At 70.2% G+C, this 57,097-nt stretch carries 49 protein-coding genes (1 of these 49 cut by a window edge); 28 read left to right on the top strand and 21 right to left on the bottom strand.

The genetic code is table 11. The annotated features are described in order from the left end of the window. Positions 1 to 706: 706 nt before the first annotated feature. The 6 genes from Psi02_RS05510 to Psi02_RS05535 all read right to left on the bottom strand — a co-directional run bounded on the left by Psi02_RS05510 (position 707) and on the right by Psi02_RS05535 (position 7,039). Positions 707 to 2,155 carry a discoidin domain-containing protein gene (locus tag Psi02_RS05510; protein ID WP_203972350.1) on the bottom strand — a complete coding sequence of 483 codons (1,449 nt, stop codon included), beginning with the start codon at positions 2,153 to 2,155 and terminating at the stop codon, positions 707 to 709. Positions 2,156 to 2,181: 26 nt separating this feature from the next. Then, entirely contained in the window at positions 2,182 to 2,319 is a 138-nt protein-coding gene (locus Psi02_RS05515) for a hypothetical protein (RefSeq protein ID WP_203972351.1), read from the bottom strand. 210 nt (positions 2,320 to 2,529) lie between these two features. Beyond that, positions 2,530 to 3,408, bottom strand: coding sequence for a carbohydrate ABC transporter permease (locus tag Psi02_RS05520; RefSeq protein WP_203972352.1), 879 nt, complete (start codon positions 3,406 to 3,408; stop codon positions 2,530 to 2,532). A 1-nt stretch (position 3,409) separates the two neighbouring features. After that, positions 3,410 to 4,558: a carbohydrate ABC transporter permease gene (locus Psi02_RS05525; RefSeq protein WP_239094631.1), complete on the bottom strand. Its 1,149-nt coding sequence runs from the start codon at positions 4,556 to 4,558 to the stop codon at positions 3,410 to 3,412. 86 nt (positions 4,559 to 4,644) lie between these two features. After that, complete coding sequence (locus Psi02_RS05530) at positions 4,645 to 5,910, bottom strand: sugar ABC transporter substrate-binding protein (protein WP_203972353.1); 1,266 nt, start codon at positions 5,908 to 5,910, stop codon at positions 4,645 to 4,647. 67 nt (positions 5,911 to 5,977) lie between these two features. After that, positions 5,978 to 7,039: a LacI family DNA-binding transcriptional regulator gene (locus Psi02_RS05535; RefSeq protein ID WP_203952869.1), complete on the bottom strand. Its 1,062-nt coding sequence runs from the start codon at positions 7,037 to 7,039 to the stop codon at positions 5,978 to 5,980. A gap of 202 nt (positions 7,040 to 7,241) precedes the next feature. Between Psi02_RS05535 and Psi02_RS05540 the strand changes: the two genes are divergently transcribed. From Psi02_RS05540 to mgrA, 5 genes are all read left to right on the top strand, one after another. Further along, entirely contained in the window at positions 7,242 to 9,389 is a 2,148-nt protein-coding gene (locus Psi02_RS05540; RefSeq protein ID WP_203972354.1) for an amylo-alpha-1,6-glucosidase, read from the top strand. A 19-nt stretch (positions 9,390 to 9,408) separates the two neighbouring features. Beyond that, complete coding sequence (locus tag Psi02_RS05545) at positions 9,409 to 9,792, top strand: PPOX class F420-dependent oxidoreductase (RefSeq protein ID WP_203972355.1); 384 nt, start codon at positions 9,409 to 9,411, stop codon at positions 9,790 to 9,792. Positions 9,793 to 9,867: 75 nt separating this feature from the next. After that, positions 9,868 to 11,043, top strand: coding sequence for a cytochrome P450 (locus Psi02_RS05550; protein WP_203972356.1), 1,176 nt, complete (start codon positions 9,868 to 9,870; stop codon positions 11,041 to 11,043). Positions 11,044 to 11,102: 59 nt separating this feature from the next. Next, a complete protein-coding gene (locus tag Psi02_RS05555; RefSeq protein ID WP_203972357.1) occupies positions 11,103 to 11,732 on the top strand; it encodes an alpha-ketoglutarate-dependent dioxygenase AlkB in 630 nt (209 codons plus the stop codon). 137 nt (positions 11,733 to 11,869) lie between these two features. Continuing rightward, positions 11,870 to 12,868: an L-glyceraldehyde 3-phosphate reductase gene (gene mgrA / locus Psi02_RS05560; RefSeq protein ID WP_425564471.1), complete on the top strand. Its 999-nt coding sequence runs from the start codon at positions 11,870 to 11,872 to the stop codon at positions 12,866 to 12,868. A gap of 93 nt (positions 12,869 to 12,961) precedes the next feature. On the opposite strand, the gene Psi02_RS05565 is transcribed toward mgrA, so the two are convergent. From Psi02_RS05565 to Psi02_RS05580, 4 genes are all read right to left on the bottom strand, one after another. Further along, a complete protein-coding gene (locus Psi02_RS05565; RefSeq protein ID WP_203972358.1) occupies positions 12,962 to 13,258 on the bottom strand; it encodes a threonine dehydratase in 297 nt (98 codons plus the stop codon). Positions 13,259 to 13,346: 88 nt separating this feature from the next. Beyond that, positions 13,347 to 14,210, bottom strand: a complete 864-nt coding sequence (locus tag Psi02_RS05570) for an NAD(+)/NADH kinase (RefSeq protein ID WP_203972359.1) — start codon at positions 14,208 to 14,210, stop codon at positions 13,347 to 13,349. A 50-nt stretch (positions 14,211 to 14,260) separates the two neighbouring features. Beyond that, a complete protein-coding gene (locus Psi02_RS05575; RefSeq protein ID WP_203972360.1) occupies positions 14,261 to 15,685 on the bottom strand; it encodes an ATP-binding protein in 1,425 nt (474 codons plus the stop codon). Then, positions 15,682 to 17,343: an NAD(P)/FAD-dependent oxidoreductase gene (locus tag Psi02_RS05580; protein WP_203972361.1), complete on the bottom strand. Its 1,662-nt coding sequence runs from the start codon at positions 17,341 to 17,343 to the stop codon at positions 15,682 to 15,684. Before Psi02_RS05580 ends, Psi02_RS05575 begins: the two co-directional genes overlap by 4 nt. A gap of 147 nt (positions 17,344 to 17,490) precedes the next feature. Here Psi02_RS05580 and Psi02_RS05585 point away from each other — a divergent pair, with 147 nt between their 5' ends. Both Psi02_RS05585 and Psi02_RS05590 read left to right on the top strand, forming a co-directional pair. Continuing rightward, positions 17,491 to 18,150, top strand: a complete 660-nt coding sequence (locus tag Psi02_RS05585) for a CBS domain-containing protein (protein WP_203972362.1) — start codon at positions 17,491 to 17,493, stop codon at positions 18,148 to 18,150. 18 nt (positions 18,151 to 18,168) lie between these two features. After that, positions 18,169 to 18,639, top strand: coding sequence for a CBS domain-containing protein (locus tag Psi02_RS05590; RefSeq protein ID WP_203972363.1), 471 nt, complete (start codon positions 18,169 to 18,171; stop codon positions 18,637 to 18,639). Here the strand turns inward: Psi02_RS05590 and Psi02_RS05595 are convergent. Both Psi02_RS05595 and Psi02_RS05600 read right to left on the bottom strand, forming a co-directional pair. Further along, entirely contained in the window at positions 18,636 to 19,694 is a 1,059-nt protein-coding gene (locus tag Psi02_RS05595) for a zinc-binding alcohol dehydrogenase family protein (protein ID WP_373317596.1), read from the bottom strand. The two genes, Psi02_RS05590 and Psi02_RS05595, sit on opposite strands and share 4 nt — an antisense overlap. Before the next feature lie 10 nt (positions 19,695 to 19,704). Continuing rightward, a complete protein-coding gene (locus tag Psi02_RS05600) occupies positions 19,705 to 20,166 on the bottom strand; it encodes a pyridoxamine 5'-phosphate oxidase family protein (RefSeq protein WP_203972364.1) in 462 nt (153 codons plus the stop codon). A gap of 143 nt (positions 20,167 to 20,309) precedes the next feature. Here Psi02_RS05600 and Psi02_RS05605 point away from each other — a divergent pair, with 143 nt between their 5' ends. Next, positions 20,310 to 20,705 (top strand): VOC family protein, encoded by a 396-nt coding sequence (locus Psi02_RS05605; protein ID WP_203972365.1) that lies wholly within the window; start codon positions 20,310 to 20,312, stop codon positions 20,703 to 20,705. A gap of 156 nt (positions 20,706 to 20,861) precedes the next feature. Beyond that, positions 20,862 to 22,187 (top strand): lanthionine synthetase LanC family protein, encoded by a 1,326-nt coding sequence (locus Psi02_RS05610; protein WP_203972366.1) that lies wholly within the window; start codon positions 20,862 to 20,864, stop codon positions 22,185 to 22,187. Positions 22,188 to 22,264: 77 nt separating this feature from the next. On the opposite strand, the gene Psi02_RS05615 is transcribed toward Psi02_RS05610, so the two are convergent. Together Psi02_RS05615 and Psi02_RS05620 are read right to left on the bottom strand one after the other, a co-directional pair. Then, complete coding sequence (locus Psi02_RS05615) at positions 22,265 to 23,155, bottom strand: lytic polysaccharide monooxygenase (RefSeq protein WP_203972367.1); 891 nt, start codon at positions 23,153 to 23,155, stop codon at positions 22,265 to 22,267. Between the two features lie 308 nt (positions 23,156 to 23,463). Next, positions 23,464 to 24,099 (bottom strand): GntR family transcriptional regulator, encoded by a 636-nt coding sequence (locus tag Psi02_RS05620; protein ID WP_203972368.1) that lies wholly within the window; start codon positions 24,097 to 24,099, stop codon positions 23,464 to 23,466. 359 nt (positions 24,100 to 24,458) lie between these two features. Here Psi02_RS05620 and Psi02_RS05625 point away from each other — a divergent pair, with 359 nt between their 5' ends. The 3 genes from Psi02_RS05625 (at position 24,459) to Psi02_RS41045 (ending at position 27,757) form a co-directional block, all read left to right on the top strand. Further along, positions 24,459 to 25,127 (top strand): cysteine hydrolase family protein, encoded by a 669-nt coding sequence (locus Psi02_RS05625; protein ID WP_203972369.1) that lies wholly within the window; start codon positions 24,459 to 24,461, stop codon positions 25,125 to 25,127. A 1-nt stretch (position 25,128) separates the two neighbouring features. Next, complete coding sequence (locus Psi02_RS05630) at positions 25,129 to 26,712, top strand: SulP family inorganic anion transporter (protein WP_203972370.1); 1,584 nt, start codon at positions 25,129 to 25,131, stop codon at positions 26,710 to 26,712. 451 nt (positions 26,713 to 27,163) lie between these two features. Continuing rightward, positions 27,164 to 27,757, top strand: coding sequence for a hypothetical protein (locus tag Psi02_RS41045; RefSeq protein WP_373317597.1), 594 nt, complete (start codon positions 27,164 to 27,166; stop codon positions 27,755 to 27,757). A gap of 114 nt (positions 27,758 to 27,871) precedes the next feature. Here Psi02_RS41045 and secA2 read toward each other — a convergent pair whose 3' ends face one another. Beyond that, entirely contained in the window at positions 27,872 to 30,196 is a 2,325-nt protein-coding gene (gene secA2 / locus Psi02_RS05640; RefSeq protein WP_203972371.1) for an accessory Sec system translocase SecA2, read from the bottom strand. A gap of 136 nt (positions 30,197 to 30,332) precedes the next feature. On the opposite strand from secA2, the gene Psi02_RS05645 reads away from it, so the two are divergent. The 5 genes from Psi02_RS05645 (at position 30,333) to Psi02_RS05665 (ending at position 33,967) form a co-directional block, all read left to right on the top strand. Beyond that, positions 30,333 to 30,692, top strand: a complete 360-nt coding sequence (locus Psi02_RS05645; protein ID WP_203972372.1) for a VOC family protein — start codon at positions 30,333 to 30,335, stop codon at positions 30,690 to 30,692. Between the two features lie 105 nt (positions 30,693 to 30,797). Continuing rightward, on the top strand, positions 30,798 to 31,682 hold the full coding sequence (locus Psi02_RS05650) for a DMT family transporter (RefSeq protein ID WP_239094632.1): 885 nt from the start codon (positions 30,798 to 30,800) through the stop codon (positions 31,680 to 31,682). A 328-nt stretch (positions 31,683 to 32,010) separates the two neighbouring features. After that, on the top strand, positions 32,011 to 33,114 hold the full coding sequence (locus Psi02_RS05655) for an HtaA domain-containing protein (protein ID WP_203972374.1): 1,104 nt from the start codon (positions 32,011 to 32,013) through the stop codon (positions 33,112 to 33,114). Between the two features lie 2 nt (positions 33,115 to 33,116). Beyond that, the gene (locus Psi02_RS05660) at positions 33,117 to 33,809 is read left to right on the top strand and encodes a class E sortase (RefSeq protein ID WP_203972375.1); all 693 of its coding nucleotides are present in this window, start codon (positions 33,117 to 33,119) and stop codon (positions 33,807 to 33,809) included. Beyond that, complete coding sequence (locus tag Psi02_RS05665; RefSeq protein ID WP_203972464.1) at positions 33,806 to 33,967, top strand: hypothetical protein; 162 nt, start codon at positions 33,806 to 33,808, stop codon at positions 33,965 to 33,967. The genes Psi02_RS05660 and Psi02_RS05665 overlap by 4 nt, the downstream gene beginning before the upstream one ends. 111 nt (positions 33,968 to 34,078) lie before the next feature. Here Psi02_RS05665 and Psi02_RS05670 read toward each other — a convergent pair whose 3' ends face one another. After that, on the bottom strand, positions 34,079 to 35,275 hold the full coding sequence (locus Psi02_RS05670) for a glycosyltransferase family 4 protein (protein ID WP_203972376.1): 1,197 nt from the start codon (positions 35,273 to 35,275) through the stop codon (positions 34,079 to 34,081). Positions 35,276 to 35,774: 499 nt separating this feature from the next. On the opposite strand from Psi02_RS05670, the gene Psi02_RS05675 reads away from it, so the two are divergent. The 4 genes from Psi02_RS05675 to Psi02_RS05690 are packed head-to-tail and all read left to right on the top strand — an operon-like array spanning position 35,775 to position 40,592. Next, positions 35,775 to 37,223, top strand: a complete 1,449-nt coding sequence (locus Psi02_RS05675) for a hypothetical protein (protein WP_203972377.1) — start codon at positions 35,775 to 35,777, stop codon at positions 37,221 to 37,223. Beyond that, entirely contained in the window at positions 37,220 to 38,647 is a 1,428-nt protein-coding gene (locus tag Psi02_RS05680; RefSeq protein ID WP_203972378.1) for an O-antigen ligase family protein, read from the top strand. The genes Psi02_RS05675 and Psi02_RS05680 overlap by 4 nt, the downstream gene beginning before the upstream one ends. Beyond that, complete coding sequence (locus tag Psi02_RS05685) at positions 38,644 to 39,888, top strand: glycosyltransferase (RefSeq protein WP_203972379.1); 1,245 nt, start codon at positions 38,644 to 38,646, stop codon at positions 39,886 to 39,888. Before Psi02_RS05680 ends, Psi02_RS05685 begins: the two co-directional genes overlap by 4 nt. Continuing rightward, positions 39,885 to 40,592: a class I SAM-dependent methyltransferase gene (locus tag Psi02_RS05690; RefSeq protein WP_203972380.1), complete on the top strand. Its 708-nt coding sequence runs from the start codon at positions 39,885 to 39,887 to the stop codon at positions 40,590 to 40,592. The genes Psi02_RS05685 and Psi02_RS05690 overlap by 4 nt, the downstream gene beginning before the upstream one ends. A 17-nt stretch (positions 40,593 to 40,609) precedes the next feature. Here Psi02_RS05690 and Psi02_RS05695 read toward each other — a convergent pair whose 3' ends face one another. Next, positions 40,610 to 41,038, bottom strand: a complete 429-nt coding sequence (locus Psi02_RS05695) for a cupredoxin domain-containing protein (protein ID WP_203972381.1) — start codon at positions 41,036 to 41,038, stop codon at positions 40,610 to 40,612. Positions 41,039 to 41,338: 300 nt separating this feature from the next. Between Psi02_RS05695 and Psi02_RS05700 the strand changes: the two genes are divergently transcribed. Next, positions 41,339 to 42,523 (top strand): substrate-binding domain-containing protein, encoded by a 1,185-nt coding sequence (locus Psi02_RS05700; RefSeq protein WP_203972382.1) that lies wholly within the window; start codon positions 41,339 to 41,341, stop codon positions 42,521 to 42,523. 144 nt (positions 42,524 to 42,667) lie between these two features. Further along, complete coding sequence (locus Psi02_RS05705) at positions 42,668 to 43,546, top strand: sulfotransferase family protein (RefSeq protein ID WP_203972383.1); 879 nt, start codon at positions 42,668 to 42,670, stop codon at positions 43,544 to 43,546. A gap of 16 nt (positions 43,547 to 43,562) precedes the next feature. Here the strand turns inward: Psi02_RS05705 and Psi02_RS05710 are convergent, their stop codons facing one another. From Psi02_RS05710 to Psi02_RS05725, 4 genes are read right to left on the bottom strand one after another with little or no spacing between them, the layout of a single operon-like run. Then, on the bottom strand, positions 43,563 to 44,618 hold the full coding sequence (locus tag Psi02_RS05710; RefSeq protein ID WP_203972384.1) for a YveK family protein: 1,056 nt from the start codon (positions 44,616 to 44,618) through the stop codon (positions 43,563 to 43,565). Beyond that, positions 44,552 to 45,883: an MATE family efflux transporter gene (locus tag Psi02_RS05715; RefSeq protein WP_203972385.1), complete on the bottom strand. Its 1,332-nt coding sequence runs from the start codon at positions 45,881 to 45,883 to the stop codon at positions 44,552 to 44,554. The genes Psi02_RS05710 and Psi02_RS05715 overlap by 67 nt, the downstream gene beginning before the upstream one ends. A gap of 3 nt (positions 45,884 to 45,886) precedes the next feature. Further along, positions 45,887 to 47,509, bottom strand: coding sequence for a class E sortase (locus Psi02_RS05720; RefSeq protein ID WP_203972386.1), 1,623 nt, complete (start codon positions 47,507 to 47,509; stop codon positions 45,887 to 45,889). Continuing rightward, positions 47,506 to 49,887: a substrate-binding domain-containing protein gene (locus tag Psi02_RS05725; protein ID WP_203972387.1), complete on the bottom strand. Its 2,382-nt coding sequence runs from the start codon at positions 49,885 to 49,887 to the stop codon at positions 47,506 to 47,508. Before Psi02_RS05725 ends, Psi02_RS05720 begins: the two co-directional genes overlap by 4 nt. A 325-nt stretch (positions 49,888 to 50,212) precedes the next feature. Between Psi02_RS05725 and pstC the strand changes: the two genes are divergently transcribed. The 5 genes from pstC to Psi02_RS05750 all read left to right on the top strand — a co-directional run. After that, on the top strand, positions 50,213 to 51,235 hold the full coding sequence (gene pstC / locus Psi02_RS05730; RefSeq protein WP_203972388.1) for a phosphate ABC transporter permease subunit PstC: 1,023 nt from the start codon (positions 50,213 to 50,215) through the stop codon (positions 51,233 to 51,235). Then, complete coding sequence (gene pstA, locus Psi02_RS05735; protein WP_203972389.1) at positions 51,232 to 52,434, top strand: phosphate ABC transporter permease PstA; 1,203 nt, start codon at positions 51,232 to 51,234, stop codon at positions 52,432 to 52,434. The genes pstC and pstA overlap by 4 nt, the downstream gene beginning before the upstream one ends. Continuing rightward, positions 52,431 to 53,255 carry a phosphate ABC transporter ATP-binding protein gene (locus Psi02_RS05740; protein WP_203972390.1) on the top strand — a complete coding sequence of 275 codons (825 nt, stop codon included), beginning with the start codon at positions 52,431 to 52,433 and terminating at the stop codon, positions 53,253 to 53,255. The genes pstA and Psi02_RS05740 overlap by 4 nt, the downstream gene beginning before the upstream one ends. 15 nt (positions 53,256 to 53,270) lie before the next feature. Next, positions 53,271 to 55,076: a substrate-binding domain-containing protein gene (locus Psi02_RS05745; protein ID WP_203972391.1), complete on the top strand. Its 1,806-nt coding sequence runs from the start codon at positions 53,271 to 53,273 to the stop codon at positions 55,074 to 55,076. Between the two features lie 64 nt (positions 55,077 to 55,140). Further along, a protein-coding gene (locus Psi02_RS05750; RefSeq protein WP_203972392.1) for a polysaccharide deacetylase family protein crosses the window boundary here: on the top strand, positions 55,141 to 57,097 show its 5' portion. It continues 419 nt past the right edge of the window; 1,957 of the gene's 2,376 nt are visible here — the first part of the coding sequence; it begins with the start codon at positions 55,141 to 55,143; its stop codon lies off the right edge, out of view.

The raw sequence follows: 57,097 nt of genomic DNA on the forward strand, positions 1-57,097 counted from the left end.
ACTTCGGAACCGATGGATGAAAGGGGGCGACGTCGCCCGCGAGAATCGGCCACGGTGGCCCTCCCTTCATACATCTACATCGAATGTCTGTTTGAATGGTCTCACGTTGAGTAGTCGGGTCGCTACAAATATCGAACACAATTTCTAAGCTGGGAGCGAACGGCTCGTCCGTGGTCAACTCGCCGTGGTCGACTCGCCGCGGTCGACCCGCGATGGCCGACCCCACGATGGATGCCGGGAGCTCCTGGCCATGCGAGCGGGCCTGTGGTTCGGCAGGCTGGACAAACCGGGCTGAACGACTGGCCTGAACAACCGGGTTGGGAGAAGCAGGCTGAACGACCGGGCTGGGACGTCAGGGCTGGGCGTGAGGGCTGGGGCGTGAGGGCTGGGGCGACAGGGCTGGGACAAGCCGGCTGAGGGCGCACAGGGCGATCCCGGAAAATGCGCGAATCCCCGGCTGCCGCGGCATCGAGCTGGGCAGCCGGGGAACCGGTCGAACCACGCGGATCTGACCGCGCGGATCTGGCCACGCGGATCTGGCCACGCGGATCTGGCCACGCGAATCCGGCCCCGCGAATCTGGCCCCGTGGATCCCGCCACACGGATCCGGCCGAGCTGTCAGGGTCTTTCCGCGTAGATCTCGAACTACAAGGTAGATCTCGAACTACGAGCGCTGGGCAACGGGCCCAGTCGACGGACCACCCGATCAGGCGCCGGGGAACCGGCCGATCCAGTAACGCGTGCGGTCCAGGTAGGCCGTCTCTGACGCGGTGCCCGTCGTCCCGTACGCGCCCTGGAACGTCTCGTAACCGAAGCCCGCCGGCGGGTTCGAGGCGGCAGGCTCGATCACCGAGCCCTCGTGCCACTCGTTGAACGAGGTGACCGAGACCCACGAGGGCGACGTGGCGATGGCGTTGCTCCACTCGGTGTCGTACGTCGAGCCGTTGGCGCGGCCGAGGGTCGGAGTGGTGTTGCCGGGGTTCGCCCGGTCGTCGATATAGCCGGGAGCCACGGAAGGCGCCCACACGAGCCCGTTGGCCTTGCAGTACGCGGCGGCGTTCTGCCAGCCGGGGGCGGTGGCCCCGGCGATGCCGTCGTAGGTGTACATGCCGCCGAAGTGCGCGACCTTCGAGGTGTCGGTGGTCTGTGCGAGCACGATGGCGGACGCCCTGACCTGGTCGAGCGCCGTCCAATCGGTGATCCTGAGGCTTTCGAACACGTAGAACGCCGGCCGATTGCCGTGCCGGATGTCGCGGTAGAACGCGGGGCTGGGGCCGTACCTGGAGTTGATGTAGTTGATGTCGGCGACCGTCGACGCGGCGGTGCGGCCCGTGTAGGGCTCGAGGTGCCAGGCGACCTTGATGCCGTTCTGCGCGGCGACGTTCAGCACTCCCGCGGCGAGTTGGTCCTCGTACGACCCCTGTCCCCACCAGCTGTAGACGATGACGCCGGCGCCGGACTGCTTGACCCAGGCCATCTGCTGACTCACCACGCGCGTGAGGTCGCCGGAGTCGTAGGCGCCCAGCTTGGGATAGAGGTTCGCGCCGATGTCGGCGGGCGGGTTGTGGCCGCCCTGCTGCCAGTGGCGGTAGCTGCCGTTGACGGCCGGGCTGCCGTACCACGGGTAGTAGAACAGGTGCACGTTCGCCGACAGCCCCGGGGGCTGCTGCGGTCCGGAGTTGTACGCGTTGAACTCGGCGATCGACCACCACCAGCTGGTGCTGCCGGTCTGCACGACTCTGATGTAGCGGGCGGAGCGAGCGGTGAAGGACACGCTGATCAGGGGTGCGGTACCGGTGCCGGTGGCCACCGCGCCGCCCCAGTTGGCCCCGTCGGCGGACAGGAAGACCTGGTAGCCGCGGGCGTAGTCGGTGGTGCTGCCGGCCGAGTCCATGGTGATCTGGTCGACGGTCTGCGACGCGTGCATGTCGATCGTGACCGACTGGCCGCTCGACATCGGCACGCCGGTGGACCATCGGGTGGAGGCGTTGCCGTCGAGCATCCTCGCGGGGACGTCGCCGCCGCCGGTGGCGGACGCGGTGGCCGTCCATCCGGTGCGCGGCAGGGCCGCGGCGAGTGCGGCCGTCGGCAGGGCGATGAGCGCGGCGGCGACGAGCGACACGGCCGTCAGCACGCCGAGGAGACACCTTCTCAAAAGAGGCTCCGTTCGGGGGTGGGGGGTCACAGGCCCGCCGTTCCGGGCTTGCCGGAGGACGGGACGGCGGGCATCGCCGAGTGCCACGCCATACGGGAGCGGGCCTTGCCGACGGGGGCGTCTCCCGGTGGAGCTCGGCGCGCCAGGTCAGATGCCGTGAACATCGCGCGCCGGTAGCGAGGTGATTGCCGATCGATCACACCCGCGCAGCAAGACTGTATTTCTGACTACGCAACAAGTCCATACGTCAATGCATATTTCCGGACATGCCCGCCGTGCCGGCCGTGCCCGCCGTGCGCACCGTGCCCGCCGTGCCGGCCGTGCGCACCGCGCGGGCGTGCTCACCGTGCTCACGCCGCCCAGCAGTCAGCCCGTCAGCCCTTGTCCGAGCCCTCGTTGGCCCCGCGGACGAAGTAGCGCTGGAACACGACGAAGATGAGCGCCACGGGGACGGTGGCCATCAGGGCCGCGCCGAGCTTGAGCGGATACTGCGTGCCCGTGCCGAGCGAGCCGCTGACCAGGTCGGCGAGGCCGCGCGGCAACGTGAACAGCTCGGGGCTCTGCACCGCCACCAGGGTGTGCGGGAACTCGTTCCACGTGCCCTGGAAGGAGATGATCGTCAGCGTGATCAGAGCGGGGCGTGCCATCGGCAGCACGACCGACCAGAACGTGCGGAAGACCCCGGCGCCGTCGATGCGCGCGGCCTCCTCCACGCTCACCGGGATCGACTCGAAGAACTGTTTCATGATGAAGACGCCGGCCGCGTCCACGATCACCGGCAGGATCAGCGCGGTGTAGCTGTCGTAGAGCCCGAGCTGGTTCAGCACGAGGAACTTCGGGATGAACAACACCACGCCGGGGACGGCCATCACCGCGATGATCGCGGAGAACAGCGCACGCCGCCCGCGGAAGCGCAGCCGGGCGAGCGCGTAGCCCGCCATGGAGTCGAGCAGGACCCTGCCGAGCGTGACGATGACGGTGACCAGCAGCGAGTTGCCGAGCCAGAGCGGCAGGTCGGTGTTGAGGAACGCCTTCTCGTAGCCGCTCGTGGAGAACGGGTCGGGGAACGGCGACAGCGGGTGGGCGGCCGCGTCCGGCTCGGTCTTGAAGGAGTTGCCGATCTGGATGACGAACGGGTAGAGGAAGACGAGCGCGAAGAAGATCAGGACGCAGTAGCCGGTGAATACGGACACCAGGGAACGAGCGGCCTCCGACCCCCCGGGGCCCTTGCCCGCGCTCTTGACTGTCGCCATCTCAGGACCTCCCCGTCCGGGCCGACGTGCGGGCCGATGCGTGGGCCGATGCATGGGCCGGCGTGTGTGCGTGACGGCGGGGGCGTGAGCCGCCGTTCCGCTCCCGCATGATCCACCGCTGGATCAGCGTCATCACCACGATGATCATGAAGAGAACGAACGAGATCGCCGTGCCCGAGCCGTAGTCGAAGCTCCGGAAGGCGGTCTGGTAGGAGAGGAACGCCGGGGTGAGCGTCGTCTTCGACGGTTTGCCCTGGCTCATCACATAGATCTGGTCGAACACCTGCCAGGTCGAGATCAGCCCGAGCGTGAGCACGAGGAAGAGTGTCGGCTTGAGCATCGGCAGGGTCACGTAGCGGAAGCGCTGCCACCGGCCGGCGCCGTCGAGCATGCTCGCCTCCTCCAGTGTCACCGGGATGTCCTGCAGGGCGGCCAGGAACATCAGCATGAACGTGCCGGACGTGGTCCACACGACGAGCATGATGATCGTGGTCATCGCCACGCTGGGGCCCGACAGCCACTCCCACCACGACAGCCCGAACGGCCCGCCGCTGGTGAGGGCCGCCGGGGGAGCCGACGGGTCGACGAGACCGACGGCGCCGAGCAGCAGGTGGAGTATGCCGCGGGAGTCGGAGAACCAGTCCGGGCCGTCGATCCCGAACACCCCGAGCAGGCTGGTCACCGCGCCCGAGTTGGCGAAGATGAACAGGAAGACGACGCTGATGGCCACCGAACTGGTCACCGACGGGAAGAAGAACGCCGCCCGGAAGAACGTCTTGCCCTTCAGCATCCTGCTGTTCACGATCACGGCGAGGCCGAGCGCCAGCACCGTCTGCGCCGGCACCACGATCGCGACGTAGTAGATGTTGTTGCGGATGCTCGTCATGAAGTCCTGGCGGGCCAGGCCGTCTTCGGTGAACAGCCGGGTGTAGTTGCCGGTCCCGACGAAGGGCACGCCGCTGCGGAACGGGCTGCCCTGGCCGTTCCAGTCCGTGAGGCTCACCCACAGCGCCATCAGGATCGGCAGCAGCATGAACAGGCCGAGGATGATCACGACGGGTGCGACGAACAGCCAGCCCGCGAGGTTGTCCCGCATTGCGGTGGAGCCGCGGAACCGCCCGCGGCGTGCGGGGATCGTGGTGCCGGCCACGTCCGCCTCCTTCCGGTCGGTACGGCCCGGCCCCGCCGTGAAGCGGGAGCCGGGACGTCCACGATGTGCTCAGGTCAGGGGTCGGGTCAGCCGAGGGCGGCCTGGGTGTTCTTCTGCACGCGCTCCAGCAGCGTCTTGGGCGCCGTCGAGGAGAGCTGCTGGATGCCGCTGTCGAAGTCGGCCAGGACGCTGTCCATCTTGGGAGCGTTGACCGGCCCCTGGGCGTAGTCGACGCCGTTCACGAACGGGGCGTCGTTGGGGAACTCCTTGACGTAGGCGTCCTTGGCGGACTGCCGCGAGGGCATGACGCCGAACGCCCGGGCGAAGGCCATCTGCTGGTCGGCCGTGGTCATCGCCTCGACGAAGCTGATCGCCTGCTGCTTGTACTTGCTCTTGGACGAGATGCCCCAGCAGTTGGTGAACGACAGCGTGCCCTTGCCCTTGGGCCCGGCGGGCAGCTCGTGCACCGTGTACTTCACGTCGGGGAAGTCGGCCTGGAGCGCACCCTTGATCCAGTTGCCCTCGATGGTCATCGCGGCCTTGCCCTTGCCGAAGGCCTCCCCGCCCCAGCCCGAGTCGAGCGCCTTGGGGTACTGGGCGAGCTTGTCCTTCAGCAGCGACTGGACGTAGTCGAGCGCGGCGACGTTCTCCGGAGAGTCGGCGGTGGCCTGCTTGCCGTCCGGGGTGGTGATCCAGCCGCCCGCCTCGACCATGAACGCGCCGACCCGGTCCCGGGTGTCCCCGATCGTGATCGGCGTGACGTCGGCCGCCTTGAGCTTCTTGCTGACCGCCGTCAGCTGGTCCCAGGTGGTCGGCACGTCGGCGTCGGTCAGCTTGGCCTTGGCCCACAGGTCCTGGTTGATGACCAGCGCGAGGGTCGAGAAGTCCTTCGGCGCGCAATAGAACGTGCCGTCGTGGGTGAAGGCCGTCCGCAGGCTCGGGTAGAAGTCGTCCGGGTTGGAGATCTTGTCGGCGTACGGCTCCAGCGCCCCGACGCTCGCGTAGTCGGCGAAGCGGGAGGCGTCCACGTAGAAGACGTCGGGCGGGCTGCTCCCGGCGAAGGCCTGGCCGAGCTGCTGGGCGAGGTCCTGCGCGGGGGTCACCGTCGCGGTGGCGCCGTTCGCCGAGGCCCACTTCGCCGCGGCGTCCTTGACGGCGGCGGTCTCCGCGTCACCGGACGAGCCGATGAGGATCTGCAGTTGGGCGGGGCCACTGGACTGCGGGGCCTGCTGGCCGCCCTTGTCGTCGAATCCGCTTCCACAGGCCGCGGACGACAGGACCACGGCGCATACGGCGGCGCCGAGCGCCGCGGTCCTGATGTTGCTGTTCCTGGAGACGTTACTGCGCTTCATCGCACTTTCCTGATCTTTCTCGGGAGGTGGGGACGGTTGCTGATGAATCACGCCGGATCACGCCGGATCACGCCGACTGCCGGACGACCAGCGAGGGCTCGAGCAGCACGGGCGCCGGGGACGCGGCCGACGCGCGTGCGGTCTCCGTCCCCTCCAGGATGCGCGCGAGCAATGTGACGCAGCTCGCCGCGGCCTCCTTGAGCGGCTGGCTGAGGCTGGTCAGCCCCACCGCCTTCGCCACGGGCGTGTCGTCGAAGCCGATCACCGCGATGGGCAGATCGGGCCGGGCGTCCACTCGCCAGGCGAGGCCGGGGGAGCGCGCGGCGTGGAGCGCGCCCACCGCGAGCGAGTCGCTCACGCAGACGAGTGCGGTGACTCCGGAGTCGGAGCCGAGAAGGTCGTGGGCCGCCGCCTCGCCGTCGGCGACCGCGTCGCTCGTCGCCCGGCCCAGGTCCGTGTGGTCGATCCCGGCCTCGGCGAGCGTGCGGGCCCAGCCCTCACGCCGGTCGTCGCCGACTCCGGAGGGGGACGGCCAGCCGAGGAAGCCGATGCGGGTGTGCCCCGCGTCCAGCAGGTGGCGGGTGGCCGCGGCGGTGCCCGCGGCACCGTCCACGTCGACCCAGGGGTGACGCGCCTCGGCCTCCTTCCCCCAGGGGCGGCCGAAGGTGACGAACGGCACGCCCTTGTCCAGCAGCCACGAGGCGCGCGGGTCCTGGTGGTGGGTGCCGGTCAGCACGAAGCCGTCGGGTTCGTACGCCCCGAGCAGGTCCTCGAAGGTGGCGACCTCCGAACGGTCGTCGTCGGCCGTGTAGAGCAGGACCCGGTAGCCCGACCTGGCCGCCGAATCGGTGAGTCCGTGGAGGAACCGGTCGAGGACCGACCCGTTGATCCCGTCGCGGTCGGGGTCGATCCGGATGGCGATCAGGCGGGAGCGGCCGGTCCGCATCTGGCGGGCGGCCTGGTTCACGCGGTAGCCGAGCTCTCCGACCACGTCGAGCACCCGCTGCCGGGTCTCCTGGCGGACGACGTCAGGGGTGTTCAGCACGTTGGACACCGTCTGGCGCGACACGCCCGCCACCCGAGCGACATCGGCGATCGTCACCTTGTCGGCCATAACGCGCCTTTCCATGGGTTTGAACGTTCAAGACGAAGTAAGGCATGATTGGATCGTTCAAGTAAAGGAAGTGTTTCGCAATGTGCACCTCCGGCGCGATTCTGTCAAGGTCATGCCTCGTCATGCCTCGGCGGATTTCAGGCCGGCGACTCGACCAGGGGGCCCCTCCGTTGCTCGCTTTCCCCGCTCACGACCGCATTCATGACGGCGCCGTCGCATGACGACCTCTGAGCTCGCGCAGGGAGACGCACTCGAGTCGGCCGATGACGTCACCGCGCCGCCGTACCGGCTCCAGCCGCTTCTCCACGACCTCGTCAGCACCGTCATGGCGCCCACCAGCGCGCTGAGCGGCCCCGACGGGCAGATCCGCGCCGCCGGGGTGCAGGGCGTGTTCCACGCGGACAGCCGGGCCCTGTCGCAGGTGAGGCTCCTGATCGACGGAGTGGAGCCCGAGGCGGTCGCGCACGCGCCCGCCGGCCCGGGCCGCACCCGCTTCGTGTCGCTGGCCCGCCACCTCGGCGACCGCCACCCCGATCCGACCGTACGGCTGGACCGCGTCCGGGAGGTCGGACGGTCGGGCATGACCGAGACCGTGGAGATCGCCTCCACGGCGTCGGCCGACGTGGCCGCCACCGTGACGATCGAGCTGAGCTGCGACTTCGCCCCCATCGAGGTGGTCAAGTCCGGCGGCCTCGCGGAGCCGTCCCCGCCCTCCGCAGGGAGGCCGGGCGAGCTGCACTGGCGGTCGGGCGCCATCCGCGTCGTGGTGACGGGGGAGGGCGCCGAGGCGGATCCCGGTGATCCGGGCACCGCCGCCGACGGGGAACCGGGCGGCGCCACCCGGCTGCGCTGGAACATCACGCTGGCCCCGCGCACCCGGGTGACGCTCCGCTGGCGGGTGGCGATCGACGATCCCGCCGCCGTCGTGGTCGCCCCCGCCGGGCAGCCCGAGTGGAGTGCTCCCGAGGTCGTCGCGGCCGATCGGCGGCTGACGCGGCTCCTTCACCAGTCCCTGGACGACCTGCGGTCGTTACGGCTGGCGGAGGCGGGCGCGCCCGGCGACGTGTTCCTCGGCGCGGGCGTGCCCTGGTTTCTGACGCTGTTCGGCCGGGACAGCCTCTGGGCGGCCCGGATGTTGCTCCCGCTCGGCACCCGGCTCGCCGGGGGCACGCTCCGGGTGCTGGCGCGCCGCCAGGGCGTGCGGCTCGACCCGGGTTCCGGCGAGGCTCCCGGCAAGATCATGCACGAGCTCCGGCGGCACGAGTTCGCCGTCGAAGGCAACAACCTGCGGTTGCCCGCCGCCTACTACGGCACCATCGACGCCACCCCGTTGTGGATCAGCCTCCTGCACGACGCCTGGCGCTGGGGCATGCCCGACCACGAGGTCGCGGCGCTGCTGCCGAACCTGGAGGCCGCGCTGGGGTGGCTCGGCGATCACGCCGACCCCGACGGCGACGGGTTCGTCGAGTACATCGACGGCAGCGAGCGCGGCCTGGCCAACCAGGGCTGGAAGGACTCCGGCGACGCCGTCCGCTTCCATGACGGCACCCGGGCGGAGCCGCCGATCGCCCTGGCCGAGGTGCAGGGCTACGCCTACGAGGCCGCCAGGCACGCCGCCGCGCTGCTGGAGGCGTTCGGCAGGCCGGGAGCGGCACGCTGGCGCGACCACGCGGCCGCCATGGCCGAGCGGTTCCGGGCCAGGTTCTGGGTGGAGGGCCCGCAGGGGCGGTTCCCCGCTCTCGCGCTCGACCGGGACAAGCGGCCGGTCGACTCGCTCACCAGCAACATCGGCCACCTCCTCGGCACGGGGATCCTCTCGGCCGCGGAGGAGGCCGACGTCGCCGCGCTGCTGGCGTCGCCCGCGATGGCCGAGGGGTTCGGGCTGCGCACGATGTCCTCGGCGGACGGCGGGTTCAGCCCGCTGTCCTACCACTGCGGCTCGATCTGGCCGCACGACACCGCCATCGTCATCGCCGGGCTGGCCCGGGCGGGCCACGGGGCCCAGGCCGCTTCGCTGGCCGAGGGGCTGCTGGCGGCGGGCGAATCCTTCGGGTACCGGTTGCCCGAGCTCTACGCGGGCGACACCCGGGAGGTGGTGGGCCGGCCCGTGCCGTACCCCGCGGCCTGCCGGCCCCAGGCCTGGTCGGCCGCGGCGGCGGTCACGATCGCGCATGTGGCGCTCGGCCTCTACCCCGACGTCCCCGAAGGGCGGGTGACCCTGCGGCCGCTCGCCGGCGCGCCGTTCGGGCCGGTGTCCGTCCAGGGGTTCCGGGTGGCGGGAACCGAGGTCCGCGTCAGCGTCGGCGCCGACGGGCGTGCCGACGTCACCGGCCTGCCCGCGGGGATGTCCGTCGTCGGGGACTGATCGCCGTAGGGTGCTCGTCATGACGATCGTCGAGCACCTCGGGGCCGAGAAATACGTATCTGTCGTGACCTTCCGCCGGAACGGGACGCCCGTCGCCACGCCCATCTGGGTGGTGCCGGACGGCGACGCGCTGGCGATCTGGACGGGCGCCGGCACGGGGAAGGTCAAGCGCGTCCGGAACAACCCGGAGGTGACGGTGACGCCGTGCGACGTCCGGGGCAACGTGCGCGGCGAGTCCGCCGGCGGGCGGGCGGAGGTGATGTCCGCCGAGGACACCGAGCGGGTGCGCGGACTGATCATCAAGAAGTACGGCCTGGTCGGCTGGCTGACCGTCAGGGGAAGCAGGCTTCGCCGAGGCCGGGAGGGGACGGTCGGGATCCGGATCAGCATGACGGCGGGCTGACGTCCCCGGATGCTTGTCCGCCCGGATAACCGGTGAGAACGTCAGGAGGTGGCATTTCCTGAAGGGAATCCTGACATGACCGAACTGAGGCAGTTGCCGTTCGACCGCGGCGACGCGCTGGAGATCTCACCCGCCTTCGGCGAACTGCGCGCGGAGCAGCCGATCGCCAAGGTGCGGACCAGGACGGGCGACGAGGCCTGGCTGGTCACGGGGTACGACGAGATCAGACAGGTCTTCGCCGACGATCGTTTCGGCCGGTCGCACCCCACGCCGGAGTCGGCTCCCCGCCTGTCCAAGAGCGTGCTCCTCGGGGGCCCGAACGGGGACTACGCCGGTGAGGCCGCCGCCCACCAGGGCATGCGGCGACTGCTGGCGCCGGCCTTCTCCGCCCGGCGCATGCGGAACCTGTCCGACCGGATCGGCTGCATCGTCGGCGACCTGCTGGACCGCATGACCGAGAAGGGCCCCCCGCTCGACCTGCACGAGGAGTTCTCCGTCCCGCTGCCCATCCAGGTGATCTGCGAGTTGCTCGGTGTGCCGTACGAGGACAGGGACCGGTTCCGGGCCTGGGCCGACACCATGTCCGACCTGGAGGACGCCGAGAGCGCGGCGGCGGCCCAGGCCGAGATGAGGGCGTACTCGTACTCGATCGTCCAGGCCAAGCGGGACGACCCCGGCGAGGACGTCTACTCCGACCTCGCCGCCTCGGACCTGCCCGAGGACGAGATCGCCCGGATGGCCGGGGGGCTCCTGTTCGCCGGCCATGAGACGACGGTGAACCAGATCGACTACGGCGTGCTGCTGTTCCTGCGCAACCCCGCACAGCGCGACGCGCTGCTGCGCGACCCCTCCCTGGTCCCGGCGGCGGTCGAGGAGATCATGCGGGTGGCCGCGCCGAGCGAGCACGGCATCCTCCGGTACGCGCGGGAGGACGCGGAGGTCGGCGGCGTCACGGTCCGCGCGGGCGACGCGGTGATGCTCGCGACCGTCGCGGCCAACAGGGACGAGCGGGCCTACCCCGAGCCGGACCGGTTCGACATCACCCGTGACGGCACCGAGCCCCATGTCGGATTCGGGTACGCCGCCCACTACTGCCTCGGCGCGAGTCTCGCACGGGTCGAACTGGAGGCCGTGTTCGGCTCGCTCTTCCAGCGGTTCCCCACGCTGCGCCTGGCGGTGCCGTACGAACGGCTGACTCTCCGGGCCGACCGGATCACGGGAGGGCTCGCCGAGGTCCCGGTGGCCTGGTAGCCGCCACCTCATCCACAATGATCGAATGCCTGTTTGAATAATGTGCGTAGACTGGCCGTATGACGGACGCGTTCCAGGGATCTCTCCTCGGCTGGTCCGAGGAGACCGGCCTCGGTCTCCTCGGATCGTCGGTCCGGCGCACGGTCCTCGACCACGGGGCCTGGGTGGACGTCAGGCCCGGCTGGCTCACCGGGGCCGACGCCCTGTTCGAGCGGCTCCTCGAGGCCGTGCCCTGGCGTGCCGAGCGGCGGCACATGTACGACCGGGTGGTCGACGTCCCGCGGCTGCTCAAGTTCTACGGCGAGGGCGAGCCCCTTCCCGACCCGGCGCTCGCCGAGGCGAGGGACGCCCTCGACGCGCACTACGCCCAGGAGTTGGGGGAGCCCTTCCGCACCGCGGGCCTGTGCCTGTACCGCGACGGCCGTGACAGCGTGGCCTGGCATGGAGACACCATCGGGCGCGGGAGCTCCGAGGACACGATGGTCGCCATCGTCTCGGTGGGCACCCCCCGGGCCCTGCTGCTCCGCCCCCGCGGCGGCGGCGCCGCGCTGCGCCACGAGGTCGGCCACGGCGACCTCCTGGTGATGGGCGGCAGTTGCCAGCGCACGTGGGAGCACGCCATCCCGAAGACCGCCCGGCCGACCGGTCCGCGGATCAGCATCCAGTTCCGCCCTCGCGGGGTTCGCTGACTCTTACGCCGTGGATGTCCGCTTTCCGGTGTCGCTGTGTCGTCGCGCGAGCTCATCTGGAATCGTTGTGCTGCCGCGGTCCATGTCCGATTCCGGGATCGCCGCATGAGAGACCAGGAGAGAGAGAAGGCATCCGGATGTCCCCGTTGACCTATGCCGCCGCGCCCGGCCGCTACGACACCATGACCTACCGGCGGAGTGGCCGCAGCGGCGTTCTGCTGCCCGAGGTCTCCCTCGGCTTGTGGCACAACTTCGGCGACACCGCGAACCTGGACGTCCAGCGCGCCGTGGTGCGCCGTGCGTTCGATCTCGGGATCACCCATTTCGACCTTGCCAACAACTACGGTCCGCCGGCCGGGTCGGCGGAGGAGAACTTCGGGCGGGTCCTGCATGCCGACCTGCTGCCCTACCGGGACGAGCTGTTCATCTCGACCAAGGCCGGCTATGACATGTGGGCCGGGCCGTACGGGGAGTGGGGGTCGCGCAAGTACATGCTCGCCAGCCTCGACCAGTCCCTGAAGCGCATGGGCCTCGACTACGTGGACGTCTTCTACTCCCACCGCCCGGACCCCTCGACCCCGATCGAGGAGACGATGGGGGCGCTCGACCGCGCGGTCCGCTCCGGCAAGGCGCTGTACGCGGGCATCTCGAACTACTCCGCCGAGCAGACCGCCCGGGCGGCGGCCGTCCTGCGGGAGCTCGGCACGCCGCTGCTGATCCACCAGCCGGCCTACTCGATGCTGGACCGGTGGACGGAGGCGGACGGGCTCCTCGACACGCTGGAGACGGCGGGCGCGGGGTGCATCGCCTACTCGCCGCTGGCTCAGGGCCTGCTGACCGGCCGGTATCTCGACGGGAACGTCCCCGAGGGCTCCCGGATGGCCCTCGGCCGCTTCCTCACGCGTGACCGGCTCACGCCCGCGCTGCTGGATTCGCTCCGCGGCCTGAACAAGATCGCCGGGACGCGCGGCCAGACGCTCGCCCAGCTGGCGCTTTCCTGGGTCCTGCGTGACCCCCGGATGACGTCCGTGCTCATCGGGGCGAGCAGCGTCGCGCAACTGGAGCAGAACGTCGCCGCGGTGGGGGCCCCGTCCCTGTCCGCCGAGGAACTCGCCGAGATCGAGGGCCTCCTCTAGGTCGTGTCAGACACTCCCTAGACGGCTCTCGCGGCGTCCGTCCGCGTCGCCGGCCGCCGGCCCGGGGTTCGTCTCCAGGCCGGCGGCCTGCTGTCAGTGGTCGTCCCAGTGCCCGTTGTGGGCGGCGTGGCGGTGACCGTCGTGGACGAAGTCCATGTGGTCGCCGTGCCGTACGGCCTCGTGACCGCAGCCCTCACCGTGCTGGTGGTCGTGCTGGTGCTCGACGTGCCCGGACGGCTCGCACTCGTCCCAGTGCCCGTTGTGGGCCCGGTGCAGGTGGCCGTCGTGGGCGAAGTCGGTGTGGTCACCGTGCTTCACGGCGGTGTGGCCGCACCCCGAGGAGTGCTCGTGGCTGTGCCCGCCGTGCTCGAGATGTCCCTTGGAGTTCATGGCGCTGGTCCTACCCCCGCGAGCGGGCGCGTCGCGTCCCGTTCCGCAACCTTTGACCAGGTAAAACGCCCTCAAAACGGAAGGTTGGCTAGTCGACCTCGGCGCTGCCGTTCACGCGGAGCTTGCGCCGCGCGCGTTCGTAGAAGTTCGTTGTGCCGAGCCGTACGACCTGGGCGGCGCCGCGCACGGCGGTCACGGTGAGCCGGTCGCCGGGGGAGAGGTAGCCGCCGATCGTGCCGTCGACCTCCATGGCCAACTGCCCGCTGGTGGGCAGCACGTCGAGCGTGACCTCCTCGTCGGCCGACAACACCAGGGCGCGGTTGAACGCCGTGTGCGCGGCGGCGGGCACGACGAGGAAGCCCTCGACGTTGGGGGACACGATCGGGCCGCCCGCGGAGAAGCTGTACGCGGTGGACCCCGTCGACGTGGCCACGATCAACGCGTCGGCCGCGTAACGGACGAACGGATGCCCGTAGACCGACACCGCCACCGCGGACAGGCCGTCCCCCGGGATCCGCACCAGGGCGATGTCGTTGAACGCCGTGATCTTCCGGCCGTCCGGAGCCGTCGCCTGTACGGCCATGCGGGGCTCGACCGTGTACTCGTGGTTGTCGATCGAGGACAGCGCGGGGGACAGGCCTTCGACGTCGATCTCCGCGAGGAAGCCCAGCCGCCCGAGGTTCACGCCGAGGATGGGCGTCGGGTGGCCCTCGATCAGCCGCATCGTGCGGAGCATGGTGCCGTCCCCGCCGAGGCTGACGAGGAGATCGGCCCGCTTCACCAGAGTCGTGGTGTCGACTGCGATCGCGCTGCAGTCGATGCGGCCGACCTCGTCGGGCAGCCCGAGGACCGTGCCGTCCCGTCCCCGCGCCCACTCGACGATCGTGTCGATGGCCTCCTTGGAGTCGCGCTGGGGATGCAGAACCAGACCGACGGTGCTGACCAAGCCCATGCCCACACTGTACGAGTTCCGGGAAGGCGCTCGGAACGGTCGGGCGGGCGCTAAGGCCGGTCCTGGTCGTCGATCGGCAGGTACACCCGGAAAGTGGTGGAGCCGGGCTCCGACTCCACCCGGATGTCGCCGTGATGCTTGTTCACCACGATGCGGTAGGAGATGTCGAGGCCCAGGCCGGTTCCCTCGCCGACCGGCTTGGTGGTGAAGAACGGCTCGAAGATCCTCGGCCTGATCTCCGGGGGGATGCCGCCGCCCGTGTCGGAGATCTCGACGGTGAGGCGATCGTCCTCGCGCCCGGTCCGCACGGTGAGGGTCCCGCTCCCGCCCATGGCGCCGAGGGCGTTGTCGATGAGGTTGGTCCAGACCTGATTGAGCTCGGCGGCGTACGCGGGGATCTGGGGCAGCGTCCGGTCGTACTCCTTGACGATCCGGACGCCCTTCGGGATCTTGGCCTGCATCATCGTCAGGGTGGCGCCGAGCAGATCGTGGACGTCGACCGTCTGGTAGGGCGCGCGGTCGAGCTGGGAGTACTGCTTGGCCGCGGCGACGAGGCCCGAGATGCGCGTGACGGAGTCCTCGATCTCGCCCATGAGGAGCTCGGTGTCGATGGTGTAGCCGAGCCACCGGACGGCGGCCTCCAGGTTGTCCACGCCGACGGCGCCCGCGATCTCGTCGAGCCATTCGACGTCGACGGCGCCCGCGACGAGCGTCGCGGCGAGGTCCCAGCTCCCGGCGATGTCGTGGTCGTCGAGCCAGTCGGCGATCGCGTCCTCGGCGTCGGAGGTGGCCATCGCCGAGAGGGCCGGCGCGGTGGCCGCCCGCTTGACGGCCTCGTCCTGGAGCCCGACGAGATCATGCAACTGGCTGCCGTCCAGCCGCCCGTCGGCGATCATGGCGAGCTTCTGCCGCATGCCGGACACCCGCTCCCGCAGCGTGGAGGTCGCCCGTACGGCCGCGGCGGCGGGGTTGTTGAGCTCGTGGGTCAGCCCGGCGGACAACGAGCCGAGGGCCAGCAGACGCTCCCGCTCGCCGACGATCGTCTGGGTGGCCCGCATGCCGAAGAAGAGGCCCTCGAGCAGGTGGATCGCCATGGGGAACCACGCGCGGACCGCCTCGGCGATGTCGTCGGCCGGGAGCACGAAGAACTCGGACTCGGTGATCGCCCGCAGCGTGTTGAGGTAGGTCTGGGCGACCCGCTCCCCGATGTAGGCCTGGGTGGCTCCGCCGTACACGCCGCGCTGCTCGGTGCGGTTGACCTCGACCTCGTCCCCGTGGACGCGCCTGCTCATCGCAACGGTGCCGTTGAGCAGCACGAAGAAGCAGGTCGCCGGCTCGCCTTCCGCGTAGACGACGGTGCCCGCGTCGCGGTGCTCGACCTCGCCCTTCTCCGCCAGGAGGGCCAGTTGGTCGTCGTCGAGCGCCTCGAACAGGAAGAGCGTGCGCAGCTCGTCCGGTGTCAGCCGCGTGGTCATTGAGCCTCCAGGTAGCGGTGGATGAGGGACACCGCCATCGCGCCCTCGCCCACCGCCGAGGCGACGCGCTTGACCGAATCGGCCCGCACGTCGCCCGCGGCGAAGACGCCGGGCATGCTGCTTTCCAGGTGGTAGGGGTCGCGGGGGAGCGTCCACCCAGCCGGTCGCCGGCCCTCTGCGAGGAGGTCGGGACCTGTGATCACGAAACCGTGCTGATCGCGGGCGATCACGTCGTCGAGCCAGTCGGTGCGCGGCTCGGCGCCGATGAACACGAAGAGCCAGGAGGTCTCCACGGTCCTTGTGGTACCCGTGCGCGAGTCGCACAGCGTGAGCCGTTCGAGATGTTCGGCGCCCTCGCCGCGGACGACCGCCGTGTGCGGGTGCACCTCGATGTTCGGGATCTCCTTGATTTGATCGATCAGATACCGCGACATCGAGCGGTTGAGATCGTCGCCCCGTACGAGGATGTGGACCCGCCGGGCGTAGTGCGAGAAGTACACGGCCGCCTGGCCGGCGGAGTTCGCCCCGCCGACGATGTAGATCTCCTGGTCCGTGCAGCCCGGCGCCTCGGTCGCGGCGGAGCCGTAGAAGACGCCCCGTCCGGTCAGCTCGTCGAGGCCCGGGGCGTCGAGCCTGCGGTAGGACACGCCGGTGGCCAGCACCACCGTGTGCGCGGCGATGGCCGTGCCGTCGCCGAACCGCAGGAGGCGGGTCGTGGTCCCTCCGCCCTCCAGGCCGATCACCTCGCGGGTGGTGAGCAGTTCCGCGCCGAACCGCAGGGCCTGCCTGCGGGCGCGGTCGGTGAGCTGGGCGCCGGACACCCCGTTGGGGAAGCCGAGGTAGTTCTCGATCCGGCTGCTCTGGCCGGCCTGCCCGCCGGTGGCGCGCTGCTCGACGAGCACGGTCCGCAGCCCCTCGGACGCGCCGTAGACGGCGGCGCCGAGGCCCGCGGGTCCCGCGCCGACCACGGCGACGTCGTAGAACTCCGAGGCGGGAGTGGTCGACAGGCCCACGTGGGCGGCGAGGTCCGCCTCGGTCGGCTTGACCAGCGACTTGCCGTCAGGCGTGACCACCACCGGCACGTCGGCCTCGGACAGCCCGGCCGCGGCGAGCAGGCGCGCCGCCTCCGGGTCGTCCGTGAGCAGCCACCTGTAGGGCACGAGGTTCCTGGCCAGGAAGTCCCGTACGGCGAATGACGGCGCGGACCACCGGTTGCCGATGACCCGGGTCTCGGGAACGGCTGTGTCGGGCGTCGCCAGCCACGCGTCGAGCAGGGCGTCGACCACCGGATAGAGCTTCTCCTCCGGCGGGTTCCACGGCTTGAGCAGGTAGTGGTCGAGGTCGACGAGGTTGATCGCGTCGATGGCGGCGTCGGTGTCGGCGTAGGCGGTCAGCAGGACCCTGCGCGCCAGCGGGAAGAACTCCATCGCCTGCTCGAGGAACTGGATGCCGTTCATGTGCGGCATCCGGTAGTCGGCGAGCATCACCGCGACCTGTTCGCCGCGCAGCTTGATCTCGCGCAGTGCGTCCAGGGCGGAGTCCCCCGACTCCGCGCGGACCACCCGGTAACGGTCGCCGTATCGGCGCCGGACGTCACGGGCGACCGCGCGCGAAACGGCCGGATCGTCATCCACGGTCAGAATCGCGGGGTTTGCCATGGAAACCATCCAATCACGTTCGTTTGAATGGGTGGTTTCAGAAAACTCCGTAGGGCCGTAGGTCCCGCCAAGCGGTGACTTTCGGCCCACTCCGGGGCCGGGACCCGAAGGCCAGGCTGGTGCTGAGGGGAGGAGAGCGCCGTGCCGATGACCGTGCGTGACGTCATGAGCAGGTTCGTGATCGCGGTCGAGACCGGCGCCTCGTTCTCCGACGTGGTCAACGCCGTGTGCCGCTTCAACGTCGACGCGGTGCCGGTGGTGGACCAGGACAAGTGCGTGCTGGGTGTGATCTCCGACGACGACCTGCTGCTCAAGGGGCTCGGAGGCGGGCGGACCGGAGACTCGATCTTCGAAGGCGCGGCGCGGCGCCGTCAGCGCAGGAAGGCCATGGGCCGCACCGCCGCGGAGATCATGACGTCCCCGGCGGTCACGGTCACGGAGGACACGGCCCTGCGGCACGCGGCGCACCTCATGCACGACAACAGGATCAGGCAGCTCCCCGTGGTGGACGCCCGTACGGGATGCATCCTCGGCCTCGTCCGCCAGGCGGACCTGCTGAAGGTCTTCTCGAGGTCTCCGGAGGACATCCGCGACGAGGTGATCGCGATGGTCGGGCCGTACATCCGGAGTTGCACGGTCCAGGTGGAGGACGGCGTGGTCTCGCTGGTGGGCAGCGTGGACCGCCGGTCGCGGATCGCGATCCTCCTCGACGCGGTCTGGCAGGTGGACGGCGTCGTCGACGTGGAGGCCGACGTCTCCTACGCGGAGGACGATCTCGGCAGGACCGTCCCGCCGCTCTACATCTGAAGGGGAGGTGGTGGACCGATGAAGGTCGAGACCATGGCGGCGGCCGACGTGATGAGCCGGATGCTCGTCACCGTCGAGCCGGACGAGTCTCCGCTGATGGCGTGGGAGCTCATGCGCCGTGCGGACCTGCACCACCTGCCGGTGATCGACGCCGAATCCCGGATCGTCGGCGTGCTGAGGCGCGAGGACCTCGCCTGCCACTGGTCGGGAGGGCCCGCGGAGCAGTCGAGCGTGCGGGTGGCGCGATTGCTCGACGGCCAGCCGTGCCCGTGCGCCACACCGGAGATGCCCCTGTCCGCCGTCGCCGCTCTGATGATCGACTCGGACGTCGACGTCGTTCCCGTGACCGGCCCCGCGGGGACGCTGGAAGGCCTCATCACCGCGCTCGACGTCCTGAAGGCCGTCGCCGGCAGGGCCACGCCCCCACGCGGTCCGATGGACGTGCGAGGCGGCCTGTTCCGCCTGGAGCCGGTGCTGCCGCCCTGCTAGACCGTCCCCCGACCACTTCCCACGATCAGTACGGCCGCGCCTTCGACGCGGTCGGCGGCGAGGTCCCGCAGGGCCCGGTCCGCCTCACGGAAGGGGTAGGGCGTGGTCGTCACCCGCGGCCGGTGGACGGACGCGAGCTCCAGGAACCGCCGGCCGTCCGCCCTGGTGTTCGCGGTGACACTGCGGAGAGTGCGCTCCTGGAACAGGTGGCGCTCATAGTTCAGCGCGGGGATGTCGGTCAGATGGATTCCCGCGACGGCGAGGGTGCCGCCCCGGTCGAGCGCGGCGAGCGCGACGGGCACGAGATCTCCGACGGGGGCGAACAGGATCGCCGAGTCGAGCGGCTCGGGCGGGCTGTCGGTGCTGCCGCCGACCGAGGCCGCGCCCAGTTCCACGGCGAGCTCCCGCGCCGCGGCCGACCGTGTCATGACGTGGACGGCGGCGCCCTCGGCGACGGCGATCTGGGCGGTCAGGTGGGCGGAGGCCCCGAAACCGTAGATGCCGAGCCGTCCACCGGGCGGGAGATCGGCGCGGAGCAGCGCGCGATACCCGATGATCCCCGCGCACAGCAGCGGGGCGAGGCCGGCGGCCCCCGCCTCTTCCGGAAGCGGGTAGACGTAGGCGGCGGGCGCGGTGAGGTATTCGGCGTAGCCGCCGTCCGCGTCCCAGCCCGTGTAGGTGGAGGACGGGCACAGGTTCTCCGCTCCGCGGCGGCAGTGGCGACACTCCCCGCAGGTCGAGCGCAACCACGCCACGCCGACCCGCGTGCCCGGCGGGGGCCCCGCCGTACCGGGGCCGAGCGCGGCGACCCTGCCCACGGCCTCGTGTCCCGGCACGGTCCGCGGCCTCCGCGGCGGGAGATCGCCCTCGGCGAGGTGGAGGTCCGTACGGCAGACCGCGCAGACCTCGACGCGCACCAGAAGCTCGCCGGGGGCGGGGACGGGCACCGGCAGCCTGACCGACTCCAGGGGGTGGGTGTCCATCGGCCCCGGGCGCGCCACGACCCAGGCGTCCATCTCCGCAGGAAGCCCCGCAGGGGCCTGAACGTCTCCCATGTCCGCGATCCTAGAAGCGCGAGACGCGACGGCCGCTGATCTCCACGGGGACGACCTTGATGTACAACTCCCGCTCGCCGCCCGCCCACGACTCCAGCCCCGAGGACACGACCGCGGCGTGCTCACTGTCGGAGACCACGTGGTGCGCGCCGCCCCGGATGAGGACGCTCCATCCTTCTCGCGCGGCGTAGTCGAAGTGGTCGACCTCGAAGGCGATCACCAGTTCGCAGCCTTCGACGCCGCTTCGCAGGTCCTGGTCCATCGGCCCGCCGAAGGCGGTGCGGATCAGGACGGCGCCTTCGACGATCACGTAGTTGACCGGGAGGATCACGGGCCCGGCGCACGCGCCGAAGGCGACCCGGCCCATGCCGCCGGGAGCGATCAGGCGCAGGCACTCGTCCGCGTCGAGCTTCTTCGGCCGGGACGGGGTGGCCGCTTCGGGATCGCGGGCCGGCAGGGCGCTCTCCGTCATGTGGGTCTCCTCCCGCAGTGAGTCAAGCGTGGTCCACCGCGTGCGTCCGCGGCACGGCCATCCGGCCCCTGTGGGAGGGACGAAAGGCCCGCCGTCTGTGCTCCGGCGGGTGACGACCCGGCGACGATGGGCAGGATTCACCCATGGAAGTCCTGAGCAGCCGGATCCTGCTGCGCCCCGCCGATCTCGATGCGAGCCGCCGGTTCTATCGGGATGTGCTCGGCCTGGCGGTCTTCCGGGAGTTCGGCCCATCGGACGACCCGGGTGTGGTGTTCTTCCTCGGCCAGGGGTTGCTCGAGGTCTCCGGGCGATCGGACGGCCCCTCGGGCCATGGGCCGCAGATCTGGCTCCAGGTCCGGGATGTCCACGCCGAGCACGACCGGCTCGTGGCAGCCGGGGTCGGGGTCGCCCGCGGCCCGGTGACGGAGCCGTGGGGTCTCGTGGAGATGTGGATCGAGGACCCGGACGGGACGCCCATCGTCATCGTCGAGATCCCGCCGGATCACCCGCTGAGACGGGACCATCGGGTGATCGATTGAAAATATCCGCGGTCCGCGACATCATGCCCAGACGCGCGGTGCCGTGGCCGTGGTGCGGTCGAGCCGATCCAATCAGGACATCTGGATCGCCGGGACCGTGAGGATGCGCACACGAAAGTATCCCTATTACCTACCAACAATATGGGACAATGAGGCATGAGCTCGTGGGCATGTGCTGAGACGCCGACCACCGCCGCCGTCATGGCCGCGCGCTGGGTCAGGTCCGCGGCAGCCGACGACGCGCTCGGCCGTCACTGGGCCGCCAATCCCGACCCCCAGGGCCGATCGGCGAAGGCCGGCCATCCGTCGTCCCTCTATTCCGGCGCGGCCGGGATCGTCCTGTTCTTCCTGGAACTGGCCGCCGCCACCGGGCACGAGGCCTACCTCGACGACGCCGGGGCCGGAGCCCGCTACCTCGCGGCGACCTGGCCCGACCAGGCCGACCTGACCCTCTACCACGGTCTGTCCGGCGCCGTCTTCGCCATGTCCGAGGTGGCCTGGGCGACCGACGACGAGCGGATCGGCGAGGCCGCCCGGGCGGCGGCCGACCAGATCGTCCGCAGCGTGCGCCAGTTGGGCGACGGCATCGGGTGGACCGGCGACCCGGCCCAGCGGGGCGACGGCGGCATCGTCCTCGCGCTGTTGCACGCGGCCGGCATCCTCGGCGTCCCGGTCTATGAGGAGGTGGCCGTCGAGGCCGGGGAGCGCATCGCCTCGCTCGCCGTGCCCGGCCACCGGTTCGGCGGCGACTCCTGCGCCGACCTGCCCGTCGACGCGGTCACCCCCGGCTTCCTGTCCGGTACGGCCGGCACCGCCTTCCTGCTCGCCCGCCTGTACGGCGTGACCGGGGACGAGCGGTTCCTGTCGGCCGCGCGGAGGGGGGCCGACTTCGTCCGTACGGTCAGCGTGGTCACCGACAAGTGCGCCGTGGTCCCGCACCACGTGCCGCAGGGGCGCAGCCTGCACTACCTCGGGTTCTGCTCGGGCTCCGCGGGGGTCGCCCGGATGTTCTATGAGCTCCACCGCGTCACCGGCGACCCCGGCGACCTCGACTGGGTCGAGCGGCTCGCGCACGGCATCGTCCAGAGCGGAGTGCCGCAGCGGCACACGTCCGGCTACTGGAACGTGGCGTGCCAGTGTTGCGGCAGTGCGGGGCTCCTGGAGTTCTTCATCGGCCTGTGGGCCGCCACGGGAAGCGAGACGTACCTGCAGTACGCCCGGTCGATCGGGCAGGACCTCATCGGCCGGGCCACGGCCCACGACCAGACCGGTTACCGCTGGTACCAGGCCTACCGGCGGCTGCGGCCGTGGGAGGTCACGGCGGACACCGGTTACATGGTGGGGGCGGCGGGAATCGGGTCGGCGCTGCTCCACCTCGACGCCGCCGACCTCGCGGCCGCGCCGCGCCGGATGATCCTGCTGCCCGACAACCCGTTCCCCGCCATCCCGTTGCCGGCGCGACTGCTCGGCGACGGCTCCTGACCGGCCGTCCGGCGCTGTTCGGCGCCGTCCGGCGGGTACGGCCCGCCGGACCGGGCCGGCGGGCCGTACCGCGCGGATCAGATCTTCTTCCAGAGAGCCGGCACGTTGGGCGGCTCCCATCCGGTCAGGGCCGTGTGAGCCTGCAGGCACTGGTAGGTGGACCCGCCGTAGGTGACCTTCGCTCCGACCGCGTAGGCCGTACCGGCCTTCCACGCGGGCGTGGTGCCGGGCGGCGTCTGCGTGGGTGTCGGGGTGGGCGTGGGTGTCGGGGTCGGCGTGGGCGTGGGGGTCCTCGTGGGCGTCGGGGTGGGTGTCGGCGTGGGGGTCGGCGTGGGGTTGCCTCCGCCCCCGAACGTGACGTCGGAGCAGGTGTAGAACGCCTCGGGGCTGTCCGAGCGCTGCCAGATCGAATAGATCAGGTGGCGGCCGGACCTGCCGGAGGGGATCGTACCGGTCATCGTGTACGCGCCGTTGGTCAGCGGCGGGTCGGTCACCCGCAGGAACGGGGTGGCGTCCAGGTCCGACCACTTGAGCGGCTGGGCGGGGTTGTAGCCCGCCTTGGTGAGGTAGAGCTCGAAGGTCCCGCGGTGGGGCGCGGTCGCGCGGTAGGTGAAGGTGAACGAACCGGGGTTGACGTTGGTCGCGGGCCAGTCGGTCCGGGCCAGGTCGAATCCCTTGTACTTGTCGCGGCCCGCGCTGCACAGCTTGCCGTCGGGGATGATCGAGCGGCTCTGGCCGCCCGCGTTCGCGAGGTTGATCTCGTTCCAGTCGTAGAGGGCCTGGGTGCCTCCGGCGGCGACGGCCGCCTTGCAGGCCGCCGACTTCGGGCTCTCGGGGCCTTCCAGGAAACACGCGTAGGCGCGGCTGACGGGGTTCTGCATGGTGCCGTGGGCGAGGGCCGCGGGAACGACCAACAGCGGGATGCTGCCGAGGGCGGCCACGATTGCGGCAGTTCGCTTCCTGCTCATCAGGCATCTCCTTTTGTGGGGGGTGTTCGTGCAGTTCACGGCGCCCTACTGCATTTAACTCTTAGTTAAGTTTCCTAAGAGTTTGCTCGAAGTTACTCCCAGACAAGACCCCGGTCAACAACCCCCGTCAACACCCCCCCTTTTCCCGCGTGATCATGCACACTTTCGTGATCAGGGCCGTTAACCTGCGCGATCTTCGGGCGTGATCATGCACAGATTCGTGAATTCATGCCCCGGCCTGGGCGTACGCCGTTCGTGATCATGCAAATCCTTGCGATGGCCACTCCATGAGCCGGTCGCGATCGGGGTCAGCCGATGTACGTGCGGGCCCCATGTGTGGCGAGAACCTGGAGGACGACCTCGGGACCACCGGTGGCCACCGCCTCGAAGAGCCGTCGATGCCGGCGGACGCCGTCGCCGGGATCGCCGACGTGCTCCGCCTCGCGCCGCAGGTTGGCGACCATGTAGAGCTGGAGCTTCCGGATGACCGGCTGGTACGCCAGGAGGAGTTGGCGGCTGCCAGCCAGGGCCACCATCGCGAGGTGGAAGCGGCAGTGGGCGTCGTTCTCCTCGCGCAGGTCGCCGATCTCGGCCGCGTCCGCCATCGCGGTCAGCGCCGATTCGAGTTCTGCGAGCCGGGAGGTGTCGGTGATCGGGAGCGCCTCGCCGACGGCGTAGCGTTCCAGCACGTCACGGACGGCGAACAGCTCATCGACGTCCCGCTCGGACAACTGCACGACCCGGACGCCCCGCCGCGGCAGATGCTCCACCAGGCCCTGCTCGTCGAGCAGGCGCAGCGCCTCGCGCAGGGGGGCGCGGCTGATGCCGAACCGCCTGGTGAGCTGCTCCTCGACCAACCGGTCGCCAGGTCGCAGGGCGCCGCTGAGGATCTCCTCACGCAGGCGATTCATGGACAACTCCACCAGGCTGACGGCCTCGAGCACTCCCGCACCTCCTCGCCCCAACTGTGGCAGATGACGCCGGTTCCTTGCGCGTACGGCCATGCCCGACGTTTATGCATGATCACGGAGAGAGTAGTGCCAGGTCAGGGCGTTTTCCGCGAAAGTGCGCATGATCACGGATTGCATCGGCGCAGGTCGGCCGGTGTTTCTCCGAACCTGTGCATGATCACGCATGGGGGGTGGTCGGGTGGGTGCTCAGGGCGGTAACCGTGGGTTAACACCTGGAGGCACGGCTCGTCACAATCCTGTCGACAATCGACAGATATGGATCGCAGGCCGGTCCGGCGTCGGGGGGCGTGAGCCGTACCGGGCCCCGGATGAACCGGAAGAAGGAGCCGGCCATGGTCGACCGACTGGTCGTCGACGCATCTCCCCATCCCTTCGCCTTCAGTCCCCCGCACACCGCGCTCATCGTCATCGACATGCAGCGCGACTTCGTCGAACCGGGCGGCTTCGGCGAGACCCTCGGCAACGACGTGAGCATGTTGCGGAAGGTCGTCCCGCCTCTCGTCGCGGTCCTGGCCGCGACCCGGGACGCGGGGATCGCCGTCATCCACACCAGGGAGGGCCATCTGCCCGATCTCAGCGACTGCCCGCCCGCCAAGCTCAACCGGGCCAGCCCGAGCCTGCGCATCGGGGACCCCGGACCCAGGGGCCGCATCCTCATCCGCGGCGAGTACGGCCACGACATCATCGACGAACTCACCCCGCTCGACGGGGAACTGGTCGTCGACAAGCCCGGCAAGGGCTCGTTCTACGGCACGAGCCTCCAGGAGCACCTCGAGGCCAGGGGGATCACCAGCCTCATCGTGACCGGCGTCACGACCGAGGTCTGCGTGCACACCACGGTCCGTGAGGCCAACGACCGCGGATACGAGTGTCTCGTCCTTTCTGACTGCGTGGGCTCCTACTTCGAGGAGTTCCAGCGCGCCGGACTCGCCATGATCGCCGCCCAGGGCGGGATCTTCGGCTGGGTCGCCCCTTCCGAGAACTACCTGAAGGTGATGTGAGATGACCGCCGTCTCCGAGGAGAAGACCTTCAAGCTCCCCTGGTGGGTGTCCGGGGACACCAATGCCTTCTTCGGCCTCGGCTTCAACGTGCTCGTGAACGTCCTGACGCTCACCGCGCTGTGCCTGGGCGTGGTGCACATCCCCCAGAACGACGTCTACTCCGTCATCCTGCCCGCGCTCGGGATCCAGTTGCTGATCGGCAACGTCTACTACACCTACCTCGCGCGGCGGCTCGCCAGGAAGGAGAGCCGCACCGACGTCTGCGCGATGCCGTACGGCCCGAGCGTGCCGCACATGTTCATCGTCACCTTCGTCATCATGTTGCCGACCTACCTGGCCACCAAGGACCCGCTGCGGGCCTGGCAGGCGGGATTGGCCTGGTGCTTCATCATCGGGCTCATCGTGCTGGCGGGGGCGTTCGCCGGCCCGCTCATCCGGAGGTACACCCCGCAGGCGGCCATGCTAGGCACGCTCGCCGGCATCTCGATCGCCTTCATCTCGATGCGTCCGGCGGCCCAGATGTGGGAGGCGCTGTGGATCGCGCTCCCCGTTCTCGTGATCATCCTGATCGGGTTCTTCACCGACCTCAAGCTCCCCGGCAACATCCCGGTCGGCCTGGCGGCCCTGCTCGTCGGCTCGGCCATCGGGTGGGCGGGCGGATACATGAACCCGGCCGACGTCTCCGCGGCGGTCGGCGACATCGCGATCGGCCTGCCCACACTGAAGCTCGACCTGCTCGCCAACGGCCTCAGCGAGGTGGCGCCGCTGCTCGCCACCGCCATCCCGCTGGGCATCTACAACTTCACCGAGGGCATGACCAACGTCGAGAGCGCGTCGGTCGCGGGGGACACCTACAACCTCCGGGCCGTGCTGCTCGCCGACGGCGCGGGCGCGGTGGTCGGCTCCGCGCTCGGCTCGCCGTTCCCCCCTGCCGTCTACATCGGCCACCCCGGCTGGAAGGAGGCGGGCGGCCGGACCGCGTACTCGATGGCGAGCGGCGTCGTCATCGCCCTGCTCTGCTTCCTCGGCATGTTCGGCCTGCTGAGCGCGCTGCTGCCGACGCCCGCGATCGTGCCGATCCTGCTCTACATCGGCCTGCTCATCGGCGCGCAGGCCTTCCAGGCGGTGCCGAGGGTCCACGCGGTGGCCGTGGTGATGGCCGTCATCCCCAACATCGCCTCCTGGGCCTCGGGCCAGATGAACAACGTGCTGGCCGCCGCAGGGACCACGGCCGAGAAGGTGGGCGGCGACGCGATCGCCGCCGCCGGAACCGTCTACGACGGCACCGTCCTGCTCGGCGGGGGCGCCATCCTGGCCGGTCTGGTGCTGGGCGCCATCGTGGCGTTCATCATCGACAAGAACTTCTACTGGGCGTCGGGCTACGCGCTGTTCGGCGCGGTGTTGTCGTTCATCGGCCTGCTGCACGCCGAGAAGGTCGGCTGGAACGTCGGCGGCCAGGTCTCCCTCGGGTACGTGTTCGCCGCCGCCGTGCTGGCCGCCTTCGGGCTGTGGCAGTCCCGGCGGCCTGCCGGTGATCCGGCGGCCGGGCCGGGCGCACGGGAGGCGGAGCCCGCCGAGGCCTGAGAGGTCCCGCTCCACGGCCGCCCGTGGAGCTGTGGGGCGCCCGTGAACCACCCGTAAGCCGCTCGTGAAGGACTCCGTGGACTCCGTGGAGCCCCTCTCGCATCCGCATCCCGCAGCCGCTACAGGGCCGTGACCGCCTGGTCGCGGCCTTTTGCGTGGAACCGGCCGCGGCCAGAGTGAGCTTTGTGACTGTATGTTGGCAAAAGTAAAATTTCGTGGCGATGACTTGGGGTTTGACTTGTTCTTGGCTTAATGTCCGATTACTCAACCGTGACCAGTCAGGAGATCCCCCATTTCCAGCATCGCGGCACAGCCTCCCCAGAGCCCCGTACAGACCCCGTCCGGCTGCACTGAGCAGCCGCTGCTCAAGGGCACCACGACCGCCTCCTACTTCTGGGACGACGGTTCGGGCGTCAACGGCGACACCGGCACCCCCGCCTCGGGGAAGCCGATGCAGAAAGGCCTCGCGGCAAGCCCGAGCTGGCCCCTGGGGACCAAGGGCTATGTCGTCTACCAGGGCAAGAAGGCGGACTTCTTCATCGGTGACCGCGGGCCCGGCATCCCGTCCGACCACGGCGTGATGCTCGACCTCGACGGCAAGACCTTCGCCGACCTGACCGGCGGCACGTGGGACGACTCCTCCATGACCGTCGAGGGCAACGGCGGAGCGGGCCACATCAATGTGACCTACGTCGTCACCGAGTGGGGCTCGAACCCGGGCAAGAAGGCCGCTCCGCGGCCGTTCTCGGCCGGAGCCTACGGCGTCCACGACGACTCGCCCAACGGGCCGGTGATGGTCTGCCCGTCCGCAGTGGCCACAGCGGCCACAGCGGCCACAGGGCCCGCGGCGGACTCCCCGGCCGCCGCGACTCCGGCCGATGACGCCGCGTCGGCCGCTCCGGGCTTCAGCACGGTGTCGGCGGCGGGACCGTACTCCGAGCCCGTCACCCCCTGCCCCGAGGTCTCGGCCGCCCTCATCGTCTGCGCGGTCGCCGCGGCGGCGGGCAGGAGCGCGCTTCGCCGCGCCGCAGGGCGCCGGTCCTGACGGGCGACGCAGTGCGCCGTGGGCCGACGGTCCTGAGCGACGCCGCCGGCTGCCGGTCCTGACGGGAACGGCGGCGCCCCCGCCGGTCCTGACGGGCGACGACGGCGCGCCCGCCTACTTCTTGCGGCGGCGCTTCAGCGTTCCCGCCACGCGCTGCAGGATGCGCTCCCAGTCGGAGCCGAACGGGTTGTCCTGAACCAGGTACGTCCACGTCGCGGTGGGCCGCTTGAGACCCTGATCGGCCAGGTCGGCGGTGACGTCCGCCGTCTCGAACGTCTCCTTCGACCGCTGCTCGACCTCGTCGAGCAGGCTGCGATAGGCAGGCGCCGCCTCGCGGTTGAACTCGTCGAGCGGGTTGAGCCGTCCGAGCGCCCGCAGATGGATGCCCTCGCGGAGATCCGCCAGATAACCGAGGTGCTCGGTCCAGCACCTGTCCAGATGGAACAGCACGATCTGCCGGCATGCCTGCTCGACGACGTCGGTGCCGGCCGTCTCGCTCAGCTCGCGGAAGCGGTCGGGGAATGCCTCCCGCAGCGCCTCCGCCGCGGCGTCGCCGTGGAGGACCCGGTCGCGCAGTTCGAGGACGTGCGTCCGCTGCTCCTCCATGAGCCGGGTGTAGCGCCAGGTGTTGCGGTGGATCTCCAGGTTGACGCCCTCCGCGACCCGCTGGGCGTGCGCCACGAGCTCTTCCGCCCGCTTGTGCCGTACGACGCCGTCGGGGTCGGAGGGGGGGAGTGACTCCCCGGCCGCGTACGCGGTGAGCAACTCGTCCTCGCCGCTGACGAAGAAGACCGAGCCGCCGGGGTCGCCCTGCCGCCCGGCCCGGCCGCGGAGCTGGTCGTCGAGCCTGCTGCTGTCGTGCCGCCCGGTTCCGATGACGTACAGCCCGCCGAGGTCCGCGACGGTCCGCTCCGTGGACTCATCGACATCCGACTCCGTGGACTCCTCGACGGACCCCTCGGGATCCCCGGCGGTCCCGTCGTCGTCCGCCGGCCGTCCGCCGAGCCGGATGTCGGTGCCGCGGCCGGCCATCTGGGTGGAGACCGTGATCGTGCCCTGGGCACCGGCCCTGGCGATGATCGCCGCCTCTTCCGCGTCGTTCTTGGCGTTGAGCACCACAGGCCGCAGCCCCCGGGCGCGGAGCGCCTCGTCGAGGCGCTCGGACTCCGCGACGTCGAGCGTGCCGATCAGGATGGGACGGCCGGTGGCGTGCTGGGCGTCGATCTCGTCCAGCAGCGCCTCCTGCCTGGCCTCGGCGGTGGCGAAGATCCGGTCGGGCTCGTCCACCCTGACGCACGGCTTGTTGGGCGGGATCACGGCGACCTTGAGGTCGTAGAACTCGCGGAGCTGCTCGCCGACGGCGACGGCCGTACCGGTCATGCCGCAGATCTCGGGATAGCCGCGCAGCAGGCCCTGGATGGTCAGAGAGTCGAGGATCTCCCCGGTCTCCGACGCGGGGAGCTTCTCCTTCGCCTCCACCGCCGCCTGGAGCCCATCGGGCCACCGCTGCAGCAGCGCGACGCGTCCACGCGACTGGTTGATCAGATGGACGCGCCCGTCCCGCACGATGTAGTCGACGTCGCGCGTGAGCAGCGCGTGTGCGTGCAGGGCCAGGTTGACCTCGGTCACCACGCCGGGGTCCTGATAGAGATCGACGCCGAGGGCCTTCTCGACCGTGTCGGTGCCCTTGGCGGTGAGGAAGACGCTCCGCCCCTCCTGGTCGACCTTGTAGTGGTAGCCGCGGGACAGCCTCCTGACCAGCGCGGCCATCTCCGGCACCGCCGTACCGGGATCGGCGGCTCCGGCCAGCACGAGCGGCACGCGGGCCTCGTCGACGAGCACGGAATCGGCCTCGTCCACCAGCGCGACCTGCGGTGCGGGGACGACCAGCTCGGCGGGATCGGTGACCAGCCGGTCACGGAGCACGTCGAAGCCGAGCTCGCTGACCGCCGCGTAGGTCACGTCCTTGGTGTAGGCGTCCCGGCGCTCCTCGCGAGTGGAGGTCTCGGAGATCCAGCCGACGGTGAGCCCCAGGATCTCGAACAGAGGCCGCATCCACTCGGCGTCGCGGCGTGCGAGGTAGTCGTTGACCGACACCGCGTGGACGTGCTTGCCCTGGAGGGCGAATCCGGCGGCGCTCAGGGCGCCGGCCAGCGTCTTTCCCTCGCCGGTGGCCATCTGCGCGACGTGTCCGTCCAGCATGGCCAGCATGCCGACGAGCTGGACGTCGAAGGGCCGCTGACCGAGCGCGCGGCGGGCGGCCTCGCGCATGACGGCGCAGAACTCCGGCGTGCCCACCTCTCCGGCCCGAAGTTCGGCGCGCTCGCGCACCTCGGCCTCGAGTTCCCCGGCCCGCTCGACCGTTCGCTGGAACGGCGTCAGATCGACGCTTCCCGGCCTGTCGAGAAAACGCCTGACGAAGTCAGCTACCGAGGCCATGCTCGCTCCAACGACTCACCTGCCGGACTGGTTCCGTCTGCCCGGTTCATGGTGCCACTATCCGGTCTCACAGCCTGACCGGGCACCCCGGCATTGCTGTCAGAGGATGACAGGTATGGCCGGAAGTATGGCCCGCATGACAACCATCGCGAAACTCATCGCCGTCACCATCGACTGCGCCGAGCCCAAGAAGCTGGCCGAGTTCTACGCCACGATCACCGGATTCGAGGTGCAGTACGCCGAGGGCGAGTACGCCGGAATCGGCGACGGCACCGCCGCCATCTACTTCCAGCGGATTCCCGACCGGAAACCGGCCTCGTGGCCCGGCGCCGACAAGCAGTTCCACCTCGACTTCCGGGTGCCGGACGTGGCCAAGGCCGTACAGGAGTACCTGGAACTGGGTGCGAGCAAGCCGGAATTCCAGCCCGGTGACGGGTGGATCGTCCTCGCGGACCCGGAGGGCCACCTGTTTTGCGTCTGTCCGGAAAGGTCATGACTTCATGCGGGTCGAGTGATCAAGCGGCCGGGACAGTGACCTTTGTCCCTAAGCTTGCGTGGTGACACTCGACTCGCGACTCACCGGCCGGCGCCCATGATCTTGATGGGAATCTCGATCGCCCTCATCGGAGCCCTGGGCTACGCCCTCGGTGCCGCCCTGCAGCAGCGCGAAGCCGTCACCGCGGGCGCCACGCTCAAACTAGTGAGGCGGCCGCGCTGGTGGATCGGCGGCGTCATCGGCTTCACCGGCGCGTCCCTGCACGCCGTCGCGCTCAGCATCGCGCCGCTCGTGGTCGTGCAGCCGGTGAGTGTGGCGACGCTCGTCTTCGCCGTCCCCCTCGCGGCGTGGCTCCACGGCAGGCGCCCGCGACGGGCCGAGATCATCGGCTCGGTCGCGGTCGCGGCCGGGCTGCTGGGCCTGATGGTGCTCGTCCCGGCCCACAACGTGACGCCGGTGTTGTCGAGCCGCGCCGCCATCGGGCTGATCGGAACGGTCGGGGTGATCGTCGCCATCACGTTCCTCATCGCACGGTGGTTGCGAGGGCCGCTCAAGGCGCTGCTGATGGCGATCGGCGCCGGCTCGGTCACCGCGACGGTGTCCACGTTCGTGCGGGTCGTGGGCGGCGGGCTCGGCGGTGACCTCGCACGGTTGCTCACCTGGTTCACCATCGCCATCCCCGTGCTGCTGGTCTGCGCCGTGGTGCTGCTGCAGAAGTCGTACGCCGTGGGCTACTTCGGCATCGCCTACGCCGGGGTCCAGGTGGTGGACCCGATCACCTCGGTGACGGCCGGCGCCGTGCTGCTCGGCGAGCCGCTGCCCACGGGGGCGGGGAACGTGATCCCCGCCCTGTTGGCGGCCGCGGTGCTCATCGCCGGGACCATAACCCTGGGCCGGATGGCGCCCGATCACTCCCAGGCCGCCCCGGAAGGCGTCCCGGTGAAGCTTCCAGACGGAGGGACCGGCGCCGTCGAGACCGCCCGGATCTGATCGGTGGTTCGCGCTGATTGACCGTTTCGGGGTCTCCGGCCTTCCTGAAGACACCTGCCGTTCCCCTGCAGGAATGCGCCGTTCACCTCGGAGGCCACGCTTCACAGCGGCAACATCGGGCGGCCACCGTCCGAGCCCTGGGGATTAACCGTCGCAGGCGAGCCTGCGGCTGCCCGGCAAATCGCGATCAGTACTCCCGCCAAGACTGAGAGGCCGACCGATGGGCGGCCAGGGTTTGCCGGGCTTCGGGCCCTGGGTCGTCTATCTGTGGTGGTTGGTTATGAATGGTGTACGTGCAAGCCGGCGACGACGAGCACGAAACCTGACGGTGCTCGCTGTCACGCAACTCGCCTTCGGAGCCATGGCCACGCTGGGAGCCATGGCCGCCAGCGCATCGGACATCCCCACGGCCAGAACGGTGACGGGCGGCACTCTCACCTGGGCGGTGAGCGACGTGCTCGGCCGGCCCGGAGACGGATCCACCGCCGACAAGGCGAAGATCGAGGTCTCAGGCGGCGCGGAAAAGCTCTCCGACGGTGCCGTGCGCTTCCCCGCGAAGGGCGGCGCCTTCGATCCCGCCACCGGGCGCGCGGTGGTGACCTATGCGGGATCGGTGACCCTCACCGTCGAGCATCGGACGGTGTCCGTCGCCGCCCCGCAGGTCCTCGTCGACGGCGAGCGATCCGCGCTCCGTGCGACGGTCACCGGCCCCGCCCAGGTCCACGGAACCGCGGTCGCCATCGATGTGGCGCGACTGGCCGCCACCCGGCCGCACCTCACGTCGGGGTCCGTGAGCTGGGCCGATCTCGCGGCGACCGCGACAGAGCAGGGGGCCGCGTCTCTGGCACCGCTCACCACTTCCACGGGTTCGCTCGGTCCCGTCTCGCTCGGCGTCACCGTCGGCGAGAGCGCCGACCCCGACGCCCAACGGGAGCTGGCCCTCGCCCTGGCCGCGGAAAGCCCCACGCCGAGCGCGAGCGCGTCGGTGAGCCCCAGCGGATCGCCGTCGGCTTCGCCCTCGACGTCATCGTGCCCGTCGCCGAGCGCGTCGACCAGCGGCTCGCCCAGCCCGAGTGCCTCCGCGAGCACCTCACCGAGCACCTCGCCGAGTGCGAGTGCCTCCGCGAGCACCTCGCCGAGTGCCAGTGCCTCCCCCAGCACGTCACCCAGTGCGAGCCCGTCCGCCAGCCCCTCCAACTCCCCTTGCGCGTCGCCGTCCCCGAGCCCGTCGGAAAGCCCATCGGAGACTCCGACCGACGGAGGGCCCTCCACGACGTACACCACCATCGAGGCCGCCAACTCCAACACGCTCGCCAAGACCGGTGACGGTTTCCTCGTCCCTCTCACGATGGCGGGTGTGGCCCTGATCGTGGGCGGGGTGTTCACCCTGAGGATCGCCCGTCGCGGCGGCTACGCCTCGGACGACTTCTGATCGTGGTCGCCGACCAGCGGGCCACGACCGGCGTGGTCGACGACGAATTCTGGGAGCCGCCCTGGCGACCGGTCGTCCGTGGCGCCGGCGAGATCCTGATCACCCTGGGCCTGCTCTTTTGCCTCTTCGCGGCCTACGAGTTCTATGGCAGGTCGTGGCGGATCGAGGCGGAGCAGGATCAGGTGGACAGCGTGCTCGACCGGCAGTGGAAGGAGCCCGGCTCGGCCGTGCCGGTGGACGGGCAGCCGATCGCGCGCGTGCACATCCCGAAGCTGCACCGCAAGTGGGCCGTCGTGGAGGGCGTCACCACCGGCGACCTGCGCAAGGGGCCAGGACACTACCCCGGTACGGCCAGGCCCGGCCAGGTGGGCAACATGGCGATCGCGGGACACCGCATTCCCTCGGTGTTCTGGGACATCGACCGGCTGCGTGACGGCGACGCCATCGTGGCGGAGACCAAGACGGGCTGGTACGTCTATCGAGTGGTGGGCCTGCGCAAGGTGCTTCCCACGCAGGTCGAGGTCATCGCCCCCGATCCGTTCCATCCGGGCGCGCGGCCACGGACGCCCATGCTGACTCTGACCACCTGCAACCCGAAGCTGCAGAACTGGCAGCGGCTGGTGGTCTTCGCGGAGCTCGATCGGGCCCAGGCCAGATCGCAGGGCCGCCCGGCGGAGCTCGAGGAGGCACGGTGATATACCCCTGGATCTGGGCGAGGCTCCCCGGGAGGTTCCTGGGCAAGCTGGCGACCGCGGTGCTTCTCGTGATCGTCGTGCTCGCCGTGTTGTGGTTCGCCGTCTTCCCGATGGCAGAGGCCCTGCTGGGGCTCGATGAGGTCACCGTCGGCCCGTGACCGGGCCGGCGAGCCGTCCGTGCGGACTGGCCAGGACAGGCCAGGCCAGGCCAGGACCGGGCAGGACAGGACCGGAGCGGCGAGCCGTCCGTGCGGACGGGACCGGAGCGGTCACCGATCCCGTCGCGAGCCGGCGAGCACCCGGTGGTAGAGCGCCTCGGTCATGTCAGCGGCCACGTCCCAGGAATAGCGCCTGAGCACGTCCTCGCCCCGGACCCGGCCGCTCTCCGACTCATGGTCGAGATTCGCCAGAACACGCGTCAGCACCTCGCGCAGGTGATGTTCGTCGCCCTCGCGGAACAGCCGGCCACCCGGGCCCTCCTCCGCGATGACCTCACGGTGGCAGCCGAGGGAGCTGGCGATCGTCGGAAGGCCGTACGACGCCGCCTCGAGCAGCGCGAGCGGCAGCCCCTCCAGGTGCGAGGGCTGCACGTAGACGGCCGCGTGGCGGTAGAGGGAGGCCAGCTCCTCGCCGTAGACGTATCCGAGCATGTGGACGCGGGGGTCGGCAGCGGCGAGGTCGTGCAGGTTCGAGACGTAGTCGTCGGTGAAGGACGAGCCGCCCGTGATCGCGAGCCGGATGTCGCCGGGCACCGCGGCGAAGGCTTTGATGAGGAGGTCGACGGCCTTCTCGGGCACGAGCCGTCCGACGAACAGCACGTACCGTCCCGGGCGCAGCCCGCGGTCCAAGACGGGCCGGGGCGAGACTACGGGCGAGGGCCGCTCCACACCGTTCGCGATGTGGACGGTGAGACGGTCGCGGATGGCCACGTACTCCTCGGTTATCTCACGGGAGACGCCGACCACGGCGTCGGGGACGCGCTCGCTGAGCCAGCGCGCGCTGCGCAGCACGGCCTTGGCCGTTCCTCCCCACTTCTGCCGCCGGTCGTCACGGCCGTGGATGGTCTGCACCACCCGGGCACCGGAGAGATAGCGGGGAAGCGGGGCGCACAGGCCCGGGCCGAGCGCGTGGTAGTGGACGATGTCGTGCCCCGCCCCGACGGCGGCCAGCGTCGAGACCAGGCTGTGGGCGAGCGCGTCGAGATGCTTGGTGCCCAGTGTCGGCAGGTGGCGCAGCCGCATGCCGTCCAGTGCGTCGTGGCGCTCGGGCACATAGTTGTCGCGGCAGTAGACGGTGACCTGATGCCCCCGGGCGGCGAGTCGCCGGCCGAGGTGGGCGACGTGGTGCTCGATGCCGCCGAAGGTGGCCGGCAGACCACGCTGGCCGATCATGGCGATGCGGAGCGTCCGGCGATCGGCGGCCACGGGGGAATATGCGATGGATCCTGACGTGTCGGCGACGGGCATGCCCGAACCCCTCATATAAGGAAAACGAGTAAGGCGTCTCTGGCGTGGACGCTAGGGAATTGCGACAGGGTGGAAAAGGGGGAATTGGGGTATTTCCGCGCTCTTCACCATCGGTTAGCTCCTTCGACCGCTCCGATGCGCACCGCTGGAAAGAGCTCCCGGCGATTTACCGGACGTTCATGTGTGAGACCGTTTCTAGTAGATCAACATGTCATAAAGCAGGGATAAAGACGCCTGCTCGCCTCTGCCGTGAGCTGGGCTCGCGGGGTCCAGGGGTGCGTGACGGCTGAAACATGCACTTAACATGCCCAAAGTCAAGGTGAACTGTCCCTGTTAACGCTCTTTGTCGCTTTTGGGTGGCATATCTTGTTCTCTAGGGAGGCAGAAAACTTTTCGTCGTCTGTCAGTTGCCTCGAGGTATCCCGCGGTTTGCCTAATGGAGACTGCAAAAACCTGACATATGGCGCTATAAAAGGCTGTCTGCCAGGAGGGAGCGAGTGTGATCCGGGGGGTAACGACCTTTTTCGCGATCCTGGCCGTCTTATGTGGCGCAGGCTGTACCGCCGACCCGGGACGGACCGGTTCCGGCCCCTCCGCCCCCACCATGGCGCCGGCCAAGGTTCTCCCCGAGCAGCCGTTCGGCCTGAAGTGGGACGGTTATCGCCATCCGCCGACCGGCGACGACCCGGTGATCGAGGAGTACGGCGGCGGCGCGACCTTCCACGAGATCGTCTGGTGCGCCGTCGAGCCGCGGCAGGGGGAGCGGAACTGGTGGCTCGACGACCGCGTCGTGACCGACCTGCTTTCGTACGGCTACCGCGTGATGGTGCGGATCCGCGTCGGCTCCTGTTGGGCGAGCGGGCAGCCGGCGGCCCAGCGCCCGAGGATGGCCGTCTCCTTCCCTCCCGTGGACACGGCGGCCTACCAGGCCTTCGTACGTGACCTCGTGGGCAGGTACGCGGCCGTCGGCGTGCACCTCTACGGCATAGAGAACGAGATCGACGCCAACAACATGTGGGGTGTCGACCCTCTCGCCTACCGGGCGGTGGGCCGTGCCGGGGCGCAGGCCGTACGGCAGGCGGACGCGCAGGCCCGCGTTCTCGACGTGGGGATGACGAGCGCCAGTTACGGGATCGCGGTCTCGAAGGCCTTCCTCGACGCGGGCCGGCCCGATCAGGCTCTCACCTTCTACCGGGACTTCTACGCGGGGCGGGGGGACGGCGGGTTTCCGCCCGCGTCCACCGCCGACGAGTTGCGCGCGGTCTTCGCGCTGCCGCGGGCCCAGCGGGCCCTCGCCGCACACGCCGCGGACCTGGAGCTCGACCAGGCCGGTGTCTTCGACATCTTCCAGTTGCACTACTACGCGGGCTGGGCGGCGGCGGCCGATGTGATCGACTACATCCGCGGCAGAGTGCCGGCCGGCATGCCCATTGAGGCGTGGGAACTGGGCTTCTACTGGCCGGGCGCGGACTACGATCCCGTGCGCCACGGTGTCGAGACCGCCAAGCTGCTCGCCGTGCTCCTCGCTCGCGGAGTCGATCGCCTCGTCTACCTGCCGCTCGATTACAGCCCCGGCAGCGCGGTCGTCGCGACCGAGCACTGGCGGGGGTTGTTCGGCGACGACGGTGCGGCCCGCCCCGCCAAGACCGTCCTCGAGGAATTCAGGAAGCACTTCGCGACGGGGACCTGGCGTCCTGTGGCGCGCCAGGGCCTGAGCGGCGGCGTCGCCGACCAGGCGGCCACGACGACGCTGGTGCTCTGGAGCACCGGCGGGAGCCCGATATCGCTGTCGAGACCGGCGAACGCGCCCGCGTCCTCGATCACCGTCACGACGTTGCCCGACGGCCGGCCACGGGACTGGACAAGCGGGACACTCGACGTGGGCGCCGACCCCCTCATCGTCTCGGTGCCGGCCTCGGCCGGCCTCGGATGGCTGGAGCCGGCGTGATCCCGCACACCGCCCCGGGCAGCCGTCTCCGCATCCCCCTCGAAAGGGGACTGGTCCTCGTCAGCGTCCCCGCGATCGGGCTGGCCGTCTACAGCGGGATCAGCTTCGCCTCCGGGGCGTCCCGTACGGCCGTGGTCCTGCCGATCGCGCTGGCCATGGCCTTCGCGCTGGTCGTCGTGGCCATCACGAGGTTCACCCTGTTCCTGATCATCGTCCTCGCGATCCGGGCGAGTCTGGACGCGACCAAGCTCGCCGCCATCGGCGACACGGTCGACGACGGCGGCGCCCGGTCGGCGTCCAGCCTGTTCGATCCCTCCTCGATGCTGGGCGCGCTGTTCATCGGCGCGGGCCTGGTCTGGCTCATCGTGCAGGGACGCAGGCCGGCCGCGGCCAGGCCGCATCCCGCGTTGCCTGTCGCGGTCGCGGCATTCTTCGGAGCCTCGTTGCTCAGCCTGCTCGGGTCCCGGGCTCCGGCGGTCAGCGCGGGCGAAGTGTTGCGCATCGGCGCCTTCATCATCATGATCTTGGTGGTCGAACGGCTCGTGTCCGACGATCGGGGCCGGACCGTTCCGATTCTCGTCGCGGTGTTCGCCTCCGCGGTGATCCCGATCCTGGTGACGCTCTATCAGGTCGTCACCGGAAACGGGCTGGTGGATCTCGACGGCCTTCTACGGCCCGTCGGCACCTTCTGGCATCCCAACTCGCTGGGCGACTTCTGCTACACGCTCCTGGTGATGGGCGTGGCCCTGTTGTGGCACGTGCACGGGCGGGCCAAGATCGCGCTGTTTCTGCTGGTCGCCGGCCTCGGCGCCGCTCTGCTCGCGACCGGCTCGCGTGGTGCGTGGATCTCCGCGCTCGTCGGTGTGGTCGTCGTGGGGCTGCTCCAGGACCGCCGTGTCATCTACGCGCTCGGCGTCGTCATCGCCGGCGTGCTCGTGGCGGTCCCCTCGGTGCTGAATCGGTTCTCCGACCTGTCGCAGTCGTACACGGCGGGAGGCCGCGAGGCCAACTCCCTCGTGTGGCGCATCGACCACTGGGGCGAGGCGCTCGGACTCCTGCCGGGGAATCCGGTCACCGGAACCGGCCTCGGGACCACACGCCTTCTCCTTTACAAGGAGATGCACAACGACTATGTGCGGGCGCTCGTCGAGTCGGGGGTCGTCGGCCTGCTGGCGTACGTCGGCCTGCTGGCCGCGCTGTTCCTGTCCGCGCGGCGCGCCGTGCGGGCCACGCGCCCCCGGCTCGGGGCGCCCGCGGTGAATTTGGACCGAGGGATCGCGGTGGGTGCCGTCGCGTGTGTGGCCGCCCTCGCGGTGTCGTCGCTGACCGACAACACGATGACCGCGGTCGCGGTCATGTGGTATCAGGCGGTGTTCGCCGGGCTGGCCCTGCGCATCGGGGCGCCTGGGAGGGAGACAGAGTGAGGGTCCTGCACGTCAACAAGTTCCTCTACCGACGCGGTGGGGCGGAGGCGTACATGCTGGACCTCGCTGAGATGCAGGTCAAGGGGGGCAACGAGGTCGCGTTCTTCGCGATGCGCCATCCGGACAACATCACCTCGGAGTACGAGGGGCACTTCCCGCGGCATCTGGAGATGAACCCGATGCCGAAGAACCCGATCGCGATGGCCAGGGGCGCCGGCCGGATGTTGTGGTCGACCAGCGCCAGGCGCGGGATGGCCCGGGTCATCGAGGAGTTCGCGCCCGACGTCGCCCACCTGCACAACGTCTACCACCAGCTCTCACCCTCCGTGGTGGCCGCGCTGCGGGACGCGGGCGTCCCCGTGGTCATGACGCTGCACGACTACAAGCTGGCCTGCCCCACCTACAGCTTCATCGACCACGGCAAGGTCTGCACGGCATGCGTGGACGGCGACCTGCGTGAGGCGGTGCGGCGCAGGTGCAAGGACGACTCGCTCGGCGCGAGTGCGATGCTCGCGGCCGAGACCTGGCTGCATCGCCGGTACGGGGCCTACGACGGGGTGAACGTCTTCATCAGCCCGAGCAAGTTCCTGGCAGGGCAGCTGACCCGTGCCGGGGTCTACCCGGACCGGTTGCGGGTGCTGAGCAACTTCGCCGACCCCAGCGGGGTGACGCCGAAGTCGCAGCCGGGCGGACCCCTGGTCTGCGTGGGACGACTGCACGAGACCAAGGGCGTGGACACGGCGATCCGCGCGATGGGGCTGCTCGGCTCCGCCTCGCGGCTCGTCGTCGCCGGCGACGGACCGGAGCGCGCGAACCTGGAACGGCTGGCCGAGCAGGTCGCGCCCGGCCGGGTGCGGTTCCTGGGCCGGATATCGCGGCAGGAGGTCCTCGACCTCCTGATCTCCGCGACGGCGCTGCTGGTCCCCTCCCGGTGGTACGAGAACCAGCCGATGACCATCCTCGAGGCCTACTCGTGCGGCGTGCCGGTGATCGGCACCTCGCTCGGCGGGGTCTCCGAGCTGGTCATCGACGGCGCGACCGGGCGGCTGATCCCGCCTGACGAGCCCATGGAACTGGCGTCGGCGGCGCTCGCGCTGCTGCGCGACCCGGAGCGGAGCCTGGCGATGGGCAAGTCGGCACGGGCGATGGCGAGCTCCCGGTACTCACCGGAGAGCCACCTGAGGGCCATCGGAGAGATCTATGCCGAGGCCCGCCGTCTCAGGGAGATCCAGACGACATGACATCCAAGGGAGTCGACATGGCAGTGGCCGGCGAAACTCGCCCCGACCTGGGAAGACGGATGCGGGAGGTCCTCATCGGCCGCCCCGGCTCGCTGAACACCCGTCTCAGGACGCGGCGGATGGGGATGTTGCTGGAGCGTTTCCCGGATCTGGAGCAGATGGAGGTCATCGACCTCGGCGGCACCGTGCGTACGTGGACCCGCGCCCCCAAACGGCCGAAGCACGTCCACCTGATCAATTTCGAGCCGCCGGTGGACGAGGTTCCCGACTGGGTGACGGTGGAGCTGGGCGACGCCTGCGACCTGCCCGGTCACCTGCGGGATCGCCGCTTCGACCTGGTCTTCTCCAACTCGGTGATGGAGCATGTCGGCGGGCACGAGATGCGCAGGAGGTTCGCCGACTCCGTCCACCGGCTGTCGGACCGGCACTGGGTGCAGGTCCCGTACCTCTACTTCCCGGTCGAGCCGCACTGGGTGTTCCCGATGTTCCAGTTCCTGCCGCTTCCGCTGCAGACCGCCTTCGCCGTCAAGTGGCCACTCTCGTGGGGGACACGGCCGCGGACCCGGGCGGAGGCGCTGCCCATGGTGCTGGAGATCGAGCTGCTGAGCCGTACGCAGATGAGGCACTACTTCCCGGACTCCACGCTGCTCGCCGAGCGTTTCGCCGGATTCACCAAGTCCCTCATCGCCTGCCGTACGGACTGAGCCGGCCGGCGAGCGCGTCAGGAAGCCGGGACCGGCACCTGGTCGCTCTGGGGCATGATCTCCACGACGCCCACCGGGTCGCCCGACTTGCCGATCCGGTAGGCGTACGACCCGGCCGTGTCGAAGACGTGGGTGTACGCACCGCCTGGCGGGATGGCGCCCGAGGGCTTGCTGCCGTCGATGAGCCCGACGGAGACGGTCTTGGCGGTGTCATTGCGCCACGAGATCGTCTCGCCGGTGCCCGCGATGAGCTGCCGGGGCACCGGGCCCGAGCCGGTGATGCTGACCAGGTTTCCGGCGGCCATCTCGTCGGACGGCGCCGCGGGCAGCGGGGAAGAGGTCACCGGGCGGGTCCGCTGCTGAGAGGGAGCCTGGTCCACCTCGCCGACCGCGCATCCGGTCACAGCGAGAATGCCGCTCATCGCGACCGTCATTGTGATCAGCATTCGTCTCATGGGACGGCACTATCCGGCCGTGAAATGCCGTCCGCCCATCTGTTAAGTGCTTTTCCGGTAAACGAACCGGAAAGTAATGGAACGGTACTGGAACTCCATCGATACCCGTACTTATTGCCTTACGTTCTCATGGCGGACATGCGGGGTTAGTTGGCTAAGAGCCGGGTCCCGATGATGATCCTCGAGGTGTCGCGACCTACTCTCCCGGCCCTCGCGAGGAAGGTCTCCTGATTTTTCGCGTGGGTGTCTTTTCGCAGTACCAAATTCGCTGTCCAACAGGATTGAGGATTCATGTCCGGCGAAATCCACCAGAAGAAGCCGCGTCTTGGCCGTGTGGGCAAGCGCGTAGCCGCGGTGCTCACGCTGATCACCGCGATCTGCGCGTTCGCACTTCCGGCCTCGGCGCTGCCCCCGTTCTCTGACGGCAAATTCAACTTCACGATGACCGGCGCCGGGTCGGACACGACCTATTTCGCCATGCAGGACCTGGACAAGCTGTTCAACCAGTCGCCTGGCTGCAATCTCACCGTGCCGCCGGCGACCCCCCAGTGGACCTGCCTGACTGACACCGCCACGACCGTCACCACCGAGAACTACGACCACGAGATGGCGGTCGAGCACTTCCCGCAGGGCTCGGGTGCGGGCCTGCGCATGCTGTGCCAGGAGAACGACGGCCTGACCGGCACCATCTTCTACAGCTACGCGCGGTCCTCCTCGGCGCCGGCCAGCATTCCCAACGAGTGCAAGAACGCCCAGGACCCGCTGACCTACGTCGGCTGGGCCAAGGACGCCGTCGCCGTCCCGCGGTGGAAGGGTGGCGCCTCCGACGGTGTCACCAACCTGACCCTCGCCCAGCTGAAGGAGATCTTCCTGGGCACGGGCCCCGGCGGCTGCAACCGCAACTGGAACGAGTTCGGCGGCGGCAACGGCGCGATCATCGTCAACGGCATCCAGACCAGCTCCGGCACCTACTCGGCGTGGCAGTCGTTCCTCGGTGGCGACCCGAACACCTGCGTCACCGCCACCGGCGGCCAGGTGCTGTTCGAGAACAACTGCGTTCCGATCAACAACCTCTCGGCGACCGACCAGGGCCGCTCGATCTGGGCCCTGTCGTTCGGCAAGTACGTCACCGGTGAGGCGAACTGCAGCAGCACCGACACCGCGCTCATCAGCGTGGGTGGCGTGGCGCCCAGCCCCACCACGATCCAGAACGGCACCTACCAGTTCAACCGGACGCTGTTCAACGTGGTCCGTCGCAACGGCCCGCCGTGGATCGCCGGCTACGTCGGCCCCGCCGGCTGGCTGTGCAAGCCCAACGCCCTCCACAGCAAGCCGGTGGGCGACCCCAACCCGGGCATCGAGAACGCCAACGTCGACCGTAACTGGGGTGTCGCCATCGACCAGGCGATCACCGCGAACGGCTTCGTGAAGGTCAACCCGACCGGCAACAAGTGCACCACCTTCGACGTCAACTGACGTAGCGGGCGGGTCGCGACATCAGTTCCGGGCCGGGCTCTCACGAGCCCGGCCCGGTTCCGCCGTATCGGCGGACCCCCGGGCACCACAGGCCGACCGGGGGTCCGGCACAAGTTCCCTCGAATTCCCTCGAAGGAGAGCCCCGTGCTCAGTTTCATCGTCGGCACCGGACGTTGCGGCTCGACCCTCGTCCACGAGGTGGTGGCCCGGCATCCGGACGTGGGGTTCGTCTCCAACGTCGACGACCGGTACGCGCGCTGCCCGCGCTGGATCCGCCGTCGCAGCGGCGCCGTCTACCGCAGGGTGCCGCCGCGGCTGACCACCAAGGGACGCCTGCGCTACGCGCCGTCCGAGGCGTACACCGCCCTCGCGCGCGAGGTCTCACCCCTGCTCGTGGACCCGTTCCGCGATCTGCTCGCCGGCGATGTGACACCCTGGCTCGCCGAGCGCACCAGGGCCTTCTTCGAGGGACGGGCCGCCGACGAGGGAGCCCCCGCCTACGTTCACAAGCTCACCGGCTGGCCGCGCACGGGTTTCCTCAGCGAGGTCTTCCCTGAGGCCCGCTACGTCCACATCGTGCGTGACGGGCGCGCGGTGGCGAACTCATGGCTGCAGATGCCCTGGTGGCGCGGACACCTCGGCCCGGCGGGCTGGCACTTCGGGCCGCTGCCCGAGCCGTACGAGAAGGAGTGGCACGCCGCCGGGCGCTCCCAGGCCCACCTCGCGGGGATCGCCTGGAAACACCTGATCGACGCCTACGCCGCGGCCCGTGAGGCGCTGCCGGACGACGCGTGGCTGGAGATCCGCTACGAGGACATCGTCGCGAGCCCGCGCAAACACTTCGAGGTGATCCTCGAGTTCCTCGGTCTCGCCTGGACACCGGGTTTCGAGCGCGGCTTCGCCAGATACTCCTTCTCCGCCGGCAGAGCCGATGCCTTCCGCCGTGACCTCGCTCCCGACCAGGTCGCCCTCCTCGACCACAGCCTCGCCGCGCACCTCCGCCGGCTCGGCTACCGGGGCTGAGCCGTACGGCAGGCCGTCAGCGAAGCTGGCGCTGCTGGTCGCTGCCGTTGCGGTCGCCGCGCTCGATCACCCGCACCTCCTGCGGGCTCACCGGGATCGGTGCGGTGCCGGAGGGCGTCAGCAGCGCGGCGGAGACCCGCGGGGGACCCAGGTGGCTGACCGGCCGGCGCTGCCGGACGAGCTCCCTGAGCAACAGGATGACGACGGCGAGCAGGGCGCCGACCCCGCCGGCCATCGCGACGACCCGGACGACGAGCGAGGTCTTGCCCTGGGCCACCCCTTCGGGGGTGACCGGTGTGATGGACGCCTCGGACTGCGTCAGGCGCGCCTGCGCGTCGTGCAGACCCTGCTGGACCTGAACCAGGTAGCGGTTGGCCTGATCGGCCTCGTTCTGGACGGACATGAACGGCACGAGGTCCGGGGTGAGCCGCGAAAGCTGTTTCTGCCGGTCGTCGATGGCCTTCAGGATGTCGTTGCGATCACGGTCTCCCGTGGGAGCGGCGAGTTCGGACTGCAACCGCGTGATCTCGGCGTAGAGCACCGTGTAGCGATCAGGCGCCAGGCCGCTCTTGGCGACGGCCTTGGCCAGGGCCTTCGCGGAGTCGTCGGAGGCCTTCTTCGCCCCCTTCACCTCCGACTCGGCCTGCGCGACGTAGGGCCGCATCAGATCGTCCACGGCCGCGAGCGCCGTCGCCCGCGTGATCACCGCAGCCTGCCGGGCGTCCTCCCCGACGTAGATCACCTGCACCACGGTCCCGCGCTCGTTGTCGGTGTTGGGGCGCTCGGTGGACAGGCCGCTCATCAGCGTGCCGGGATCGACGTCCGCCTTCTTGGCCACGGTCGCGATGACCGCGGACGAGGTGACGAGCGTCCGGAAGGTGGCGACGCTCTGCTCCGTCATGGCGGCGCCCGTCGTGTCCGTGGGCGAGGCCACCTGCAACTCCACGACGTGCCGGTAGGTGGGCGGTTGGGCGATAGCCCAGGCCGCGCCTCCGATCGCGGCGATCAGCGGGATGGCGGCGAGCGGAAGGATGATCCCGCGATGCCATCGCCCGTATTCGACGAGTTCCATCGTGTCTCCTCGGGAGATTGATCGGTTGGGGGCCGGAGCGCGCTGCGGAACTGCCAGATCCAGAGCGCCGCACCGGCGAGATTGGCCAGGCCCAGGCCCGCCACCGCGCCGACCGCCCCGTAGAGCTGACCTCCGGCCACGCCGCAGCCGATGGTGAGCGGGACGAGCAGCAGGCGCACCGCCGGGCTGCGGCGGTTGTCACCGAGGGCGCGCAGCCCCACGACCGCGCCCGTCATGGCGGCGACGCCCGTATAGATCAGGGCCGTCGGCAGCAGCACGGCCCTGGCCTGGTCCCAGGACCCGCCGAGCAGCGCCCTCCCGAGACCGTCGGGAAGGATCAGGGTCAGTACGGCGTAGCAGGCCGCCATCACGGTCAGGGCCGCCGACTGGGCGGTGACCGTGGCCCTGAGCGTGGCGGCCGAGCGCTTCAGGGCGCCCACCGCCTGGGGGATGGCGACCAGGTTGCCCGCCTGGAGGACGACGTTGAGCGGGCCGTACACGACCTCGGCGGCGCGGATCGCCCCCAGGGCGGGCAGGCCGTTCACCCCGCCGATGGCGAGCAGGGCCAGGTTGCGGCCCCCGATCCTCGCGAGGAACTCGACCAGGTAGGCCGGCAGCAGGTCGCGGTGACTCACGATCCAGCCCCGCGCCTTGAGGGGAGCGGGCAGCAGCCTGGCCTGCGCCGATCCCACGAGGGCCGCGACAGCGGCCGAGGCGGCCCAAGCCGTGACCAGCCCGGACAGTGTGGGGCGGCCGGAGGCGACGACCCAGCCGACCCCGGCGACCTGTCCTACCGCCCAGACGAGGTCGTTGACTATCGCCTGCCCGGGGCGGTCCGCGGCGATGAAGGCGAATCGCCAGGCGTCCTTGAGCAGCAGCCCGGGAAGGAAGATCGCCAGCGGGACGACCGCTTCGGCGACGGGTCCTCCGTACAGCGGCCGGGCGGCCAGCAGGAGGACTCCTCCGCCCACCCCGATCAGCAGGGCGAGCCCCGTCGACTGGCGGGTGCCGCGCCGGTGCTCTCCCTCGCTCACGTGGCTGAACCGCACCAGCAGCGGCTCGGACACCACCGTCCGGGAGAAGCTCAGGATGATCATGTAGAGGGTGTTGGCGATCGCGAACGCGCCCAGCGCGACGATGTCGACCTCGCGGGCGACCACGACGGTGAGAGCGATGCTGGTCGCGCTGGCGAGAGCCTGGTCGGCCAGCCCCCACGCGGTCTTCGGCGTGAAGGCGAGCCTGCTGCGGCGAATCGTGGTCTCCACGGGCTAGTACGTCGAGGGGATGAGGCGCGCGAGTGCTTCGAACCAGACCAGTGCCAGTGCCAGCAGCGCCGGAGTCGTGATCAGGTAGGTCGAGACCCGCCGCCATCTGCGGTAGAGCAGGAACGTTCCGGTCAGCAGGACGAAGAAGAGCCCGCCCCAGCCGAGTACGGGCCACCAGGCGGAGGGATCGCGTCCCAGGCCGAGCTCGTCCACCTTGAGCCCGTGGTCGTCGAGGGTCTTCAGGGACGCGGGTTGTCCGTCGAGCCGGGCGATCACGGCGAGCCGGCCGCCGGTGCTCGTGTCCGAGGTGGTCAGGAGCGTGAGCCGGTTGACGATCGTCGCCTGGGAGACGAAGTCCTGCTCGCCGGTCTTGGCGCGCAGCGTCCTTTCGACCGTGTAGGAGAAGCGGCCCTCCTGCGTGGTGGCGATCACCTTGTCGCCGGGCTTGAGTGCCGCGATGCGGGCCAGCGGTGCGCCGTACAGGTTCCGGTGACCGGCGAGGATGGCGTTGCCGATCTGACCCGGCATGGGCGACGGCCGGTAGTGTCCGACGGCCTCCCGCAGTTCGCTCGTCCCGGTCCCCTGCACCACGGCCTCGCGCACGCCGATCCTGGGTATCTCCAGCAGTGCCACGGGCTCACCGCGCGGGGGGAGCGCCGCGAGATCCCGGTCACCCTCGACGGGGGCGGCGGCGATCGCGGCGGCGACCTTGAAGTTCTCGTTGAGCCGGTCGACCATGATCCGCTGGTTGCGGTCGTATGCGAGGTGGCCGAACCAGGACGCGTACAGGGAGAAGGCGACGAGCAGCGCTCCCATCACGGTCAGGGCGTTGACGGCGAATCTCCCGAGCACGCGCAGTTCGGAGGGAAGGCCGGCGACGACCTCTCGCAGCGTCCTCCGCCTGGGCGGATAGCCGGGATACCCCACGCCGACCGGCAGGCCGGTCGCCGGCATGAGGTACATCGGGTGCGGCACGGGGCCCGGATAGCCGGGCGGCGGGGGATAGCCGGGAGGCAGGGCGAAGCCCGGTGGAAGTTGATGGCCCGGCGGCACCGGATAGCCGGGCGGCACCGGATTGCCCGCCGGGACGGGCCGGCCCGGCGGTACGGCATGGGCCGGCGGCGCCGGATGCCCGGGGACGGCGCCGGGGGGCATGGCGCCGGGTGGCACGGCGTAAGGGGGCATGGCATAAGGGGGCATGGCGCCGGGTGGCACGGCGTAAGGGGGCATGGCGTAAGGGGGCATGGCACCGGGCGGCGGGGCGCCCACCGGAGCCCACTGGGCCGGCCCGATCTGCACCCATCCCGCGATGGGCGGGGCCGGCACCGGAGGCGGAACCGCTCCGAGCCGGAGAAGGGCGTCGTCGTAGCGAGAGCGCAGGGCGGCGGCGGCGGCGCGGGTCGTCGTCTCGCCTCCGGCGACGGTGAGCTCGACCTGGCCGAGCAGCACCGACGCCGATCCGGCCAGGACGAGCGCGCTGGCGTGCTCGGGCCCGCCCCTGGCGCCGGCGACCCGGGCGACCGACTCCTCCAGTCGCTTGACGGCCTGCTGCGCCAACTCCAGGGCGGCGGAGACCGTCACCTGCCCGGAGTCTCCTGCCGCGGCCGCGATGTCCGAAGGAGTCATGCGTCGGCGTCCGGCCCGGTCTTACCGGGAGCGGTGGGAGCGGGTCCCGCCGTCGCCGGGGACCGACGGGAGCGCAGGCGCCAGAAGAGGTAACCACGCCACGATCCGCCCAGCGAGAGGGCGATCGCTCCGATGATGAGGAGGAGGGTGGTCCCCACCACCCACGCCGGAGCGGGGATCGTGCCGCCGCGCACCGTCCCCTCGTTCGCGAGGGGTGTCGGATTCGACACCGGAGCCGGCGCGGTCGGCGTCGGCGTCGCCTGCGGAGTGGGGGTGGGCGACTGACTCGGGCTGGCGGAAGGAGTCGAGTTGTTGCCCGTTCCGGAGCCGCCGCCGTTGCCGGGCTCGTGCGTTCTCGTGATCGTGACGACGGGTTTCGGCGTGTGCCTCGTGCCGCCACCGCCACCGCCACCGCCGCCACCGCCGCCACCGCCGCCACCGCCGCTCGCGGGGGGGTCCGACGGCTCGGGGCTCGGTGTGACGAGCAGCATGTCGGCGACCTGGATCGCCTGATCGTGGAGGGCCTTGGGAAGCGGCGCGCCGCCGAGTTCGACGATGCGGGCCTGCGCCGCGTCGCTCACGGCGTACTTGATGAAGAGCGACAGGGCCTGGCGCTTCGCCAGGGGGAGGGGGTTCTTGCCCTTCGAGTCCGCCTTCGGCACCGCGAGGTAGTGGACCATCGGCAGGGGATAGGCGGCGGGCTTGGTCGTGTCGTTGAACACGGCCTTGTAGGTGCCGTCCGCGTTCTTCTTCATCGTCTGGAAAGCGGCGAGGATCGAGTCCTTGGTGGGCGCGACGTACTGGCCTGCCGCGTTCTTCAGCGCGGAGACCCCGAGGGGGAAGTCCCGCTCGGCGAGGGCGTTGACCTCGGTGATGTCGACATATCCCAGGCCCGCCTTGGAGTCACGCAGCCCCATCGTGCTCGGGTCGGGGTTGCCGTCGTTCCCGAGCTTGGTGAGATCGCCGAACTGGGTCGCGATCTGACGCGCGGTCTCGGCGCCGGTCTGGGTGCCTCGGGTCCCGGCCTGGGTCGCCAGCAGTTCGAGCCCGCCGGGCTCGCTGTTGGCGAACTCGCGCTCGAACAGGCCCTGCGGGAGCGTCGCTCCGAACCATGCCGACAGAATCTGGTTCTGGGCCGACTGACCGAGGCGGAAGATCGGCACCACCGCCCGCGGAGGCAGCTCGCAGCCGTGGTTGTCGACGGCGAACAGGCTCTTGGCGCCGAGCGCGCCCCAGTTCTGGGTGTAGTCGTTGAGGTAGCTGAGGGGGCCGGTGCTCGGCGCCGACGACTGGCCCAGCATCCAGGCGAGGGTGAGGGGGCTCATCCGTGACTGGCGGATCGAGCGGCCCGCGACCTCGACCTCGTTGGCGATGGCGAGACCGGTGAGCGAGATGGGCGCGTAGGCCACGTCGCCGCCCACGGCGGTCTTGTCATACGGGACGCCGGTGACGGAGAAGTCCGCACCCCGGGTGAACTTCGACTGGAACCCCGACTTGAGGGTGCCCGCACCCTGCACCGAGGTCGTCCTGGAGAAGCTCACGTCGGCGGCCCGTGCCTGGCTGCGCACGCCGGTCAGCCAGGACTCGAACGCGGTGGCGACGTTGGAGGACCCGGCGCCGTGGATGGGGTCGCCCACCTGGGTTCCCGTGACGGGTTCCAGCACGGGTGGCGGCTTCTCCGTCGGGAACGGCGGCGACGTGAGCGCGGGTACTTCCTGCGTGATCGGTTGTCCGTCGGGGCCGGGGCTGAAGGTCAGGTCCTGGCTCGCGGCCGCGCGCGCGGGCTCGGCCACCCCCGCCGGCGGCGTGGCCTGCGGCTTCAGCGCCTGCGGCCACGTGGTCTGGTAGTCGAGCGGCTGCTGCCATTCGCACTCACTGGCGATGACGACGCAGGCTCCTCCAGCGGTGCAGGTGAAAGGCAGGTTCGCGGTCGTGGAGCCGGAGTTGTAATAGACGGTGGAGCGCGCCATGGTGCCCTGCCTCACCGTGAAGGTGGCCGTCCCCGTGCCGTCGGAATTCGTGGTGCCCGCCTGCCGGGTCTGGGGGGCGCACCAGTCGAAGGGGTGCCAATCCGTGTAGCCGAATGCCGCCCCGTTGTATTGGTACCAGGCCCTGCCGGGATTGACGCATTCAGTGAGGACGACAGATGAGTTCGGTGTAAAGCCTTTCCAGCGGACGGTGACCGACTGGTCCGCACCCAATTTCTGATTGACGTCCCCGTCGATTCTCGTACCGTCCGGTGCGGACCACACCTCCACCGCCGGCGTGTCCTCCGCCGCGCCCACCGCGGGCTGCCGGGGCACCGGGCCGACGGCCAGCGCGGCTGACGCAGCGGCCACCGCGATCGCCAGCAGGCCCAAACGCTTACCTCGCCACACGTCCGCACTCCCCAAATTTCCTGAACCAGGACCCGGCGTACTCGCGCGCGTAGCCCGAATACAGGGAAGCGCCACGAACTCCCTCCGTACAAGGGCCGCCGGTATTCGTCGAGGCGCCGTCCTGCTGCGTTCATCCACGCTTCGCGCACTGGAAATGAGGTGAAATTGGACCCGAATGCCGAAGCGAAGCTGTCGGGCATCTGTCCGCGGCCGTTAACGCGCCATTCGCGTATCGGCCATTGGCCTCGCCCGACACTTACCGCGGACCTCGGAAAAGCTCGGGACCGACCGACGCCGTGGGAACCCGCTGACGAAACTCCACCCGATGACGAGGGGAACGAACGTGCGGACAACTGGCCCCGAGGGGTCGGTCACGAGTGATGTGCCCGAGGCCGGGCCGCGCGCCGAGGAGCCACGAAAGCTCGAAGCCCGCCTCACCGACGCCGACCGCTTCTACCGCGCTTTCGTGGCGGCGGGTGCCGGGACGACGCTGGTGCTGATCACTCTGATCGGCCTGTTCCTTCTGACCGGGGCGTGGCCGGCGCTCAAGACGTCGGGATTCTCGTTCCTCACCACGCTGACCTGGGCCCCCGACGGCGAACCGCCGAAGTTCGGCGTCGCCGCGATGATGTTCGGCACGTTCGTCAGCGCGGCCGTGGCCATGCTGATCACCGTGCCGATCGCGGTGTGCACGGCGCTGTTCATCAACGAGTACGCCCCGAGGGCCGTTCGCAGGAGCCTCACGTCCCTCGTCGACCTGATGGCGGCCATCCCCAGCCTGATCTTCGCGATCTGGGGCCTGTTCTTCCTCGTGCCGCTGCTCGCACCCATCGAGGACTGGGCGGTGGCCCAGTTCCACGGCTGGTTGCCGTTGGCGGAGGCCTCGGCCACGGGCGGGTCCCTGTTCAACGCCGGCCTGATCATCGCGTGCATGGCCATCCCGATCACCACGTCGATCATCCGAGAGGTGCTCGCCCAGGCCCCGCGGCACGAGTGCGAGGGGGCGCTGGCCCTCGGCGGCACCCGCTGGGGAATGATCTCCTCGGTCATCCTCCCCTTCGGCCGCAGCGGCATCGTCGGCGGGTCGATGCTGGGGCTCGGCCGTGCGCTCGGAGAGACGCTCGCGGCGACGCTCATCCTGTCCATCGCCTTCGAGATCAAGCCCCGCATCCTCGAGAACGGCGGCATCACGGTGGCCAGCGGCATCGCCATCGAGTTCCGGGACGCCCAGGAGCTGGGGCTCAGCGCTCTCATGGCCGCCGGCCTCGCCCTCTTCCTCGTCACCTTCGCCATCAACCTCCTGGCGGCCCTCGTGGTCAACAGGTCACCGGCCGGAGCGCGCGCATGACCATGCCGGAGACCACCAAGGTCCTCCCGAATCCGCGCGCGGCGGAAGGGCGGCAGCCCGCTTCCCCGCCCGCCGCGGGTCCGCGTGGGAAGGTGCCGCCTCGGCGGCGGCCGAGGGCCTGGCGGTGGACCGACCTCGCGGAGATCGCCGGTGCGCTGGGAGCCTCCGCCGCGCTCACCTGGATGATCTTCGGTCGGCTGCTGCCGTTCCGGGTGATGCCCCTCGCGTACGTCGTGCTGGGGTACGTGCTGTTCCTGCCGATCTACTGGTTCGTCATCAGGGACGGCCAGGGCGCCACGGCGGCCAAGGACAGGCTGGTCACGATCCTCGTCGCGACGGGCGCGCTGTTCGCGTTCGCGCCGATCGTGTTCGTGGTCGGCTATGTCGTGAAGCGAGGCGCCGAGGTGCTGCGCCCGAACTTCTTCACCGAGACCATGCAGATCGTCGGTCCGTTGTCGAAGGCGACCGAGGGAGGCGCGCTCCACTCGATCATCGGGACTCTGGAACAGCTGGCCCTCGCCACGGCGATCGCGGTGCCGCTCGGCCTGCTGACGGCCGTCTACCTGAGCGAGATCCAGGGTCCCCTGGCACGTCCCGTCCGGCTCGTCGCCGACGCGATGACCGCGCTGCCCTCGATCGTCGCCGGCCTGTTCATCTTCTCCATCGTGATCAAGCCGCACATCTGGTTGCAGTCGGGCATCGTGGGCAGCCTCGCGCTGGCCATCCTGATGCTCCCGACGGTCACCATCGCCGCGGAGCAGGTGCTGCACGTGGTCCCCGGGGGCCTGCGTGAGGCCGCGCTCGCGCTGGGCGCGCCGTACTGGCGAAGCGTGCTGATGGTCGTGCTCCCCACCGCCAGGGCCGGGCTCTCCACCGCCGTGATCCTCGGCATGGCGCGGGTCGTGGGCGAGACGGCCCCCGTGCTGATGACCACGGGCGGCACCACGGTGATGAACCTCAACCCGTTCTCCGGCCATCAGGACAACCTGCCGCTGTTCGTCTTCACCCAGATCAGGAGCTCGCAGGAGAACCAGGTCGACAGAGCGTGGGCGGGCGCGCTCGTCCTGCTGGCCATCGTCCTGCTGCTCTTCGTGCTCGCCCGAATCGTCGGATCGGCGAGCCCGGGGCGGCGCCGAATCCGCGTCCGCCGCCGCCGCGGATCCCGGACCACATCCGATGCCGGAGGAAACCGTTCATGACCGTGCCAGAGGTCGACCAGTCCGTCGCCGCGGAGGCGGCGCCCGCTCCCGTGGGCGGCGTCCTCGAAGGCGTCCAGGTGAGCTGCTGGTTCGGCGCTCGCAAGGTGCTCGAGGGGGTGGACATCAAGATGGACGCGGGGGTCGTCACCGCGCTCATCGGGCCCTCCGGATGCGGCAAGTCGACGTTCCTCCGGACGCTGAACCGGATGCACGAACTCGTGCCCATCGCCACGCTCGCCGGCTCGGTGCTGCTCGACGGACACGACATCTACGGCGCGGGCCTGCGCCTGACCGAGGTGCGCCGCCGTATCGGCATGGTCTTCCAGAAGCCGAACCCGTTCCCCGCGATGACCATCGCGGACAACGTCGCGGCGGGCCTGCGCCTGACCGGGAGGAAGGTCCGCGACCGCGACGACCTCGTCGAGACGAGCCTGCGCAGGGCCGGCCTCTGGAACGAGGTGCGCAACCGGCTCGGCGCCCCGGCGGGCGGCCTCTCCGGCGGCCAGCAGCAGCGCCTGTGCATCGCGCGGTCGCTGGCGGTCAGCCCCGACGTGCTCTTGATGGACGAGCCGTGCTCGGCCCTGGACCCCACCTCGACCAGGCGGATCGAGGAGACCATCCTCGAGCTGAAGGACCAGGTGACGATCGTCATCGTCACCCACAACATGCAGCAGGCGCAGCGCGTCTCCCAGCACTGCGCCTTCTTCCTCGCGGCCGAGGACGAACCCGGCAGGGTCATCGAGCAGGGCCCCACTGAGCAGATCTTCTCCGATCCCCACGATCCGAGGACGGCCGACTACGTCAACGGCCGGTTCGGCTGAGCCAGGAGCACAGGTATGCGTATCGTCCGCCGGACCGGCCGCGTGATCATGGCGCTGCTGCTGGTCATGCTCATCCCGCTCTCGGCCTCGCCCGCCTGGGCCGCCACGACCGTGAACGGCTCCGGTTCGACCTTCGCGTACGTCGCGATCCAGCAGTGGATGTCCGACGTCGCGCGATTGAAGGGGCTGAGCGTCAACTTCGCGCCCAAGGGTTCGACCCAGGGGCGGCAGGAGTTCGCCTCGCGCCTGGTCGACTTCGCGTCGAGCGACGTCTCCTACAACTTCCCCGGCGGCCTGGGCGTCGAGCAGGATCCGCCGTTCAAGTTCACCTACATGCCACTGGTCGCCGGTGGGACGTCGATCATGTTCAACGTCAGGGACAACGCGGGCAGGCCCATCAAGGACATCCAGCTCTCGGGCAAGCTCCTCGTGCGGTTGTTCACCCAGAACATGTTCTCGTGCGCCGACAAGAACGAGCCGGTGATGTACTGGGACGATCCGGCGGTCAAGGCCGAGAATCCCACCCTCTCGAACCGGTTGCCGCACGTCCGGGTCCGGCCCGTGGCCCGCACCGGCGGATCGGGCACGACGGCCGTCTTCACGGACTACCTGAACCAGATGGACCCGGGCCGGTGGAAGGCGTACATGGAGGGCGTCGCCGGAAACCCGAACGGATGCTCCACCGAGAAGTCGGTCAAGTGCACCGACCGGGCCTGCGGCCCGACGGATGTGTGGCCGCAGCGGCCGGACATCGACCTCGTCGACGGCTCCGACCGAGTGGCGATCCAGGTGGCGAACGGCAACGCCAGCTGGGGCTGGATCGGGTACGCGGAGTACGCCTACGCCCTGCAGATCGACGTGCCCGTGGCGAGGATCAAGAACACCAACGGCAACTACACGTTGCCGACGGCGTGCAACCAGGCCATCGCCCTCACCGCGGCCCAGCGCAACGCCGACGGGACCTACAAGCTGGACAAGGTCCACACACACCCTGACCCCAACGCCTACCCGATCTCCAGCTACAACTACGTCATCGTGCCCACCGACGGGTTCGACCGGGGCAAGGGGGAGACCCTTTCCGAGTTCGTGCTCTATTCCATCACCGAGGGCCAGAAGAGCGTCGACGAGATCGGCTACTCCCCGTTGCCGGGAAACCTCATCAAGCAGGGTTTCGACGTGCTCGACCAGGTGCCGGGCCATCCCACGATCCCCAGCAGCCCGGACAGATGGGGGCAGTACTACAAGGACCTGACGCTTCCCAACGGGAAGAAATGCGCCGACTCCGGCCAGTCGTCCATCAAGGACCCCCCGCCCGCGAACGGTGGCGGCGGTAACGGCGGCGGTGGCGGCAACGGCGGCGGTGGCAACGGTGGCGGCGGCAACGGCGGCGGAGGCGGCGGCAACGGCGGCGGAGGCGGTAACGGTGGCGGGGGCGGTGGCGGCAACGGTGGCGGGGGCGGTGGCGGCAACGGCGACGGCGGAAACACGCCGAACCACCCGGGTTCCAACGGAGGAAACGACCCGAGCAACGGCCCGACCACACCGGGATCGGCCACTCCGGGGACCACGATCGGGCCCGACGGCGTCCCGGTGACGGTGGACGAGAACGGCCAGCCCGTGCTCGCCGCGGGGGGCAACGGTCAGATCGACCCGAACCTCGCGGCCGGAGCCGCCAAGGAACTCGACGCGGTGGCCTCATCGGCCGGCCCACCTTGGGGCCTGTTCGGGCTGGCGCTGGCCGTGCTGGCGATCGTCTTCGCCCCCCTGATCCTCGGCGGTCTGCGCCGGCTCATCCGGTTGGGCGGCCGGCCCGCCGAGTGAGCAGCAGTCCCTGCCAGGGCGCGTGACGGCACGTCCCTCCGGCGAGAACCACGGAAAGAGCACGATGAGACTTCGGAGACTTCTCGCCCGCGTGGTCGCGTTCGCCATGCTGACCGGCGGCCTGGTCGTAGTCGCCGCGGCCCCCGCGGCCGCGGCTCCGGCGGGTGTGATCGCGGAGCCGTCCTCGGACGGCGCCCTCTACACCAGGGCGCCGATCACGTTCGGCGGCACGATGAGCGGGGCGACCCGGATGGTGGTGGCCGTCTCCGACCGGGTCGGCAAGCTGTGGTGGCATTCCGACGGCACCTGGGGCGACTACGAGGGCCAGGACGCCCGGCTCGACGGTTCGGGCTCGTGGAGTTTCACCTGGCCGAACCCCGAGCCCGGCGACTATCTCGTCCAGGCCAAGGCGACGGCGGCCGACGGCTCCATCGACACCGCGCTGCCGTACAGGCGGTTCACCGTCGTCGACCTGCCGGCGACCTTGGGCACCCCGGCCGGCGCGGTCGCCGAACCGACGGCCGGCACGGTGACCAGGGCCGGAGCCACGATGACCATGCGCGGCGTGGGGCAGGCGTCCAGCGGAGTGACCTGGGCCGCCCTGACCATCTTCGAGCGGGACACGGGCGACTTCTGGCACGCGGACGGGACCTGGGGGGCGTTCGAGATGTTGCCGGTGACGATCGACTCGCCCGGGGCCACCAGGGTCACGTGGAGATACGACTGGACGCCCCCGCGTGAGGGGGACTACTGGGTGGCGATCCGGACGCGGGACGCCCAGGGGGTCACCGCCGTCTCGGCGTCGGTGCCGCTGTTCACCGACGCGACACCGCCGGTGGTGACGGTCGCCGCGGGGCAGGCCGCCTATCCGGCCCTGCACCCGATCACCTGGACGGGCGCCGTCACCGACAATCGCGGAGCCGCGTCCGTACGGGTCGCGATCATGGACCGGGTCAGCAAGCTCTGGTGGCGCAACGACGGCACCTGGGGCGACTACCAGGACCGCCCTGCCACGCTGACCGGACCCGCGACCGGTAAGTCCTGGACGGTGTCGGCGACGGGGCAGATGTCGTTCACCGGGGCCGGGTGGTCCTTCAGTTGGGTGCCGCCCGCTCCCGGGAGCTACGGCCTGGCGGTGCTTTCCAACGACGCCTCCGGTCGCCCTGACGCCGCGCATCCCTGGGTCCCCTTCACCGTCTCGCCGCCCGCGCCCGACGCGAGCCCTCCCACGGGAGCGATCACCGACCCGGCGGGGGGCCAGGGCTTCGCCTCGCCGGACATCCGCATGCGCGGCACGGCCACGGACGACGTGGCCGTCGCGAACGTCTTCGCCGGCGTTCAGGACAGGGACACCGGCAAGTGGTGGCAGGCGAACGGGACCTGGGGCGGCGTCAAGTGGTTCCCCGCCACGGTGACGGGTGAGACGTGGTCGTACGACTGGCACGCCCCGGCCGCCGGCCACTACGTCCTGGCCGCGAGGATCGTGGACACGGCGGGCAAGGAGGTCACGCGCTGGCAGTCCTTCGACCACGACCCCGGGACGAACGGCCGGTACGTCACGCTGCTCATGTCCCGCTCCCAGTGGGCCGCCACGGACGGGCTCTGCCGTCCCCTGCGGGGAGCGGTGCCGCTGGACGAGGCGGCCCGCCAGTTCAAGGCCAGGGGGTTCGCCGCCACCGGCACGGTCGTGGTCGACCGGACCCTCGACCAGGGCCGGCAGTGCCTGTCCGAGCTCGTCGACTACGCGAACTGGGCAGATCTCGCCGGCCTCCGCGACACGTACGGCTGGACCTTCGTGAGTCACAGCATGTCGTACCGCGACATGACCCTGCTGACCCCCGCCGACCAGCGCGCGGAGTCGTGCGGCTCGCTCACCCCGCTCGCGGCCCACGGCCACACGCGGGCGTGGGGGTTGTTCATCTACCCCAACGACAAGCAGACCGCGCAGATCCAGCAGGACGTCGTGTCCACCTGCTTCGCCTTCGGCCGGAAGTACGGAACGGGCCTCAACACCCCTCCCG

Source organism: Planotetraspora silvatica (assembly GCF_016863315.1).
GTDB classification, from domain to species: domain Bacteria; phylum Actinomycetota; class Actinomycetes; order Streptosporangiales; family Streptosporangiaceae; genus Planotetraspora; species Planotetraspora silvatica.

What these genes read in the sequence shown, in the direction of transcription:
- Psi02_RS05515 (WP_203972351.1), bottom strand. Translation starts at nt 2,319, where the DNA reads ATGTTCACGGCATCTGACCTGGCGCGCCGAGCTCCACCGGGAGACGCC.
- Psi02_RS05520 (WP_203972352.1), bottom strand. Translation starts at nt 3,408, where the DNA reads ATGGCGACAGTCAAGAGCGCGGGCAAGGGCCCCGGGGGGTCGGAGGCC.
- Psi02_RS05530 (WP_203972353.1), bottom strand. Translation starts at nt 5,910, where the DNA reads ATGAAGCGCAGTAACGTCTCCAGGAACAGCAACATCAGGACCGCGGCG.
- Psi02_RS05535 (WP_203952869.1), bottom strand. Translation starts at nt 7,039, where the DNA reads ATGGAAAGGCGCGTTATGGCCGACAAGGTGACGATCGCCGATGTCGCT.
- Psi02_RS05540 (WP_203972354.1), top strand. Translation starts at nt 7,242, where the DNA reads ATGACGACCTCTGAGCTCGCGCAGGGAGACGCACTCGAGTCGGCCGAT.
- Psi02_RS05545 (WP_203972355.1), top strand. Translation starts at nt 9,409, where the DNA reads ATGACGATCGTCGAGCACCTCGGGGCCGAGAAATACGTATCTGTCGTG.
- Psi02_RS05550 (WP_203972356.1), top strand. Translation starts at nt 9,868, where the DNA reads ATGACCGAACTGAGGCAGTTGCCGTTCGACCGCGGCGACGCGCTGGAG.
- Psi02_RS05555 (WP_203972357.1), top strand. Translation starts at nt 11,103, where the DNA reads ATGACGGACGCGTTCCAGGGATCTCTCCTCGGCTGGTCCGAGGAGACC.
- mgrA (WP_425564471.1), top strand. Translation starts at nt 11,870, where the DNA reads ATGTCCCCGTTGACCTATGCCGCCGCGCCCGGCCGCTACGACACCATG.
- Psi02_RS05565 (WP_203972358.1), bottom strand. Translation starts at nt 13,258, where the DNA reads ATGAACTCCAAGGGACATCTCGAGCACGGCGGGCACAGCCACGAGCAC.
- Psi02_RS05570 (WP_203972359.1), bottom strand. Translation starts at nt 14,210, where the DNA reads ATGGGCTTGGTCAGCACCGTCGGTCTGGTTCTGCATCCCCAGCGCGAC.
- Psi02_RS05575 (WP_203972360.1), bottom strand. Translation starts at nt 15,685, where the DNA reads ATGACCACGCGGCTGACACCGGACGAGCTGCGCACGCTCTTCCTGTTC.
- Psi02_RS05580 (WP_203972361.1), bottom strand. Translation starts at nt 17,343, where the DNA reads ATGGCAAACCCCGCGATTCTGACCGTGGATGACGATCCGGCCGTTTCG.
- Psi02_RS05585 (WP_203972362.1), top strand. Translation starts at nt 17,491, where the DNA reads ATGACCGTGCGTGACGTCATGAGCAGGTTCGTGATCGCGGTCGAGACC.
- Psi02_RS05590 (WP_203972363.1), top strand. Translation starts at nt 18,169, where the DNA reads ATGAAGGTCGAGACCATGGCGGCGGCCGACGTGATGAGCCGGATGCTC.
- Psi02_RS05595 (WP_373317596.1), bottom strand. Translation starts at nt 19,694, where the DNA reads ATGGGAGACGTTCAGGCCCCTGCGGGGCTTCCTGCGGAGATGGACGCC.
- Psi02_RS05600 (WP_203972364.1), bottom strand. Translation starts at nt 20,166, where the DNA reads ATGACGGAGAGCGCCCTGCCGGCCCGCGATCCCGAAGCGGCCACCCCG.
- Psi02_RS05605 (WP_203972365.1), top strand. Translation starts at nt 20,310, where the DNA reads ATGGAAGTCCTGAGCAGCCGGATCCTGCTGCGCCCCGCCGATCTCGAT.
- Psi02_RS05610 (WP_203972366.1), top strand. Translation starts at nt 20,862, where the DNA reads ATGAGCTCGTGGGCATGTGCTGAGACGCCGACCACCGCCGCCGTCATG.
- Psi02_RS05615 (WP_203972367.1), bottom strand. Translation starts at nt 23,155, where the DNA reads ATGAGCAGGAAGCGAACTGCCGCAATCGTGGCCGCCCTCGGCAGCATC.
- Psi02_RS05625 (WP_203972369.1), top strand. Translation starts at nt 24,459, where the DNA reads ATGGTCGACCGACTGGTCGTCGACGCATCTCCCCATCCCTTCGCCTTC.
- Psi02_RS05630 (WP_203972370.1), top strand. Translation starts at nt 25,129, where the DNA reads ATGACCGCCGTCTCCGAGGAGAAGACCTTCAAGCTCCCCTGGTGGGTG.
- Psi02_RS41045 (WP_373317597.1), top strand. Translation starts at nt 27,164, where the DNA reads ATGCAGAAAGGCCTCGCGGCAAGCCCGAGCTGGCCCCTGGGGACCAAG.
- secA2 (WP_203972371.1), bottom strand. Translation starts at nt 30,196, where the DNA reads ATGGCCTCGGTAGCTGACTTCGTCAGGCGTTTTCTCGACAGGCCGGGA.
- Psi02_RS05645 (WP_203972372.1), top strand. Translation starts at nt 30,333, where the DNA reads ATGACAACCATCGCGAAACTCATCGCCGTCACCATCGACTGCGCCGAG.
- Psi02_RS05650 (WP_239094632.1), top strand. Translation starts at nt 30,798, where the DNA reads ATGGGAATCTCGATCGCCCTCATCGGAGCCCTGGGCTACGCCCTCGGT.
- Psi02_RS05670 (WP_203972376.1), bottom strand. Translation starts at nt 35,275, where the DNA reads ATGCCCGTCGCCGACACGTCAGGATCCATCGCATATTCCCCCGTGGCC.
- Psi02_RS05690 (WP_203972380.1), top strand. Translation starts at nt 39,885, where the DNA reads ATGACATCCAAGGGAGTCGACATGGCAGTGGCCGGCGAAACTCGCCCC.
- Psi02_RS05695 (WP_203972381.1), bottom strand. Translation starts at nt 41,038, where the DNA reads ATGCTGATCACAATGACGGTCGCGATGAGCGGCATTCTCGCTGTGACC.
- Psi02_RS05700 (WP_203972382.1), top strand. Translation starts at nt 41,339, where the DNA reads ATGTCCGGCGAAATCCACCAGAAGAAGCCGCGTCTTGGCCGTGTGGGC.
- Psi02_RS05710 (WP_203972384.1), bottom strand. Translation starts at nt 44,618, where the DNA reads ATGGAACTCGTCGAATACGGGCGATGGCATCGCGGGATCATCCTTCCG.
- Psi02_RS05720 (WP_203972386.1), bottom strand. Translation starts at nt 47,509, where the DNA reads ATGACTCCTTCGGACATCGCGGCCGCGGCAGGAGACTCCGGGCAGGTG.
- pstC (WP_203972388.1), top strand. Translation starts at nt 50,213, where the DNA reads ATGACGAGGGGAACGAACGTGCGGACAACTGGCCCCGAGGGGTCGGTC.
- pstA (WP_203972389.1), top strand. Translation starts at nt 51,232, where the DNA reads ATGACCATGCCGGAGACCACCAAGGTCCTCCCGAATCCGCGCGCGGCG.
- Psi02_RS05740 (WP_203972390.1), top strand. Translation starts at nt 52,431, where the DNA reads ATGACCGTGCCAGAGGTCGACCAGTCCGTCGCCGCGGAGGCGGCGCCC.
- Psi02_RS05745 (WP_203972391.1), top strand. Translation starts at nt 53,271, where the DNA reads ATGCGTATCGTCCGCCGGACCGGCCGCGTGATCATGGCGCTGCTGCTG.